The following is a 51,123-nucleotide window of genomic DNA, read 5'->3' on the forward strand; positions in this document are numbered from 1 at the left end:
AATTAAACGATCTGTCATAGCGCTATGGGCGATGTCAGAACCTGTAATACGGTAGCCTTCAAAAGCGAGTACTTCAGCAATACCACCCATACCTGCTCCACCAATACCAATAAAGTGAATGGTTTCTATTCGGCGCATTGCAGGGCGTGTGTGTTTTTCTTGTACTGACGTTTCTTTCACTTATTTTCTCTTATTTGTTACTTGCTCACAGTGCGTTGCTACGCTTGCTGTGGCATCTAAAATGGCTTGTTTTTTTGCATTTGTAGCCATTTCAGTAATTAATGAAGGTTGGGCTAAATACGGGCTTAATAGTTCAACAATTGATTGTTTATTAAACTGCCCTTGTGGCATTAATAATGCGCCATTAGCCATCACTAAATATTGTGCGTTAGCTGTTTGATGGTCATCCACAGCATGTGGAAACGGAACAAAAACGGCCATTTTACCTGCCGCTGCAATTTCGCTAACAGTTAACGCACCAGCACGGCAAACAACAATGTCAGCCCAGCTATACGCTGCGTCCATATCATCAATAAATTCAGCTATTTTTGTATTACTGCCTGTAAAGGCATGCATTTTATAAGCGGCTTCTACGGTAGTTAAATGACCCTTACCTGTTTGATGCCATATACTTATTGGAGCTGTATTATTTAGTACTTTAAATGCTTCTGGTAATGTTTGATTAAGCACTTGTGCACCAAGCGAGCCGCCCACTACTAAAATATTGACAGGGCTTGATACATCGCGTTTGGCTATATTCATAACGCTTTGGCGAACTGGGTTACCTACTAGCTCGGCTTGACCCTGTGCAAAAGCACTTGGAAATGCAGCTAATACTCGTGTAGCCACCTTAGCTAGCAGTTTATTGCTCATACCCGCTACAGCGTTTTGCTCGTGAATAACCAGCGGGATACCTAAACTTTTTGCGGCAATTCCCGTTGGACCCGTAACATAACCGCCCATTGCAAGTACTACATCAGGACGCTGTTCTTTCAATACCTTACGCGCCTGCAATACTGCATTAATTACCATGAATGGGGCTTTAATAAGACGCTTTAATCCGTTACCACGAACACCTTTAACGTTAATAAAATCAATATCTATATTGTGCTTAGGTACAACGCTCGCTTCCATTCGATCTGGTGTGCCGATCCAGCTAACTTGCCAGCCCTGCTGTTTTAAATAATCGGCCACTGCAATACCGGGAAAAATGTGTCCGCCAGTTCCACCAGCCACTACTACTAATTTTTTACTCATCGCTTACCTCCGCGTGAGGTGGCTTGTTTGGTTGCCATTTTGGTTTCAAAATCTACGCGTAATAAAATACCCGTGGCAATCGTCATAATTAATAAGCTTGAGCCACCATAAGAAATAAACGGCAGGGTTAAACCCTTCGTCGGTAAAATACCTGCGCTCGCACCTACATTCACCATGGTTTGAAATGCAAACCAAATACCAATGGCAAATGAAAAGTAGCCTTCGTATTCCTTGCCGCACTTAAGCGCTTGTTGACCTATTAATAAGGCCCTAAATACTAAAGTAGCTAATACCGTTAAAATACTCACAACGCCTATTAAGCCAAGTTCTTCACCTATAACGGCAAAAATAAAATCGTTATGTGCTTCAGGTAAATATTGTAGCTTTTGTACACTGTTACCTAAGCCTTGGCCAAACCAACCACCTTGGCTATATGCCATTAGCGATTGCACCAATTGATAACCCTTGCCAAAAGGATCATCCCAAGGGTCTAAAAAGCCAACAACACGTGCCATACGATATGGTTCAACAATAATAAGTAATACAACCAGACCAACGCCCGTTAAAATAAGTACAAAAAACTGCCATAACTTAGCACCAGCTAAAAACAATAAACCAACCGTTGTTACAAACATAACAACCACTGTGCCTAAATCTGGCTGCAGCAGAATAAGCAGTGCATACACTGCAAATACAGCAATTGGCTTTGCAAAGCCTTTAATATTTTCTTGTACTTCTTCGCGTTTTCTTACCAAATAACCCGCAATATAACTAAAAAAGTACAACTTAGCGGCCTCAGCCACCTGAAAACCAACAGGTCCAATAGGTATCCATCGTTTAGCGCCGTTTACTTCACGCCCAATAATCAATACCGCTATTAATAGCACCATGCCTAGTATTAATAGATAAGGGTTTGATCGTTTCCACCACTCCATTGGCACACAAACGCTTATCCAAAAAAGCACAAACGCCATTGCCAAAAACATGCTGTGGCGAATGGTAATATGGTACGGGTCATCAAATAACCGCTCTGCGGTAGGCATTGATGCGCTGGTCACCATGATAAAACCAACACCAATTAGCATTATTACGCAGTACAATAGCGGTACATCGTATAACTGCGCCGAAGGCTTAGGTGTTAATGCGTCTCTTATATCGGCAAAAGCAATCATAACGCCCCTGCCATTACACACTGAACAAAGTCATCACCGCGTTGCATATAGTTGTTATACATATCAATACTGGCACATGCGGGTGCTAATAAAACAATATTGCCTGTACTACTAAGTACTTTGGCCAAAGTAACGGCTTCTTCCATATTGTTAGTTAAATAACTCTTATTGGTAATCGCAGCTAAGTCACTTGCATCTTTACCAAAACAAATTAATGCTTTTACATGCTGTTCTATGTAAGGTTTAAGCGCATTTAAATCAGCGCCTTTGGCATCGCCACCAGCAATAACAATCAGATTTTCACCGTCACTAGCTAAACTATCTATTGCAGCAATGGTCGCTCCAACATTAGTTGCCTTTGAATCGTTAAAATACTTTACACCGTTAAGCTCAGCTACAAATTGGCAGCGATGAGCCAACCCATTAAATTGACCTAATGCATTTTTATATTGCTCTTTGCTTACTTCAAACGGACTTAAGAGCGCCATTACTGCAAGCGTATTTAAATAATTGTGCTTACCCACTACCGCAAGCGTATCAACAGGTAAAAAGGCATCGCCTTTAACCATAAAGTGAGTTTCGCCATTATGTTGCGCTAGATGGTAATCACCTTGTTGAGCACCAAAGCTGATTAGGGGGGTAGAACCGCGCTCAACTGGATGTGTTTGACTATCGTCTGCGTTGACAATAATAAGCTCTGCACCGTCATAAATACTTAGCTTTGAGTCTATATAAGCTTGGTAACTGTCGTAGCGATCAAGGTGATCTTCAGACACATTTAATACCGTTGCACTCACAGGTTTTAAACTCGTTGTGGTATCTAGCTGAAAACTAGATAACTCAAGTACATACACGTCAAAATCATCACTGAGCAAATCAAGCACCGCTGTGCCAATATTTCCACCCAAAGCAACTTTATAGCCGGCTTGTTTTAATACTTCATAAGCGAGCGTAACCACGGTTGATTTACCATTAGAGCCCGTTACTGCAACAACCGGTTTTGAATTAATACGTGCAAATAACTCAACGTCGCCAATCACTTCAACACCTGCGTTAATTGCATTTGCAACAGCTGGTATTTTTAAGCTAAGCCCAGGGCTTATAATAATCATATCGCTTGAACAAAGCTCTGCGTCATCCAAATTACCAAAGTGGGTATCTAGAGTTGGCGCGTGCTCTTTTAACCAATCAATCCCCGGCGGGGTTACTCGGCTATCAATGACCTTTGGTGTGAGGCCATGAGATAATAGAAAACGCACAATGCCCAGACCGGTTACACCGAGTCCGAGCACTGTTATTTGTTTGTTTTTTATCTCGTTTAAATACTGCATTTATCGAATCTTTAAAGTAGCTAGGCCAGCAAGCACTAGCACAACAGAAATAATCCAAAAGCGCACAATAACGCGAGGCTCTGGCCAACCTTTTAATTCATAATGATGATGAATTGGCGCCATTCTAAAAATGCGTTGTCCGCGTAATTTATACGACCCCACTTGTAATATCACCGATAGTGCTTCCATTACAAATACACCGCCCATAATAATAAGCAGTAACTCTTGGCGTACTAAAACAGCAATAATACCTAATGCGCCACCAAGTGCTAATGAGCCAACATCGCCCATAAATACTTGTGCTGGGTAAGTGTTAAACCATAAAAAGCCAAGCCCTGCGCCCACAATGGCAGTACATACAACCACAAGCTCACTCGCCAGCGGTAAATGTGGAATATGTAAGTAAGCCGAAAAGTTAATATTACCTGTTAAGTAAGCAATAATTGCCAGTGCTGAAGCCACTAAAATAATTGGCACAATCGCCAAGCCATCTAAACCATCGGTCAGGTTTACCGCGTTTGATGTACCTACTATGGCAAAATACGTAAGCACGATATAAAACAAACCTAATTGCGGTAACACGTCTTTAAAAAATGGAACAACAAGTGATGTTTCAGATGCTTGTGCACTGGTAAAATACAAAGCAGTAGCTACAACTAATGCAATGACTGACTGCCAAAAGTACTTCCACTTAGCAATTAAGCCTTTTGGATCTTTACGAATAACTTTACGGTAATCATCAACAAAGCCAACAATACCTAAAGAGCCAATTACAAACAGTGTTGCCCATACGTATTTATTTGATAAATCGGCCCAAAGTAGCGTGCTGGTAAAAATGGCCGCTAAAATAAGTAAGCCGCCCATAGTCGGCGTACCCGACTTAGACAAATGCGATTGCGGACCATCGTCTCGAACTGTTTGGCCTATTTGCATACGTTGCAAACCACGAATTAACTTAGGTCCTAAATAAAGAGACATAATTAGCGCAGTTAAAATACCTAAAATGGCACGTAGCGTTAAATACGAAAAAACATGAAAACCACTAAAATACTGTGTTAAATACTCTGCCAGCCAAACTAACATTATGATACTCCATTGATGGCTTGTTGCTGGCCATTAACTAAATCGGTTACTAATAATTCCATGCGAGAACTGCGCGATCCTTTCACTACTATTGTTGTTTTAGTATTCACTTTATTAATACTTTCTTGAATTTTTTGCTGCATCTGTTCGCGGCTCGAAAAGTGGCGATTAGGTAGTTCAAACACATCACTTGCGTATTTACTTAACACACCTAATGTAAATAACTCATCAATCCCTTGCTCAAGTGCATACTCGCCAACTTCTTGATGGTACGTACGTGCATCTTCACCTAGCTCACCCATGTCTCCCAGCGCTAAAATGCGGTGACCTTGCATATCACTTAACAAGTCAATCGCAGCCTTTACCGACTTAACATTGGCATTATAGGTATCATCAACCACGGTGAGTAAATCAGACACTTCAATTAAATTAACGCGCCCTTTTACATCACCCATTGTGGCAAGTGCATTGGCTATTTCTTCAAGAGTTACATCAAACTCGCTAGTTAATGCGGCTGCAATAAGCGCGTTCCCAATGTTATGTTTACCAGGCAATGCTAAAGTAACAGGTACTTGCTTGTTTTTAGTGCAAAGCGTAAAGCTTGCACGCGCATTGGCATCAAGCGTGATGTTCTCTGCCCAAATATCTAGTTTTTCAGTTGTAGAAAAACGTTTAACACTTCGCCCTTCAAGCTTATCTAACCAATACGGGCTAAATTCACTATCGCAATTAACAATGGCAACGCCGTCATCTTTAAGGCCATCAAAAATCTCACCTTTGGCTTTTGCAACCCCCATTAAGCTACCAAAACCTTCTAAATGAGCTGCTGCAACATTACATACAACGGCTACATCTGGTTTTGTCATTGCAGTGGTGTAAGCAATTTCACCTAAGTGATTTGCACCTAGCTCAATCACCGCAAAGCGATGTTGAGGCTCTAAGCGCAATAACGTAAGCGGTACGCCAATATCGTTATTAAAATTACCTTTAGTAGCTAATACATCACCGTGAACCGACAAAATTGCTGCACACATTTCTTTTACGGTGGTTTTGCCTACACTCCCTGTAATTGCAATTGTTTTAGGCGCCACTTGCGCCATAACAGCAGTACCAATTACACCTAGCGCAATACGTGTATCGCTTACTATAAATTGTGGAATATCGACATCAACTTTGTGCTGAACAATAACGCCAATAGCGCCTTTTTGTTTAGCCTCAGCTATAAATTTATGCCCATCAAAATTTGGCCCTTTCAGTGCTAAAAACACTTCGCCATCGCACACTGTGCGAGTATCAGTATTTATATTAAGCACGTGCTGATTATCACCTTGATAATCGGTTGTTAGCACATTAGCTAACCAATCAAAATCCATTGGGATCATTGTATTATCCCTCTTACTGCTTTTTTTAGTTGTTCTTGTACATAACGGCGATCGCAAAAGTCGATGCGCTTATCGCCTATAATTTGATAATCTTCGTGGCCTTTGCCTGCAATCAAAATAACGTCATCAGCAGTCGCGTTTTCTATAGCAAAACGAATTGCAGTTGCTCTATCAGCCTCTAAATGGGCATTTTGAGGATGGGTTAAACCCGCTGCCACATCTGCAATAATGTCATCAGGATTTTCTGAGCGAGGGTTATCACTGGTAATAATAACTTTATTAGCGTTTTGCTCTGCAGCTTGCGCCATTAATACGCGCTTGCCTTTATCTCTGTCACCACCGCAACCAAATACACAACTTACACCACCTGGCACATGCTGCTGCAATGCTTGTAACGCAAGGGCAAGTGCATCGGGCGTATGGGCGTAATCAACAACACACGTTGGCATGCCTGCTTGACTAAATGCTTGCATTCGCCCTGCTACTGGCTGTAATTGCGCACAACCTGCAACTAATTGCTCAAGCGGATAACCAAGCCCTAGTAATGTAGCGAGCGCTGCCGTTAAGTTATATAAGTTGAATTCGCCAAACAGAGGCGATTTAATTGAAATATCACCCCAACTTGTCGATAACTGAGCCGAAATACCTTCACTTGAATATTCAACATCAGAAAAATAAACGTATCGGGCATTCTTAGGAGCTAAGTTTTTGCGACCATAACAAATTAGGTTATTAAAATCATACTTTTCAAGCCATTGCTCAGCTTGAGAATCATCTTGATTAAGCACTACAACTTGCGGTTCAAAATCACGGAAAAGCATTAGTTTCGCATCACCGTAACTTGCCATATCACCATGGTAATCTAAGTGATCACGCGAAATATTAGTAAACACAGCCGCTTTAAACGCGCATTTAGCAACACGTTGCTGCACTAACCCATGAGATGATACTTCCATGGCTACTAGCTTTTTATGCTGCGAATTTAAATCACTCAAAATATGTTGTAAATCAACCGCAGAAGGCGTGGTATTAATCAGTGGAATTAAATTATCAGGGTGGCCGTAACCTAAAGTCCCTATAATGGCCGACTCTGTACTGCAAAATTGCGCTAAGTGGGCAATCATTGCTGTGGTTGTCGATTTACCGTTTGTACCTGTCACACCAATTAAATCAAGAGCCTGACTTGGCTGGCTATAAAAGCGACTTGCTAATTCTGGAAGCTTTTTATCAAGCTCCGAAACTAAATATAGTGGCTCAAAACTTGTTTCAAATTCACATAATCTGTCAGCAATAATAGCTGTTGCGCCATTTTCAATTGCTTTATTAATAAATTGACCGCCATCAAGTGCATGGCCTTTAATAGCAACAAATACATCACCTGGCGTTACTTCACGGCTATCAAGGCGTAAATGTTTTACCAGTTGCGAGGGCGCATCTATTTCGATGTATTTTAAAATATCCTTTAAATCACGCATCGTTATCTTTACCTTGTACGTACGCAACCTCTTCCTTGTCAGGCGCTACGTTTAATATTCTTAATGCGTTAGAGATGATTTCTGCAAATGCAGGGCCAGCGGTGGCACCTCCATAGTACACATCACCACCTGGTTCATTAATCATAACTACCACGGCTAAACGAGGATTACTTGCCGGCGCTACACCTGCAAAATAACCTACATATTCATCACCATAACCACCTGCTACGGCTTTTTTAGATGTACCTGTTTTACCAGCTGCACGATACCCATCAACTTTTATGTTGCGAGCAGTACCGTCTTTTTCAAATACACTTTCCATCATGTGCACTACGGCTTCTACGTCTTTTTGTTTAAAAATACGTTCGCCTTCAGGTATATTGTCTTGCTTTAAAATAGTCAGAGGTCGGTTAACTCCACCAGCGCCTAACATGGTATAAAAGCGCGCCATTTGCGCAGTGCTTACCGAAATTGCATAACCAAATGATAAAGTGGCAATTTCAAAGTCAGACCAACGACGATTTGGATAAAACAAACCGCTGCTTTCGCCTACCATGCCTGTTCCAGTGTCACTGCCAAACCCTACTTTTTGGTATAAGCCAACAAGGTAATCTTTAGGCACTAACTGAGTAACCTTCGCAACTCCCATGTTTGAGGAGTACTTTAGTATTTCACGCAATGTTAGTTCGCCGTGATTACGGGTATCTCTCACTAAACTACCACCTAAACGCATCCACCCTGGATAGGTATCAATTGTGTCATCTGCCTTAATGGCGCCGTAGTCTAGCCCAGCCAAAATGGCTAGAGGCTTAACAGTTGAGCCAGGTTCAAACAAATCGGTAATTGCACGATTACGACGTTTATGAGGGGCTGCATCGCTTAAATTATTTGGATTAAATGAAGGACTGTTTACCATTGCCAGTACTTCACCGGTTTTAACATCAACTACCATAGCTGAGCCCGATGTGGCTTTATAAGTCAGTACAGCTGATTTTACGGCCTTGTACGCAATGGCTTGAATTCGTTGATCAATGCTTAGCTCTATACTTTCTGGCTCTACACGTTCACGTTCGTCAAGTACTTCTACCTCACGCCCTTGTGCGTCTTTACGAATGGTACGGCGGCCTTCCTCGCCCGTTAAAGCGTTTTCGTATAGCTTTTCAATGCCTTCAATGCCTTTGCCATCGATATTGGTAAAACCAATAACATGCGCGGTAACTTCACCTGCAGGGTAGTAGCGTTTAGATTCATCTAGTAAATGGATACCAGGGAGGCGTAAATCACCAATATAATTTGCTACAGCAGGAGTAACTTGGCGTTTTAAATACACAAAGCGACGCGAAGGATCGTTTAAAAGTCGAGAGTTAATCTTTTTAGGATCAATACGCAGCACATCGGCAAGCTCGCGCCAGCGTAAATCGTTTTTATAATAAAGAGCAGTACGCTTATCAAGTTCAGCAGTGTTTTCAGTTAAAGATAAGTGATCTTCGCCGCTTTTACGTGCTTGTTTGATTACTTTAGTGACAAGCGACTTATGCAATGCTTTAGGGTCTGCATATACGCTCACAACCGGCACACTTACCGCTAGTTCTTTACCATTACGGTCAAAAATCATTCCGCGTTGCACATGCAGTTTTTCAACACGCACCGTGCGTTTATCACTTTCTGAACGTGCTTTATCAGGTTCTATCACTTGTAAATAAGCAGCGCGAGATACGAGTGTTACAAACACCATAAACACAACTGTACACACCAGCATAAAGCGCCATGTGATTAAATTAGTGACTGGTTTTTTGCCTCTATTTCTCATTGTACTATTATTACCTGCTCATCTTGACTCGTAGGTCGTTTCATTTTTAATTGTGATATAGCAACTTCTTCAATGCGTGCATGTTGCGAATAAAATTCTTCTTCAACAAGTAAGTAGCGCCACTCTAAATCGAGTTCATCACGTTCTTGTAATAATTGATCTTGCTTTATAAGTTGCCCACGAGCTAAATGTGTTGTTTGCACAACAGCTAAACTAGAAGCGAATATCACAACCAACAAGGCCGAGGTTAGCTTGTTAGCACCTAGGCCTTTTAATATTTCAAAGAATAAATTGGGTTGACGATAGCTCGCTTTTTTACTCATCCCAACCTCTGTGCAATCCTAAGTACAGAACTACGAGAACGTGGATTACGTTCTACTTCAACAGTACTTGGCTTAATAGCCTTACCCACTGCTTTTAACGTCAGGTTTTTATTTATTTGTGCATCAGTTAAAGGCAGACCTCTGGGTAACACTTCTCCCCTACTCTGTTTTCTAATAAACTGTTTTACAATACGATCCTCTAGTGAGTGAAACGAAATCACCACTAAACGTCCGCCTGGCTTTAGCACTTTAACTGCAGACTGTAGCGCTGTTTGAATCTCTTCAAGCTCGCTATTAATGTAAATACGAATCGCCTGAAAAGTACGTGTTGCAGGGTGCTTAAACTTATCTTTTACAGGTACTGCTTCATCAACAAGGTCAGCAAGTTGCTTGGTTGTTGTGATTGGCGTGTGCTCACGAACTTCGAGTACTTTGTGTGCAATGCGTTTACCAAACTTTTCTTCGCCCAGTTTTTTAATTACGTGGGTAATATCATCTAACTCGGCTTCTGCTAACCACTGTGCAGCACTGCGACCTGTTGTTGGGTCCATACGCATATCAAGTGGCCCATCTTTCATAAAACTAAAACCACGCGCAGCGTCATCCAGTTGTGGCGACGAGACACCAATGTCTAATAAAATGCCATCCACTTTACCAATGAGATCGTTCTGCTCTGCTACTTCGTATAAATTTGAAAAACGAGTATGTGCAATCGCAAAACGTGGATCATCAGCAAATTTTTCGGCTGATTGTATCGCTTGTGGATCTTGGTCAATTGCTTGCAGGCGACCTTCATCACCTAGGCGTGCTAAAATTTGTCCAGAGTGGCCGCCACGTCCAAACGTACCATCCATGTATATACCGTCTGGCTTAATTGCGAGGGCATCGATGGTTTCGTCCATTAATACGGATACGTGTTCAAATTGCGCTGTCATTAGCTATTATTTGCCTTTTTTTGTGCTGTTAGAGTGTAAAATTATCTAAATCTTGGTTAGGTTCAAAATCACCAAGCCTTTCAAGCTCAGTATCTTGCTGCATTTGCTCGTGCCAACGCGCCTCATCCCAAATTTCAAATTTATTCATCAAACCAACTAGCATGATTTTTTTGCCAAGTGATGCATGAGCCCTCAGTGACGGCGCAAGCAAAATTCGACCATTTTTATCAAGTTGATATTCAGTAGCATTCCCGAGCAACATACGCTGCATTCGACGGGCTCGTGGGTTCATATTGGAGATTTTAGCTAAACGGCTTTCTATTTCTAGCCACTCAGCCAGCGGATACAACCATAAACACGGCTCATTTAATGCGACGGTACAAATAACCGTTCCCTGATCTTCAGACAATAGAGATTCTCGGTACTTAGTCGGTACCGCAAAACGCCCCTTATCATCCAAACTCAGTGAACTCGCGCCACGAAACATAAAAAAACCTACTTTAAAATTGTTTTATTCAACTTTTGTTTATTTTTATCCAGTGTGATCCACTAAAAACCACTTTTTACCACAGTGCTCCAGTTTAGGGCTTGACAAGCCATTTTGTCAAGTAAGCTGACCAGCTTTAGTAAGTCCCAAAGCTAGAAAAAATAAGGGCTCAAGCGAAGCGTTTGAATTACGTGGGAAAAAGTGGGATTGTGATGAAAAAAATATCTATTCTGTTTTTTATAACTTTCTGTTTACACGCTTTGCTTACTGAATAACCAATGAATATTTACAACTTTTTAAGCATTTTTACTCCCTTTGTAAAATTTACCTAACCGTGTAGTAATAGTTACTGTTTACTTTAAATTACCAAATATGAAAAGTTACATACAAATAATAAAAGACAATAAACTCAACAACTTAAAATAAATAACAGTTTTGGTTTAATCATTGCATCATCTAAATCACTATTTAAATTTTTAACTTATTAAGGATTGATTATGGCTACTGCAACAAATACGAAACCAAACACAACTTCAGATGTTAAGCCTGACGTTAAACTAACAAATACTGAATCACCTCTTACAGAGAAAGCAACATCAGCAGCGCACGATGCGGTAGATGCACTTTCTAGCAAAGCAGCAACAGCTGAAAGCAGTGTTCGTAAAGGCGCTTCGAGTTCAGCAGAAGCACTAAGCGAAAAACAACTTATTGCACGCGAAAAGTTAAGTGAATGTACAGCTAAAACCCGTGCATTTGCTTCTGAAAATCCATTAGCAACCGCGGGTATTGCTTTTGCTGCGGGTATGCTGATTACATCACTATTTCGTCGTAAGTAATCAGTGATGAATAACCCACAAACAAGCGCAGCCAAGGATGGTGAAGCGCAAAACCAAACAACTGAGCAGCAGAGCCAAAAGGACGATTGGCAAGATCATATTGCAAAGCTTTTAGAGTACTCTAAGCAGCTCAAGGATGATTACCAAACTCAAGGAAAGATCACCCATCAGCTTGCTAAAGCTGAATGGCGGTTATCGCTTAGATCGCTTGCATTGATCACTATATTTTTAGGCTGTTTTGCCAGTGGTTTGGTTTTGTTGTGGGCAGGATTTCTAGGTGCTGTTGGATACGGTGTATATGATCTTTTTGGGTCAGTATGGCTAAGTATTGCAACAGCTACTTTGCTGCAAGTTGCTTGTTTAGCATGGCTTTGGAAAAATACGGTTTACCTAAGCAATAAAATTGGCTTTAGTAAAACACTTAAAAGCTTAAAACAACTGTTTAACTTATAAGGAAATTAATATGTTGGTTAACTACTTAATTAAAGCACCTAATGAAAACGTTGATGCTCTGAGTAAGCAAATGGATACGCGCAGTGAGTTAAAACGCCAACATCATGCAGCGTTTCAATATAGACTAAAGCGTTTTGCCGCAACTAAAGTGGGACTAACAAGTGCCTTTTTAGCCGGCGCAGCTGTACAAGCAGGGAAAGGCGAAACCAGCTTGGTAAGAAAATACGGCTGGCTTGTTAGGCTGTTTGCTTAAACGCTAAACATTTCTACCGTGATCAGATAAGTAATCAATACTTGGACCACTTGGCACAACTTGTGTTGGGTTGATCATTGTGTGACTAAAGTAGTAATGACGTTTAATGTGGTAAAAATCAACCGTCTCTGCCACACCTTCAACTTGATATAAATCTCTAAGGTATCCGCTCAAAGCTGGGTAGCTTTCAATTGTGCGCAAATTACACTTAAAGTGACCAACATACACACTATCAAATCGAATGAGCGTGGTGAATAATCGCCAATCTGCCTCTGTGAGGTTATCCCCCGTTAAATACCGCTGTTTGCTCAGTATGCTCTCTACTGAATCGAGTGCTTTGAATAAATCGTTAAACGCTTCTTCATACGCATCTTGAGTTGTAGCAAAGCCCGTACGATAAACACCATTATTTATATTTGGATAAATCAGTGCATTTAATTCGTCAATTTTTGGTTGCAGTGCCTCAGGATAGTAATCATCTTTATTACCTGTTAATTCATTAAATGCACTATTGAACATACGTATAATATCGGCAGACTCATTACTAACAATTTTATTGAGCTTTTTATCCCACAATACGGGAACCGTTACTCGCCCAGAATACTCAGGGTTATTTTTTGTATAAACTTGATGTAAGTAATTACTATTAAATAAAGCATCGCCAGTACTGTGGTTTTGCGTATCAAAAGCCCAACCACTATTAAGCATATCAGGACTAACAACCGACACCGTAATTAAATCTTGTAACCCTTTTAATGCTCTAAATATAAGCGTTCGATGCGCCCAAGGACACGCAAGTGACACATATAAATGATACCTGTTCGCTTGAGCTTTAAAACCGGCCTCGCCCGTTATTCCAGCGCTACCATCAACAGTTATCCAGTGACGTAACTGCGCCGCCTCGCGCTCAAACTTACCATTACTTGAATCAGTGTCGTACCATTTATCTTGCCATTGACCGTTAACTAATAATCCCATAAAACTCTCCTAAAAATACCGTTAAATTTTGCCAAACTCGCCGTTTTGATAATCACGCACTGCTTGCTGTACTTCAGCTTGAGTCGTCATTACAAACGGCCCCATATGAGCAATCGGCTGATTAAGTGGATCGCCAGCTAAAACCAAAACACCAGCGCCGTGCTCAGAGCTAATATTAATGTCACTCCCTGGTTCCAAAATAAGTAACTTACCCGCTGGTATTGTTTGATTGTCGCTCATTATTAGTGAGCCGCTATGAATATAAAGCATTACTTTTTGTTGGCTAATAGGTTCTAAATTCATGCTTTTACCAGCAGGTAATGTAATATCAGCAAGCGCCGCATTGGCAGCTAAACTCTGCAGAGCGCTTGTAAGCGTTTCACTTTCAAACTGCCACGATCCCGCCAGTGCTTTTAACGTCACACCTTGTGTGTTAGTAAAACTCGGAGCTGGGTTTTTAGTAGTATCTTGATAACGTGAATCACGCATTTTTTCTGCGCTTGGCATGTTGATCCAAATTTGAAAGCCATGCAAACCGTCAACAGCATCCGCGAGTGGCATTTCACTGTGCATGACGCCGCGCCCTGTACTCATCCATTGCACATCGCCTGCTTTAATTGCTTCTCTGTTACCCATTTGGTCGCGATGTTCAAAGCCACCTTTTAGAATATAAGTAAACGTTTCAATACCTCGGTGCGGATGCTCAGGAAAGCCTCCCATATAATCTTTTTTGTCGTCTGACTTAAGTTCATCAATCATTAAAAATGGATCTAAATATTTACCATCAAACCCAGGTATACGGCTAATGCTTACGCCGTCGCCATCTTGAGTTGCGTAAGCTGTAAGTATTTTTGATATTTTCATTTTTTAATTCACTCTAAAGAATAAGTTGATAAAGTTATTAAATCATTCATTAAACAAAACAACTATGTCTTTAAATCGACCTTAACATTCCAAAAAATAGAACTATAATGATTCATTGGTTACATTTTCAACCTTATAATTACTATGGTTATTTGGAGTGAATTTGGCTACAATTGTTATTGCAAAATACAAAACTAAGGAATGGTTATTTTTACTTATTCTCTCAAACATCAGCTTTATCGTTTACTTATATTGCTAAGTATTCCGGGCACCGCTGTAATTATTTTTACACTGCTGCTTGAACGCGATCACTCTATTGAGCAAAGTGAAAAAAAAGTAGAAAATATTGCTAAGCAATTAATTTTACAGCAAAAGCACTTAGTCGATGATATTGACCGTTTAGCGCGTTATTTGGCTAAAGAGGAAAGTAAGAAAGAAAATTTAGCAACGACCTGCCCTAATTATTTTAATCAATTTAGATCTATTTACGCACATGTTGCCAATATCGGGATTATAGATCCAAATGGCATTGTTATATGTACAACAAGCGGGTTAGCCAAAACAATTAATATTGCCGATCGGGCGTATTTCCAAAACGCCTTAAAAAGTAACCAATTGTCGGTAGGTTATTTTCAGCACGACCGAAGTCTGCAAAAAAACACCCTTAATTTTGCGTTACCTATTATTAATAAAAAAAATGTAATTCAGGGCGTTGTAGTTATCGTTGTTGCGCTTGACTGGTGGAACAATGCTTTTAATGACATTGAACTTCCGCCAGGCTCTATTGCTGCAATTGCTGATTCTAACGGAAAAATTTTAGCGCGTTATCCACCTACAACAGCCGCGCTTGGCGATAATATTGCACAGACTTTATTAGCAACTGATTCTTCGATTAATAATGAGGCATCAACAAAAATAAAATCCATTGAAGGTGAAGCCCGAATGCTTCACCACTCTGTTATTTACAGCGATCCAAGTAATAACAGCTTAAATATACATATCGCACTTCCTGTTACGCATGCTTTAAAGCAAATAAATAATAATTTTTTTATAGCGATTGGTGTGTTTATTTTATCGCTGCTGATACTGTGTTTAATTGCACGTAAACTACTTAAAACCAGCATTATTGACCCAATTAATAATCTAACAAATGCAACAAACGTATTGGCTAAGGGCGAGATGCCCTCACAAAAAATACAACCCAATAATCCAGAGCTAAATACTCTCTATCAGCGTTTTAAATCAATGGCGCAAACTCGGTTAACAGCTGAAGCTAATTTAAAAAACAAGCATGATGAGCTTACTAGCTTGCTTAATACTCTGCCCGATAGTTACGTTAGAATTAACATCCATGGCGATATTCTCAACATAACAGGACAGTTTAAGCCCCAAGTAAATCCTAACAGCACTGTAGTACCTCATTTATCATCAATACTTTCACACAGCAATGTTCAGCTTTTGTTATCGCAGTTATCTAAACTTGATGTTTCGAGCAATTTAGAATTCACACTCGAAAAATCAGATCCTAAACGCAGCTTTGAAGCACGTATTAGCGCAATGCAAAGTAAAAATGAATACGTTGTTGTGCTACGAGATATAACACAACGAAAAGTAAATGAAGAAGCACTCCACCTTGCCTCACTAGTGTATAACAACAGTAGTGAAGGCATGGCAATCACCGATCCAACGGGCATTATATTTGATGTAAATCCTGCGTTTTGTAAAACGACTTTATATAGTAAAGAAGAAGTTATTGGCCGGTCCTCTTCAATTCTTTCATCAGGAAAACATGATAAGAATTTTTACAATAAAATGTGGTCTGAATTACAGCAAACAGGCCGCTGGCAAGGCGAGGTTATTAACCGTAAAAAGAACGGGCAGCTTTACTCTGAGTGGCTCACAATCGATACTATTTATGATACAAACAACGCACCTATTCGTCGTATCGCGATATTCACAGACCTCACAGAAAAAAAACAAGCTGATGAAACCATTTGGCGACAAGCTCATTTTGATCACCTAACTGACTTACCAAATCGTTTAGAGTTAAAGGAGCGATTAAATCAACGGTTTTCAAATGTTGTTACTCCAGATAATCAATTGGTTGTCATGCTTTTAGATATTGATCACTTTAAAGATATTAATGACACATTAGGCCATCACTATGGCGATAACTTATTAAAACTCGTATCTCAGCGTATAGTCCAGTCGGCAAAAAACGCTGAGTTTGTGGCACGAATTGGGGGAGATGAGTTTGTTATTGTATTTAGTCACATTAAAAGTACGCGCCATATTAATCAAATTGCGAGTAATATTTTACTTAGTCTATCGTCAGCTTTGCATCTTGAAAACGAAGAGTTATTTATTAGTGCAAGCATAGGCATTGCTTGCGCTCCTAATGATGGTGAAAATACTGAACAGCTTTTAAAGGCAGCCGATCAGGCTATGTATAAAGCAAAAAGTAATGGTCGTAACTGTTTTGAGTTTTTCTCTGCTGACATGCGCGAATATGCACACGCGCGCATGGTGCTATTAAAAGACTTACGAAGTGCCATAGAACTTGAACAGTTTGAGTTATTTTATCAGCCCATAGTTGCTTTAAATGATTTACATATTCATAAAGCTGAAGCGCTTATTCGTTGGCAACATCCCGAAAAAGGCCTAATTAGCCCTATCGCATTTATCCCACTTGCTGAAGAAACCAGGCAAATAAATGCAATTGGTCAATTTGTATTTGCCCAAGCTTTGCAAACACTTAACGATATAAAAACACTAACCGATGATACTTTTCAAATAAGTGTAAACGTATCGCCAGTGCAATTATCCACGCCAGAGAGTGGCATAGATGAATGGTACGATATGCTAAAAGCAGCAAAACTGCCTGCTTCGTCAATTGTCGCAGAAATAACTGAAGGCTTAATGGTTAACCCTGAAGCACTTACGCAAAGACGCCTAAAAGAAATAGTAAAATCAGGTATGCAGCTTGCTCTTGATGATTTTGGTACCGGGTATTCGTCGCTCGCTTACTTACAAGAAATGGACACCGACTATTTAAAAATAGATAAACGTTTTGTTGATAATATTCAAATAGGCAGCCAAGAACTTGCATTGTGTGAAGCCATCATTGTTATGGCACATCAGTTGGGCTTAAAAGTAATCGCCGAAGGAATTGAAACTAAATTACAAATGCAGCTACTACTTGAAGCAGGATGCGATTACGGTCAAGGTTATTTATTTTCAAGACCTTTAAATAAAAGCAGTTTTATGGCACTTCTAGCTGATAAAAAAGTAGCTTTATTAAAATAAATAGACAAAAAATCACTGTTACGCAATAAATAATGCGTCTGCGCGGTCAAGTTAAGCAATCAGATATAAAGTAGTAACAGGATTTAAAAATGGCAAAAGCAACATTAGAGCAATGGCGAATGTTTAAAGCGGTTGTGGATCATGGCGGGTTTGCAGGCGCAAGCGCAGCTGTACATAAAAGTCAGTCAACCGTACACCATGCTGTGCAAAAACTTGAAGCCGCCTTGCAAATTAAGTTGCTTGAAGTAAAAGGCCGTAAAGCATTTTTAACCGATAGCGGTAAGCTGATTTTACGCAGAGCCGAGTTTTTAATTGAGGAAGCGACTAAAATAGAATCGGTAGCAAGTACACTAAGCGAAGGCGTGGAAAGCACATTAAAAATAGCTGTTGATGAGGTTTTTCCACACGCTATTTTATATCAAGCACTTGCTAAAACGAGTGAGCTTTACCCTCTTTTAAAAATTGATTTAGTAGAAAGCGTGCTAACCGGTGCAAACGAATTACTACATAATTCAGTGGTTGATTTAGCCATTTCATCAATTCCTATCTATGGAATTAGTTGCAGTACGTTATGCGATATAGAGTTTATAGCCGTTGCGCATAAAGACCATGTATTACACCAACAAACTGAACAACTCAACTTTCGCGATTTAAAGCTACACCGGCAAATAGTAGTTCGCGATTCAGCAACCCACACCAGTCACAATGATGGCTGGTTAGGTGCAGATATGCGCTGGACAGTAAGCCATTTACGCAACTCTATTGATATGGTTAGTCAAAATTTAGGTTACGCTTGGCTGCCAAAAACACAAATTGCACACTTAATTGAAGATCAAACCCTCATTGCACTTAATTTAGACCAAGGTACAACCCGCACTCTTAATTTATATTTAATGTGCAACGACAACGATAGGCTTGGTCCTGCAGCACAAGAATTTAAAGAGCAAATTACTGCACTTACTAATTTAGCTAATTAATAGCTATTCATTTTTTACATCGAGGTGATCTGCTACATAGGCGCCTCGCTGCCCACGCTCTTTAGCCGGCCCTACAGTGCTATCTTTACCTGTTTGCTGCTCAGTAGCTGCATTAATAACAGCACCTAATGTGATTATATAAGCGCTGATATACAACCACATCAGCATAATCACTACACCACCTAGTGAGCCATACGTTTCGTTGTAACTAGAAAAACGCGACACATAAAATGAAAAACCTATAGATGCTAAAATCCACAGCACGGTAGCAATAGACGACCCCATTGTGATCCAACGCCATTTAGCAGGTTTACGATGTGGGGCATAACGATATAAAAGTACCAATGCAAAATTAAAGGTAAAAGCCAATAATGGCCAAGAAATGAGTTTAATTAATAAATCTATACTTTCTTTTAGTCCCACTAAATTAAGTACAATAGGTAAAATACCAATAATTAATAGCGCAAAAATTGCGACTACAATCGCTCCTACCGAAAATAAAAAGCGCACTAGTTGAGCCTGAAAAAATGAGCGTTTTTCATATTCACGATAACTAATATTACATGCAGTAATAAGTGCTTGGCTGCCCTTTGAACTACTCCAAATAGTAAGTATGAGCGTACCAATTGCACTTAAGCTCAAGCTTGCACTTGATGTTTTAGCAAGGCTAGAAACCTGAGATAAAATCAGTTCACTGGTGCTTGGTGGAAGCAAAGTAACTATTTTACTTAAGTGCTCACTTATATCTGTTGGGGATGAAAAGTACGCATACACTGATACCATCGCCGCAATGGCTGGAAAAATAGCAAGTAACGCATAAAATGCCACACCGGCTGCCACTATAGATAAGTTATCTTCACTCATTTGCTTAAAAATACGTTTAACAATATCCCACCAACCTATAAAAGGGATATGTGCAGGCTGCTCTGCTTGCTGTCCTCGTTTAGCTTCTTTCATTCTAAACCTCAATATTTGTATTACGTTACTACAGCAAAATATTTGCCAAGTTATAAGCGTTTGGTACCAAACTTGCTAATATTTATCTATAAATGACTCTAACACGGAAGATAAGCCATGCTCGGTACCCTAAAAAGCAGTGTAGCGCTAAATAATACAACACCAATAACTGACGTGATCAAAGTTGATACACTTTCGTGGAATTTCTTTTATGAGCAAGGCGTGCAATTACTTCACGTAACAGCGCAAATATTACCCACTATTTTACTCGGCATAATGCTTTTAGTACTCAGTTACTTAATTTCAGGACCACTTTCTAGATTACTAATCAAACCCATTGACTATATGACTGACAGCAAGCTTGTTCACCTAGTTATAAGGCGCAGCATAAGCACCCTAATAATTTTATTTGGGGTATATTTATTTTTACGTTTAGCAGGGCTTACTCAGTTTGCCGTTGCTATTATGAGTGGGACTGGGTTGATAGGTTTAATACTCGGCTTTGCTTTTAGAGACATAGCAGAGAACTTTATTGCCAGTTTATTACTGAGCGTACAAAGACCTTTTAAAATTGACGATGTAATTGAAGTGGATGGCCGATTAGGTATTGTTAAAAAAGTAACAGCAAGAGCAACCACACTTGTTGATTACGATGGCAATCATATTCAAATACCTAATGCGACTGTATATAAAAATACCATTAAAAACCTGACTGCCAATCCAAAAATGCGCGGCAAAGTAGAAATTGGTATTGGCTACGATAACGATATACGCAGCGCACAAACCCTCGCCCTAGATATTGCCAATCAACAAAATGCAGTACTTAGCGACCCACCCGCGCAGGTTTTAATAAAAAACTTAGGCTCATCTACTATTAACTTCGTTTTGTATTTTTGGGTTAATAGCGAGCAGCACAGCCCATTAAAAGTAGGCTCACAACTTATGCGCGAATTAGTAAATGAGTTCACTAAACAAAAAATCAGCATGCCTGATGACGCACGAGAGAGAATTATACTCACCGACCCTAATGAAAGTGTTTCTAGCTTAGAGGAAAAACAACCATCGCAAATACAAAGCGAAAAAAGTGAAACTGTTGAGCAAACTAAAACGCTTGATGATGTAAGTAGTGATACCGACGAAATACGTGAACAAGCAGAGCAATCTCGCGATCCAGAACAAGGGAAAAATATTATTTAATAATGCTTAAATTGTATTAACTAAAATTTAAACGCAAAAAAGCCCGCAGCGTTAACTGCGGGCTTTTTATTGAATGAGTGAGTCAGCCGTATAAGCCGGGTTTTGTCCTTTCCGAAGAAAGTGATAATCATTCGTCTAGGCCATAAATCGCTCTATGGCTCAAGCAACCTACCCGGTTCCAACGTGGGCCACGCCATAAGGAACCCTATTTGGTCTTGCTCCGAGTGGAGTTTACCTTGCAACCGACTATTACTAGCGGCCCGGTGCGCTCTTACCGCACCCTTTCACCCTTACCAATCGAGATTGGCGGTCTCCTCTCTGCTGCACTTGTCGTGGGCTCACGCCCCCCAGCCGTTAGCTGGCACTCTGCCCTATGGAGCCCGGACTTTCCTCCCCCTGATCATTTTCGTCACAGGCAGCGATCATCTTGGCTGACTCGGCGCGCAGTATACATGAGGCTAATACCAAGCGCAGTAAAATTTACTCTTTTTCTTCAATAATTGTTTTGTATAAAGCGTTTTTCTTCATTCCAAAGTATTCAGCAACAACGCCACAGGCTTTTTTCATTGGCATTTCGCTTTCAAGAAGTGCCAGCATTTTGCGCGCTTCAGGCGGAACATCATCTATTTGCTTTGGTTTGCCCGGAAGCATAAGCACTATTTCGCCACGCTGCTTGGTAGGATCATCAGTTAAAAACTGTTTAAGCTCACTTACACTACCATTAAAAAATGTTTCAAAGGTTTTGGTTAGCTCTTTAGCAAACACAACTTGCTGCTCATCACCAAGGGCTAGTGCTAAATCATCAAGGCTTGCCATAATACGGTGCGTACTTTCGTACATTATGCTGGTAATACCTGAGTTAACAGCTTCGGTAAAAAAGTCTTGGCGAGCTTTACTTTTAGCTGGCGTAAAACCAATAAACTGAAAGCGGTCGGTTGGTAAACCTGAACAACATACGGCTGTAATTGCAGCACATGCACCTGGAACAGGTGTAACATGAGCGCCTTGTTCACGACATAGATTTACAACAGCGTAGCCTGGATCACTAATTAGCGGTGTACCAGCGTCAGATACTAAAGCAATATTTAAACCTTGATTAAGTTGATCAATAATTTGTTGTGCTTTTTGCTTTTCGTTGTGGTCGTGTAATGCAAACGTTTTTGCCTTAATACCAAAGTGGCTAAGTAGCTTGCCGGTATGGCGAGTGTCTTCAGCAGCTATTAAGTCAACTTGCGATAATGTCGCAATGGCACGGTGACTTAAGTCGTCATAATTGCCAATTGGGGTGGCAACAATGTAAAGAGTGCCAATTTTCTGTGAATTCTCCTCATTTAACATTGAGGTCTCCTGCGTCAGTCAGTAATATAAGCAAATCGCGTTAACGTATTGGGAAATCATTGTGCGACTTAAACTAGTTAGTCTATTAATTATATTGTCAGGGTTATCGGCGTGTAGCACAACCGAAAAACCAACTAAAAACAGCGATAACGTAAGTAACCGCACTAATGCACTGCAAAATCAGGCAACCAGTGCGCAATCCATCTATCAATTGGCGCAAAACCGCCAAGGTGCCGATAAAATACAGTTATTGTATAGCGCCCGTGATGCAGCAATTAGTGAGCAAAACTGGCCTTTATTGGAGATAATTGGTAATGAGCTTGAATTAACCGCAAGTGTTGATCAAATCCAGAACCGTCTTTATATTGCATTTGCACAAAAACAACAGAATAAAAATGATCAAGCTTTGGTTATTTTACAGTCGCTAGACGGACAACTGACTCAACCTGAGCATTTTGCTTGGCATCAGTTTTTAACGGCCAGTATTTACGCATCGCAAAATTTTCCGAAAAAAGCTGCACCCTACTTTTTTAGGGTCTCTGAAACAGCAACAAAAAATAATATAGAAATCCCTCAACTTAATCAAAATTTGTGGGATAACTTAAAGCAACTTTCTTCTTACGCGCTTGAACGCTTTAACCGTGGTTCGGTTATTCAGCAAGGGTGGGCTAACCTAGCGTTATATCATCAAGTATATGCAAGTAGTGGCGTAGAGTTAGATCAAGCGATCAACAATTGGCGCAGACGCTATATTGGGCATCCGGCTTTTACTGTATTACCTGAACAAGATGAAATACTTACTGAACTTGCTCCTATCAATATAGAGCGCTTAGTTGTGTTATTTCCACAATCGGGCCCTAACGAACGTTTAGGTGATGCCCTTAAAGCTGGCGTATTAGCTGCACTTGATACGCAAAATATCAACGACACTATTTTTATTGATGAAAACTTAAGTACAGAAGAAATTGCAGCACAACTTGAAGAAATAAAGCCTGACTTTGTAATTGGTCCTCTACTTAAAGCAAATATTGATAAACTTGCCAATGCACAAACTCTTATTGATACTCCGGTACTACATTTAAACACCTTTGATGGTGAGCGAATTTCGCTTCAGCATTATTATTTTGCACTAAACCCTGAGCACGAAGTACAACAAGCCTTAGAACACTTTTTAACTAAGGGCTATCAAAAACCTATGTTGCTTGCACCAAATAACGCAAATGGCCAACGCTTGGTTGATTACTTTAACTTACAGTGGCAACGCTATAGCGAAACCAAGCCGCAAATAGGTTTTTATAACGATAAAAAAGATATGCCTAATACAATTACCAGCTTGTTAGAAGTTGATAAATCAAAAGAGCGCATAAAAACGATTAAAGCACTATTTAGACAGGAAGTAGAAAACGAAACCCGTTCACGTAGTGATATAGACGTTATTTATATTTTGGGTGATGCAATAGAAACACGCTTAATTAAACCTTACCTTGATGTAAACGTAAGTACATTTGCAGATCGTATTCCACTTTATGCCAGCTCTAAAAGTCATAGTAAACAAATTGACAGTACTGACAAAGGCGACTTAGACGGCCTATACTTCACTGAATTGCCGTGGATGCTCGATTCGCAAATTAAACAACATAACTTACGCCAGCAGTATGATTCGTTATGGCCAGAGCAAGTAGATATTAGCCAACGCTTATTTGCAATGGCGTACGATGCTGTATCAATATTACATGACATCAGGCAGTTAAGCGTAATGCCAGGCAATCAATATAGTGGTTTAAGCGGTAAGTTATCTGTTAATACCAGCGGCCATATAGAACGCACGCTCGACTGGGCTCAATATACAAACCGTCGCATTAAGCCTGTGCAATTAGAAACACAACGCCCGGTACCATTGTTTATGCAATCAGCGGGTGACATACAAACTATCAATTAAATTTAATTAAGGGGGCGGCATGTCGTGGTTTAAAGAGCTGTGGCACAATAGTCGCGAAAAAGGCCAGTATTATGAGCTTGAAGCGCAAAAATACTTAGTTACTCAAGGGCTAACACCCATAGAACGTAATTATTACTGCCCCTTTGGTGAGCTTGATGTCATTATGAAAGAAGGCGATACCCTTGTATTCGTTGAGGTTAAGTTTCGCAAAAATAATGCTCTTGGCGGTGCCAACTATGCGCTTAGTCCACAAAAACAAGCTCGATTAAAACGTAGTATTTATCATTACTTAGCAGCTAAAAATTTAACTAACCAAGCTCTAAGAATTGATTATGTAGCCATTACAGGAGAAGCATCTCCTAATATTAATTGGCTTAAAAATGTATTTTAAACGCAAATACAAAGATAAATTATTGGTAGGCTATGCAAGACACAATTAAAGAAATTTTTACAGAAAGCATTCAAGTTCAAATCGCTGCTGGTGAAGTGCTACCTAGTGCGCTTGAGTCAGCTGCATTTACTATTGCACAAAGTCTGATCAACGGAAATAAACTCATTTGCTGCGGTACTGCAAATTGCCACATGCTCGCTCAGCATATGGCGGGTGTGTTGGTTAATCATTATGAAACCGAACGTCCCTGCTTACCTGCAATTGCTCTATCGCAAGAAAACGTTAATCTTGGGCAAAGTACTCAAGTAGACGATCACGATACATTTGCTCGCCAAGTCCGCGCTTTTGCCCAACAAGGTGATTTATTGCTTGTATTGGCTATAAACGGCAACGAAAAACATGTTATTTCTGCCGTTGAAGCTGCACTAACTAAAGATATGAAGGTCATAGTTATGGTTGGTGATGATGGTGGCGAGTTGGTAGGCCTACTTGGACCTAACGATGTTGAAATTAGATCGCCATCTAAACGCCCTAGCCGCATTATCGAATCCCATTTAGTTAACTTACATTGTTTAAGCGAACTTGTTGATTTAACGCTTTTCCCTCAGGATGAAAATTATGTTTAAACACTCTCTTATTGTTTTAGGTACTGTTGTATTACTGCAAGGCTGCGCAGCCGCTGTTGTTGCAGGTACAGCCAGTGCAGTAACTGCAGCGAACGACCGCCGTACTATTGGCTCTCAAATTGACGATAACAATATTGAAATAAAAGCCAGTATTGCACTTAGCGAAGTAGAACGTCTTGAAAAGTTTGCCAATATAAGCGCTGTAAGCGTTAACGGTATTGTTTTACTTGTTGGCCAAGTATCTAACGAAGAAATGAGAAACGAAGCGCAGCGCACCATTGAGGGCGTTTCAGGTATTCGTAAAATACATAACCAAATTCGTATTGGCTCAAATACTGGCATTACTACACAAACTCACGACTCTTGGCTAACTTCTAAAGTAAAAGCCCAGCTACTAACAGCAAAAGACATTAGCAGTAATAACATTAAAGTAGTGACAGAAAATGCTGAAGTTTTTTTAATGGGCTTAGTATCTGACTCTGAGTCAACTCAAGCTGTAAATATTGCCCGCAATGTTTCTGGCGTAGAGCGTGTAATTAAAGTATTTGAATACTTGTAAACACAAAATACAGACATAAAAAAACCGCTTATTCAGCGGTTTTTTTTGGCATTTACTTATTATTTAATAACACGTAAATGAGAGCCTTTTTTCTTCTCAGGCTTTTCTGGTGGTGTTTCATCAATATACTCAGCTGATGAATCAACACTTTCAAGCTCTGGCACAAAATCGTCTTCGTCCTCTAAAAACTCATCTGCGGTAAAGACTGTTCCTTCGCCATTTTCACGCGCGTATATTGCAAGCACAGCACCTAGAGGTACATACACTTGCATTGGCTGACCACCAAAGCGCGCACTGAAGCTAAGTTGGGTTAAGTCTAACGAAAACTGTGTGACCGCTGATGGACTTATGTTTAAAACAATTTGTCCGTCTTGAACAAATTGTGTTGGCACTTGTACATTTGCAAATCCAGCGTCTACCACTAAATGCGGTGTACACTCGTTATCGACTATCCAATCAAAAAAAGCACGTAATAAATAAGGACGATTAGGCGTCATTATAAACGGATCTCACGCTCAGCTTCAGTTAAAGAGGCTTGGAATGACTCACGTTCAAATAAACGGATCATGTACTCTTTAAGCTCTTTAGAACCTGCACCATTAAGCTCAATACCAAACTCTGGTAAACGCCATAATAGTGGAGCTAAATAACAGTCTACTAAGCTAAACTCTTCACTCATAAAGTAAGGTGCTTCGCTAAAAATAGGTGCTACAGCAAGCAATGCTTCTGTTAGCTCTTTACGAGCTTGAGCAGCGTCTGACGTGTTGTTACTGATTTTGTCAGCTAGGCTGTACCAATCAGTATCAATACGATGCATCATTAAGCGGCTACGACCACGCATTACCGGGTAAACAGGCATTAGTGGAGGATGAGGAAAACGTTCATCAAGGTATTCCATGATGATGTTTGCCTGGTATAAACCAAGCTCACGGTCAATCAGTGTTGGCACTGTACCGTAAGGGTTAATTTCGTGAAGTGCTTCTGGCAAGTTATCTTTTTCAGCCAAATGAATATCTACACTTACACCTTTTTCCGCAAGTACAATACGTACTTGGTGGCTATACATACAGTTAGCACCAGAAAAAAGGGTCATTACAGGGCGCTTATTGGCAGCTACGGCCATGCCTATACCTCCATTAAATAACTAAAACAGCAAAAGGGGCTTAAGCCCCTATTGCAAAATTACCTTTAAAAATGTTCAACCTAATGAACATCTCTCCAGTATTCTTTCTTAAGCATAAATGCCAAGATAAACAGGATAATTAAAAATCCTATTACCTTAATACCTAGCGCTTCCGATTCAAGACGTGAAGGTTCACCCACGTACTCAAGGAAGTTTGTTAAATCACGAGCCGCTTGGTCGTATTCATCTATGCTTAATTCGCCCGTACCATCTGTTTCAGTAGCAATAACTTTAGTCACAGTGTGACCATGCTCTTGTACTTCTTTAGTGATAGGTGTTGGTAAACCTTGTAGTTCTTGAAGAACGTGAGGCATACCTACCGATGGGAAAACAATGTTGTTAACCCCAAACGGACGAGATTCATCTTTATAAAACGATTTTAAGTACGTGTAAATATAATCTGGTGATTTTACACGAGCAATTAGAGTTAAATCCGGCGGAGCCGCACCAAACCATTTTGCTGCATCGTCTTTTGTAATCGCGTTAGTAATATGACTACCTACTTTAGAGCCGTCAAAAATCAACTGCTCTAAACCAACCTCTGTTGGGATACCGATATCACGAAAAGTACGTTCATAACGTTGATACTGCATTTGGTGACAACCAAGACAGTAGTTCATGAACAACTTTGCACCGCGTTGTAAAGATGGTTGATCAGTAAGGTCGTTGTTCGCTTCCATTAAAGGAACCGATGGACCCGCTGCCATAACCATGTTCGGCAACAAGTTTACTGATAAAGCAAATAAACCAATAATAAGCTTCTTCATCATTTCGTTAACCTCTCTGGCAATGGCTTAGTTTTTTCGTTCTTACTGTATACAAACAACAGTACGAAGAACATAAAGTAAGTCACAGTACAGATTTGAGAAATAATCGTTTTCATATCAGTTTGTGGAGTTGCACCCACCCAACCTAGAAGAACGAAAGTTACAACAAAACCTGCAATGTTCCATTTATGGAAACCACAACGGTAACGAACCGATTTAACTCTACCACGGTCTACCCAAGGTAGTAACGCAAGTACCACAATCGATGCACCCATCGCCGCAACACCGATTAACTTATCAGGGATTGCACGTAAGATTGCATAGAATGGCGTAAAGTACCAAACCGGGAAAATATGCTCAGGTGTTTTAAGTGGGTTAGCTGCCTCGAAGTTTGGACCTTCTAAAAAGAAGCCATTCATCGCTGGCATAAAGAACACAACCCAACAGAACAATATTAAGAAACCAACCACACCCACAATATCTTTAACTGTGTAGTAAGGGTGGAACGGTATCGCATCAACAATATCTTTCTTGTCAGTGTAATACTCATGAAATTTAAATTTAGGCTTATCGTCTTCAGCTACTGAGCCTTTCTTACGTTTAATCTCAATACCTTCAGGGTTATTTGAACCCACTTCGTGTAGAGCAACAATGTGTAAGAAAACTAAGATTACAATAACCAGTGGTAGTGCAATTACATGTAATGCAAAGAAGCGGTTAAGCGTTGCACCTGATATTACATAGTCACCACGGATCCAAAGTGTTAAGTCATCACCAATAACCGGAATAGCCCCGAATAAGGAGATGATTACCTGTGCACCCCAGAACGACATTTGCCCCCATGGTAATAAATACCCCATGAATGCTTCAGCCATTAGCGCTAAGAAAATAAACATACCAAATAACCACAGTAACTCACGTGGTTTTTGATAAGAACCGTAGATCATGCCACGGAACATATGCATATATACAACGATGAAAAACGCTGATGCACCGGTTGAGTGCAAGTAACGTAATAACCAGCCATATTCTACATCACGCATGATGTATTCTACTGAAGCGAATGCACCTTCAGAAGACGGAACAAAGTTCATCGTTAACCAAATACCTGTTAGGATTTGGTTTACTAGTACCAACATGGCTAATGAGCCAAAAAAGTACCAGAAGTTGAAGTTTTTAGGTGCTGGATACTGTGCAATATGCATGTTCCAAACACGTGTCATTGGGATACGGTCGTCTATCCAACCAATAATCTTACCAAACATTAGGCTGCCCCTTTTTCTTCGCCCACTAAAATAGTGGTCTCATCAAGAAAAGTATAAGGTGGTATCTCTAAGTTTAATGGAGCAGGTACCGATTGAAATACACGGCCAGCCATATCAAATTTAGAACCATGACATGGGCAATAGAAGCCATCATCGGTTCCTTCAACTTTCTCACTAAAGTTACCTTGGAAAAAGCCAGGTGAACACCCTAAATGCGTACAAATACCTACAGCCAGAAAGATTTCTGGACGTAATGAACGGTAATCATTTGTTGATGATTCTAATTGTTGTGGCTCTTGCGAATGCGGATCACGAAGTTGACCTTCATGTTCTTTCATTTGCTCAAGCATTTTTGGGGTCCGTGATACAACCCATACAGGTTTACCACGCCACTCGACACGTATTAATTGTCCCGGTTCAAGTTTGCTGATATCTACTTCTACAGGCGCACCCGCAGATTTAGCTCGCTCACTTGGATTCCAAGACGCAATAAAAGGAACAGCAGCCCCAGCCGCACCAACACCACCTACAACAGAGGTAGCTATGGTTAAAAAGCGACGTCGGCCATTGTCTACAGGCGCATTGCTCATCCACTTATCTCCACTATGATTCTCAACACTTGCTATATTGAGAACATCAGTTACAGCAGGTTAATTATTCGAATTTTTAAAATAGAAGCGATCATAATTAAAACCCTTGATTAAAACAAGGTTATTCAAAGCCCTATGCTCGAATAAAACTAACTTGATCAAAACTTGATTAAGTAAGCTCGAGAATAAAGCCGAACGACTATAATAACGCTTCTGTAAAAACAATATACTGACCAAGATCAACACCACTAAGAGGAAACAGTAAAAAACTGTACATAGTGCGGTTAAACTCACTCATTTTACTTCAATGCCAATTGTAGCAAAAAATTCCACCAATTAACTGATGGATTTAAACTAATTACGATAATTATTTAACTTTTTTGCAGCTATCTGAGTGTTTTTTAACTTTCGTTTGATTAATACGCAGTTATTAATCAATTTGATCATCATTAATTGCTGCAATCACCCAGTATCACCGTCGATATAAATAACTTTATATTAAGTTGCAAATGTAAACATTTTGATTTGAAAACAAAAAACCCAGCATAAGCTGGGTTTTTGAATTCTTGATAACGTATAGATTAACGTTTTGAGAACTGTGGACGCTTACGCGCTTTCTTAAGACCCACTTTCTTACGTTCAACTTTACGTGCATCACGTGTAACAAAACCTGCTTTACGAAGTTGTGAACGTAATGATTCGTCAAACTCCATAAGTGCACGAGTGATACCATGACGGATAGCACCAGCTTGACCAGTTGTACCACCACCAGAAACGGTGATGTAAAGGTCAAATTTTTCAGTCATATCAACTAGCTCAAGAGCTTGATGAACAACCATGCGTGCTGTTTCGCGACCAAAATACTCTTCTAGAGAGCGTTTGTTGATTACGATGTTACCAGTGCCTGGGCGTAAGAATACGCGAGCACTTGAACTTTTACGACGACCTGTACCGTAGTATTGATTTGCCATGATGGTGCTCCTTAAATGTCTAGAACCTGAGGCTGTTGTGCAGCATGGTTGTGCTCAGTACCTGTGTAAACTTTAAGTTTACGGTACATAGCGCGGCCTAAAGGACCACGTGGCAACATGCCCTTAACAGCCTTCTCGATGATCATTTCAGGCTTTGCAGCTTGAAGTTTATCAAAAGTAGTAGACTTAAGACCACCTGGAAAACCAGAGTGTGAATAGTACACTTTGTTTTTGAATTTGTTACCAGTTACAGTAACTTTTTCAGCGTTGATAACGATGATATAATCACCAGTATCTACGTGCGGTGTATATTCAACTTTATGCTTACCGCGTAGGCGATGAGCGATTTCAGTAGCGATGCGACCTAAAGTTTTACCTTCAGCGTCAACTACGTACCAGTCACGTTTTACTGTTTCTGGTTTAGCAACAAACGTTTTCATTTATAAAAATCCAATGTTTTTCAATTAAAACCACAAGTAGTTAATATTAACTACTGCTCTAAGTTTGCTATAACCCCTTCGAGTTTTAGACTTTTGCGCCGCTCACAAGTGGCTAGACTATATGAGGGCATAGAACGCAACGTGGCAGACGCGGGAGTATACCAGCACTTAAAACACATTGCTACTCGCCGGTTGTTTTTTCCACAAGAAATTTTAGAAATAAGAAGTACTATATATGCACCTCTTACTTTTAATGGCTAACCTATTACACTTTTACCTACTAATTTAAACCAAATGCTCTCTAGCTAAATACTCTAGAGACTGCATTTCTTGCAAACGGCTTATACAGCGCTTAAATTCAAAGTTTAAATTACCTTGGGTATAAAGTTCGGTAATAGGTTTTTCAGCCGATATAATTAAAGTTACATGGCGCTCGTAAAATTCATCCACTAAAGCAATAAAGCGTCTAGCGGCATCATCATTAGTTTGCCCAAGCTGTTTTACGTTAGAAATAATCACCGTATTATATAAGCGACTAATCTCCATGTAATCAACCTGACTACGCGCTGTTTCGCACAATTCACTAAACTCAAACATCACCACGCATTTGGCTACTTTTCGCGTTTTGATTAAACGACCTTCTATCTCTATCGGCTCATCTAATTGTCCAGGCTCTGACGATAGCTTATCGAAGTATTCAAATAGGTTTTTATCCGCTTCTTTATCTAACGGACTATGAAAAATTTCGGCTTGCTCTAAGGTACGCAACCGATAATCAATACCTGAGTCTACATTAACTATTTCTGTATTGAGCTTAACCAGTTCTATAGCAGGGACAAAGCGGGCACGCTGCAAGCCATTTCTGTAAAGCTCATCAGGCACTATATTAGATGTAGCAACAAGTACTATACCCCGTGCAAATAGCGCTTCCATTAAGCCACCTAGCAACATAGCATCGGTAATGTCTTGAACAAAAAACTCATCAAAACAAATTATGTCTGTTTCTGCTTTGAAAGTGTCAGCTATTTTTTCTAATGGATTAGCCGTATTGTTTAGTTTTTTAAGCTCATTATGCACTCGGTGCATAAATCGATGAAAGTGCACGCGCATTTTACGTGTGCCCGGTAGTGATTCGTAAAAAGTGTCAACTAAATAAGTTTTACCACGCCCTACTCCACCCCAAAAGTACAAACCTTTTATAGGCGCAGGTTCATCTTTACTAAATAACTTAGCAAAAAAACCTTTTTGTTTTGGCTTTGCCTGAGTTAGGTCATCGTATAGACGTTGTAAATGGCGCACAGCATTTTCTTGTGCTGCGTCGTGTACAAAGTCATCTCGCTTTAAGTCTTGTTGGTATGTTTGCCAAGGAGTCATATCTATTTACAGTTAAAACACAGTTTAATTTGCAAAGCATATTAACACGCATCATAACTCGGGGTATATTACACTTAGTATGATTTATAATTGAATCGGCATTCGTTAGTTATTTTCCCAAAGGGGTAGTTTTTATGGGCACAGTTATGTGGGTAGGTTTAATTGTTATTGCTGCTGTTGTAGCATTTTTTATTGGCGCATTTGTTACTAAAAAACAATTCAAACAAGATGAATTAAAAGAGCAGGCAGAGCAAGCTGAAAATGCGTTAGAGCAGTATCGTCAAGATGTAGCTGATCATTTAGCGAATACTGGCAAGCTCGTAAATAAAATGAAAGAAAACTATGATCAACTGCTTAGTCACGTTGAAGAAACAAACCAACTTCTTTTAGAAGATAGAAATAAAGCACCAGCAGAACCTTATTTTTCTAAAGAAACAACAGAACAACTACAAGCGTCTTTAAAAGAACGTCGTTCAGATCGTTCTTCAGCCGCAGCGCAACCAGCTGATTATGTATCGGGTGAATCTGGTTTATTTGCTGGTCAAAATAAAGTTTCAGAACATTCTAAAGTATCTTGATGAACTTTTTTTAGACCCCATAGTCTTTAGATATAACAGCTTTGTTGTTTTATCTTAATAAACCAAAAAGGGCTGCTTTTAAAGTAGCCCTTTTTGTTTTTGCTTTATCTTAAGTGGAGTTACCCCTGACTATGAAAATGAAATTATCACTTATCAGCGCAGCTATTTTATCTACAAGCTTATTAATGAGCCCTGTAGCGTCTTATGCAAAAATGCCAATTGCAGTAAATGGTCAACAATTACCCACTCTTGCCCCCATGCTAGAGAAAATATCTCCTGGTGTTGTAAGTATCCAAGTTTCAGGCTCTAAAGAAGTACGCCGCCGTGCAGATCCACTCGAATACTTTTTTGGACAACAGCAGCCTCGCAGTCAAAAACGCCAATTTAGTGGATTAGGTTCTGGGGTCATTATCGATGCTGATGAGGGCTATGTAGTGACTAATAACCACGTAATCCAAGACGCCGAAAAAATGGTAGTTACTCTCGAAGATGGCCGTGAATTTGAAGCAACTAAAATTGGTACTGACACAGAATCAGACATCGCTCTTTTACAAATAGACGCTGATGACTTAACTGAAATCAAACTCGCCAACTCAGATAATTTACGAGTGGGCGACTTTGCGGTTGCGATTGGTAACCCATTTGGCCTTAGCCACACAGTTACATCAGGTATTGTTAGTGCCCTTGGTCGAAGTGGTTTAAACATTGAGGGCTACGAAGATTTCATTCAAACCGACGCAGCTATTAACCAAGGTAATTCTGGCGGTGCCTTAGTTAACCTCAATGGTGAGTTGATTGGTATTAATACCGCTATTTTAGGTGCTTCTGGCGGCAACGTGGGCATTGGTTTTGCGATTCCATCTAATATGATGAAAAATCTAGTCGATCAAATTATTGAACATGGTGAAGTACGTCGAGGCTCGTTAGGCATTTCTGGTCGCCCACTTGATGCAGGACTTGCAAAAGCACAGCAACTTGATGTCAAACAAGGTGCTTATGTAATGCAAGTAATGGACGACACTGCCGCAAGTAAGGCAGGAATTGAAGCTGGTGACGTTATTGTTAGCATAAACGGTGGCGACATTAGTGGCTTTCATGAACTACGCAGCAAAATTGCTACGCTAGGTGAAGGCCGTGAGATAAAACTTGGCATTTACCGCGATGGTAAAATTAAAACAGTGAAAGTAACTCTTGATGGTGCATCAGGTGTTACAGCGACCGGTGAAGAACTCCATCCTGCATTCCAAGGTGCGACACTTGAAAATGTACAAAAAAACAGTAATAAAGGTGTTGAGGTTACTTCTGTAGATCCTCGTTCACCTTCTGCCCGTGTTGGCCTTGAAGAAGGCGATATTATTATGCAAGTGAATCGTCAACGAGTAGAAACAATTCGCGACATGAATAAAATCATCGACAGTACAAAAGGTAATATAGTACTTGGCGTGCAACGTGGTCGTGAGTCTATATTTATTTTAATTCAGTAATAAATAGCACTATTAATGTAATAAAAATAACAGTGGCACTTGCCGCTGTTATTTTTTTTATGTCATCATAAAGAGATTGCTCACTTACATAATAAGAAAATCGTGCTGAAACTAATAAAATTTATTCTTCCCCCTTTATTTGCAGGCCTAAGTATTGCTTTTTTAGTGGTTTTTTTCAGCCCTAATATGCGAGCGGCTTTACTTCCAAATGTTCCCCTACCAAGCGCAATGAGTTCGAGTCACCTGAGTTTTTCTGATGCAGTTAAACGAGCAGCTCCTTCTGTGGTTACTATTTTTTCAGAAAGTATCTCCAAAGAACCTCGTTATAAAAGAAAAAACACGGTACAAGAGCTAGGCTCTGGCGTCATCATGTCGCAAGACGGTTACATTCTTACCAACTACCATGTTGTTAATAATGCAGATCAAATTATGGTTATTCTAACCGATGGCAGACGCTTTTTTGATGTACAGCTAATTGGTTTTGATACTATTACTGATTTAGCCTTACTTAAAATAAATGCAGATCACCTTCCGGTAATTCCTGTAAATGATAGCTATGTATCCAGTGTAGGCGATGTTGTACTTGCCATAGGTAACCCGCTTAATTTAGGCCAAACAATCACGCAAGGCATTATTAGCGCAACGGGTAAGCAAAAAATTACAGACAGTCCGTACAATAACTTATTGCAAATGGATGCGGCTATTAATGTGGGCAACTCTGGCGGCGCATTAGTTAACTCCAATGGTGATTTAGTCGGCATTACTTCTGCGCAGTTTAAAACGCGTGAGAACTTGAATATTCAAGGAATATTCTTTGCGGTTCCTTACTCACTTGCTAAAAAAGTAATGGGTAAGCTCATTCGTCATGGTCGCGTTGTGCGCGGCTATTTAGGCTTTGAAGGCACAGCAGTAGATAGTACCGGCAAGGAAGTAAACGACAGTCTGACCCCAGTTACTGGCATGCGTATTACTAATTTAGACCCTTTGGGACCAGCATGGCAAGCGGGTATTGAAGAGCAAGATATTGTTATTAAAATTGCAGGTCTTTCGGTAGCAAATCCACAAAAAGTGCTGGAAGAAATAGGTAATACAGAACCAGGTAAAGAAATAGAATTTGAGCTTTACCGGAATGGTAAAATAGAAAAGATTATGGTGACTGTCGCAGAGCTTGAAACAAAGCTTTAATAAAAAAACACCAATTCCATTAAGTATGTGATCTGAATTTTACGCCGAAAAAACAATTCAGTTCTAGGCGTAAATTGATGTAAATGGTTGTTCCCTTTACGAAATTGACAACAAAGAAATGGGTTGTTTTAGCAAGTAAAATAGATCAGCTATTTATTGGAATTGGTATAATACCAAGCTGCATAAATCGTCAATAAAAAGGTCGGATAGCAATTTGCGTATCCGACCTTTTTAAAATAGCTTAGCTAGTTAAATATCTACTTAACTACTTCGACGTTTAATATTTGCACCCAACGCACTTAGCTTATCTTCAATGCGCTGATAACCTCTATCAACGTGATAAATACGGTCAACAACCGTTTCACCCTGTGCCACTATACCTGTTAAGATTAAGCTAGCTGAAGCGCGTAGGTCGGTTGCCATCACTTGCGCGCCCGTTAGGCTCTCAGTCTCACCACAAATTGCGGTATGCCCTTCTAAACGAATATTAGCGCCCATACGCTGCAACTCAGGTACATGCATAAAACGGTTTTCAAAAATCGTTTCCGTAATCGTTGCACTACCATTTGCTACTACATTTAATGCTGTAAACTGAGCTTGCATATCCGTAGGAAAACCTGGGTGTGGAGCTGTTTTAATATTCACGGCTCTCAGTTCTCGGCCGCGCATATCAAGATAAATACTGTCGTTATGTACTTCTAAGTGTGCATTTGTTGCACGTAGCTTTTCAATCACAGGCTCAAGAGAATGAAAGTCAGTGTTTTTGCAAAGTACTTCACCGCCTGCCATTGCTGCAGCGACTAAAAACGTACCTGTTTCTATTCTATCTGGTAAAATGCTGTGCTCGCATCCTGCTAAACGCTCAACGCCTTCAACTTCAATGCGGCTAGTGCCTGCACCCGTAATTTTAGCGCCCATAGCAATTAAGCAGTTAGCTAAATCAATTATTTCGGGCTCGCGTGCAGCGTTATCAAGTATGGTTTTACCATCAGCGAGGGCAGCTGCCATCAATAGATTTTCGGTAGCGCCTACGCTTACCATTTCCATAAAGATTTCAGCGCCTTTTAAGCGACCGTTTACCTTGGCATTAATATAACCATTTTCAACGTTAATTACCGCGCCCATGCGCTCCAAACCCTGAATATGAATATCAACAGGGCGAGCACCAATAGCACACCCACCAGGTAAAGACACTTGAGCTTCACCAAAACGAGCAACTAAAGGGCCTAATGCAAGTACAGAGGCACGCATTTGCTTAACTAAGTCGTATGGCGCTAATGTCTTATTAACCGTTGCGCCGTCAATCACTAGCGTATCGCCGTGCCAATTAACATCAGCGCCTAGAGTTTTTAATAAGGCTTCAGTGGTCACTATATCGCGAAGGCGCGGTACATTAGTAAATGTACTTTTTCCATCAGCTAATAATGAAGCAAACAAAATAGGAAGTGCGGCATTTTTAGCGCCAGAAATAGTCACTTCACCAGCAAGTGAAGTACCACCTTGAATTACAAATTGATCCATTAAGAGGCCCTATTTATTGCGGTAAAATAAATTTTTGTTCACGCTTCCACTCTACAGGAGTAAATGCACGAATAGATACTGCGTGAATTGTGCCATCTGAAATTGTATTCATTAATGGGCCATAAACTAGCTGCTGCTTTTTAACTCGGCTTAAACCGTCAAAGCATTCACCTACTGCAACAACTTCATAATGACTACCATTGGCTTTTACATGTACTTCAGCTAATTGAAGTTCTTCGCGTAATAATGTTTCGACTTGGCTAGTTTCCATAACTCTCACTCAAATAGGGTTGTAACCTGACCCAGTTGCATTAAATTTTGCAATTGCTCAGGTAGGTTTTGCAATTCAAGGCGAATGCCTTGCTGCTTTAATTCTGCAAAAGAGTGAATTAACCAAGCTAAGCCCGCTGTGTCAACCCTAGATACACCACTTAGGTCGAAATAGATGATTTTATGCTTGGTTAATAGCTTGTTGTTCAGAAGCTGTTCATCGCCAATTGAATTTCGAGTAAGCTCACCGTTTACTCGAAAATGTTGTCCATCAACTTGGCTTATTGCCAATTTAGTCATTCGAGTTACTGCCTCTAAACTGAACTGGTAGCTGACTCTTTTGCTCTAAAAGGTTACTTACATTATCAATACCTTGCTGACGCAAAATACCTTGTAGTTCACTTTGTTTTGCATCTAGTAAACTAATGCCTTCAGCAATCATATCGTACGCGCGCCATTCACCATCACGGTCTTCACGTACTTTAAAATCGATTCTGATATCAGGTTTACCGTCTTCAATAATTTTAGTCTTAACGACAACGACATCTTTACCTTTAAATGCTTGTTCTGCACCAAACTCAACTTTTTGGTTTGTATATTGAGTAAACACACCGGCATAAGTAGCTACTAAGTACTCTCTGAATACACCAATAAAGCGCTGAATTTCTTTAATTGCTTTGGCTTTTTCAGCTTCGTCGGTAATTGCACGTACTTTAGAAACCTCGCTACCTAACACACGAAGTGCTGCATATTTGTAGTCGATATAAGGCATTAATTCTTCTTCAACGATTACGCGAAGATGCTCTTGATTTTTAACAATTAATGGCTGATCTTTTTTAATGCGTGCGAATGTATTATCGGCAACTTGGCGTACCATTTTGTTCGGATCCACCAGTTTAACATCTGCTGCACTTACGCTTTGAGTTAGCATCATTGTGCCAATTGCTACAATAGCTAAAAACTTTTTCAACATAATAATTACTCACTACCTTGGTTGAATAAAAACTGCCCGATTAATTCTTCAAGTACAATGGCAGACTTAGTATCAGTAATTGAATCGCCATCACCTAGTGCTTTACTTTCCACACCAAACAAATCGTCAATTGCTTCATCTTGCTTGTTTTCAGTCACTGTTTCGCCTAAACAACGTTGTTTAGCCGAATCTGGAGAAATGACAGGGTGAATACCTAAGTACTGCTCACCTAAAATACCCGACGTTAAAATAGAGATTGAGCTTGTGTCTGAAAAACGACATAAATACTGTGCATCAATGGTCATGTTTACCACTGGTAAAAACTCTTGTGGGTGTACATAAATTGATTCAACACGACCAATTACAACACCACCTACTTTTACCGGCGCACGCGCTTTTAATGAGCCAATGTTTTCAAACTTGGCATTAAGCGTATATGTTTCGCCAGAGCCACTAATACCTGAATTGGCAACTTTAAGTGCGAGCATCGCAAAAGCTAAAATGCCAAGTGCTACAAAAAAACCAACTAAAATTTCTAATTTCCGTGAATTCATTATCTATACCCTATTAGCTGGTAAACATTACCGCTGTCAAAATAAAGTCAAAACCTAAAACTGCTAATGACGAATGAACAACCGTTTCGGTGGTTGCTTTGCTGATCCCTTCTGAGGTCGGCACACAGTCATATCCTTTATAAAGCGCAATCCAGGTCACCACTATGGCGAATACAAAACTCTTAATAATACCGTTTAGTATGTCTTGCTGAAACGACACTTGTGATTGCATGATTGACCAAAAACTACCTGTATCAACCCCCAGCCAATCTACACCCACTAAATGAGCGCCTATGATTGCTACAGCTGAAAATATCAATGCAAGCAATGGCATGCTTATAAAACCCGCCCAAAAGCGCGGTGCAATAATACGTTTTAGCGGATCGATTGCCATCATCTCAAGTGATGAAAGTTGCTCTGTTGCTTTCATTAAGCCAATTTCAGCAGTCAATGCGCTACCTGCGCGTCCTGCAAATAGTAATGCAGTAACAACCGGGCCCAGTTCTCGCAATAAACTCAGTGCCACTAACGGCCCTAAACTATCCTCAGCGCCATAACCAACTAATACGGTGTAACCTTGTAGAGCCAACACCATGCCGATAAACAAACCCGACACCATAATAATCAGCAACGATTGCGAACCGACCATATAAAGTTGGCGAACAAGTAACGGTGTGCCTTTTTTAAAATTAGGAACATGCGCAAGCGCACTAAACAGCATATAAGCCGAACGGCCAAGAGCCGCAAAACGTCCTAGCGTTTTATGCCCTAGCTTTTGAAATAAATCCAACATTATGCTTTTTCTCCAAGCAGTTCATCTGCATAAGCTTGAGCCGGAAAATGAAATGGTACCGGACCATCCGACAAGCCTTTTAAAAACTGTTGAACTAAAGGAGATTCATGATTGCGCATTTCATCAGGAGTACCACAACCAATTACACCTTGATCGGCGATAATTATAACGTGATCGGCAATACTCATTACCTCTGTCACATCGTGTGTCACAATTAAAGACGATAAACCCAATACTTCGTTAAGCGACTTAATTAGCTTAACCAATACGCCCATCGAAATAGGGTCTTGTCCTGCAAATGGTTCATCGTACATGATTAGCTCTGGATCAAGTGCTATAGCGCGCGCAAGTGCAGCACGTCTTGCCATACCGCCCGATAACTCAGAGGGCATTAAATCTTTAGCGCCACGTAGCCCAACCGCTTGCAATTTCATTAATACAACTAATCGAATAAGGTCTTCACTTAGCTTTGTGTGCTCTCTTATAGGAAACGCAATATTGTCAAATACCGACATATCAGTAAACAGCGCACCACTTTGAAAAAGCATGCTCATTTTAGTACGTGCTTCGTATAACTCTTTACGAGACATTTTAGGAATGCTGCCACCTTCAAATAAAATATCACCTGAATCTGGTTTAAGCTGACCACCAATTAAACGCAACATAGTGGTTTTGCCAATTCCGCTTGGCCCCATGATCGCAGTAATTTTACCTTTAGGAACGCTAAAACTCATATTTTTATATATGATTCTATTGCCTCTCGAAAAGCTAACATCCTTGACTTCTACTATTGATTGCGACAAGTCGCTCTCCATAAAAATGTTCACTAGTGCACCTATTTTAAAGCTTTTTTGTCAAAGATGGAAAAAACAATTCGTAAGATTTTGTAATACACCCATGAAAAGGATTATAAGACTCGCTCAAAACAGCTTAACCCCGGCTTAAATTTTTAAATTAGCTGTTTAAAAGCAGCATTGTTACGTAGTTGACCTTACTCTTTTATTTATACTTTCATCTTGGCTTTTGTTACTATTCGCGCCATCCGTATTTTGTATAACTGGCTTAACACAATGGTTACCTCGTTTGTTATTTTAATTCTTGGTTTTGCAGCTCTTGTTTGGAGTGCAGACAGGTTTGTTTATGGCGCTGCGGCTCTTGCTAAAAATTTTGGTGTACCTACACTTATTGTTGGTTTAACCGTGGTAGCTATGGGCTCTTCAGCACCCGAAATGATGGTTTCAGCCTCTGCCGCTTTGGCTAATAAAACCGACACAGCAGTTGGTAATGCTGTTGGTTCTAATATTACAAACATTTTACTTGTGTTAGGTATCACAGCTTTATTTCGCCCTCTTTCAGTTTCATCAAGTACATTAAAACGTGAAATGCCATTAGTGATGCTCGTATCTTTAGCTACTTGGTATGTGTTCTCAGATAACTACTTTTCATTTAATGAAGGTGTTGCACTTTTGGTTGGCTTTATCGTATTCATCGGTGGGTTAATTATTGTATCTATGCGTGCAAAAAACCAAGATGACCCATTTGTCTCAGAAGCCTGCGACGATGTACCAAACGATGTACCTACGAAAAAAGCGGTATTTTGGTTAGTTGTCGGCATGATACTCCTACCTGTTAGCTCTCATTTTTTAATAGGTTCGGCTGTCGATATTGCTAAATACTTCGGCTTAAGCGACCTAGTAATTGGTTTAACGATTATTGCCATTGGTACTAGCTTGCCAGAACTTGCCGCTTCGGTTGCAGGTGTACTTAAAAATGAAGATGATTTAGCACTAGGTAATATTGTTGGCTCAAACATATTTAATATTCTAGCGGTATTACCACTGGCTGGTATTATTAACCCTTCTGCCATTGACCCATCATTAGTAAGCCGAGACGTATTAATTATGATTGGCGCAACACTTGCCCTAATTATTATGTCATTGAACTTTAGAGGCACCCAACGTATCAATAGAGTAGAAGGCGGCTTATTGCTAATAGCGTTTTTGGGTTACCAAGGGTATATTTTTAGTCAAGTAGGGTAAATGATGGCAACGCTAAATTTTATTGAACAAGGCCTTCGCGTTTTAGATGTTGAACGCCAAGCACTTAGTGATATTGCACAATATGTAGATGAAAATTTTCATAACGCGTGCCAATTAATGTACGACTGCGAAGGCCGTATTATTGTCATTGGTATGGGTAAATCAGGTCATATTGGCAATAAAATAGCGGCAACCCTTGCAAGCACTGGCAGTCCAGCATTTTTTGTTCACCCTGGTGAAGCAAGTCATGGTGATTTAGGTATGATCACTAAAAATGACGTGGTTATGCTTATTTCTAATTCAGGGGAGACCAGCGAAGTTTTAAATATCATTCCGGTTTTAAAACGACTTGGTGCCAAAATGATATCGATGACTGGCAATACGCAATCAACCATGGCGACCCTTGCTAATGTACATGTGTGTATTAAAGTAGAAAAAGAAGCCTGTTCATTGGGTCTAGCTCCTACATCAAGTACCACTGCAACGCTTGCGATGGGCGATGCCATGGCAGTTGCATTATTAGAAGCTCGCGGGTTTACAGCTGATGACTTCGCGCTATCTCACCCAGGTGGTAGTTTAGGCAAGCGCTTATTACTTACTTTAAAAGATGTTATGCACAGCGGCGCAAATACACCTATTATTAGCGTTTCACAAACAGTTAAAGACGCCCTTATTGAAATGTCTGCTAAAGGGCTAGGTATGACAGCCATTGTTGATGAAGATCAGCAGCTCGTGGGATTATTTACCGATGGCGATTTGCGTCGTATTTTAGAGCAAAGAATTGATATTCATACAACACAAATAGATGTTGTTATGACTAAGTCATGTACTACGGCTACACAAGATATTTTGGCTGCTGAAGCGCTTAATATTATGGAACACAAACGTATAAATGGCTTAATCGTCGTCAATGATAAAAACCAACCTATTGGCGCATTAAACATGCAAGACCTATTAAAAGCAGGAGTGTTATAAATGCAATTTGAAGAACTCTATCAACCGCTGAGCGATGATGCAAAAGCACGCGCTAAAAAAGTAAAGCTACTTATATGCGATATTGATGGTGTATTTTCTGATGGCCGTATTTATCTTGGTAATCAAGGTGAAGAGCTAAAAGCATTTAATACAAAAGATGGTTTTGGCATTAAAGCGCTTATAAACAGTGGCTTTGAAGTGGCTGTAATTACTGGTCGTCATTCACAAATAGTGCAACAACGTATGAGCAGCTTAACCGTACAGCATATTTATCAAGGCCAAGAAAATAAGCTCATTGCCTATCAAGAATTAAAAGACAAACTCAACCTTAGCGATGAACAAATTGCTTATATCGGTGATGATGGTCCTGACATGCCCGTTATGGAATTAGTCGGCTTTGCTGTTGCAGTAAATGATGCCCATCCACTTATTAAACGTTTATCACACTATGTAACGCAAATGCCTGGCGGCTTTGGTGCAGTAAGAGAGCTTACCGACTTGCTCATGCTTGAAAATGGTAAAGCATTGACTACACAAGGCACTAGTTCATGAATGCAGCGCGCATAATATTAAGCGTTTTATTCATTAGCTGTATGGTTTGGCTTTGGTACCCTTATTTTACACAAACAAATATTGTGCCTCAGACTGAGCCTGAAGTTATTGCCAAGCCTGATTACATAGCCATAGAACTCAAACAAACAGCCTATGACGAACAAGGTAAAATTAGCCACAAAGTCACTGCGGCTAAAATGGAGCTATATCAACAATTAGGTTTTACGTTTTTTGAAAAACCTATTTTTACTTTATATAACGAAAAGCAAACGTGGCAAATAAATGCAGACGAAGCAACATTATACGAAGACAAACAATTAATTTTAGAAGGCAATGTGGTTGCCAAAAACTTAACCGATAACGCCATGATAGACAAAATCAATGCTGATAATATTCAGGTAGATATAAAGCTATTAACAATGCGTTCGGAGCAACCCGTTATCATCACTGGACCCAATTTAAAAATCACTGGTAAAGGCCTAGAAGCCGACTTAAAAACCGAAGTGATAAAACTAATTAACCATACGCGAACCATATATTATGACCAATAAAATATTAAAATCACTTATTATTCCTACACTTATACTAGCGTTTAATAGTAGTGCTGCAGAGCAAAACACGCAACCGGCTGCAAATCAAATTTCAATAAGCGCCGATAAGCAAGAAGGTCAATTAAAAGCTAATGTCGGGATTTTTGAGAAAAACGTTGAAATTATTCACGGTAACCGCCGTATCACAGCCGACCGCTTAGAAGTACATAAACGCGATGAACTTGGCGATAATAAACAATTATTAATTGCTACAGGTAGCCCTGCGCACTTTGAAGAAAAGCAATCAGATGGCACGACTATGAGCGCCAGTGCTGACGAAGTACGTTATGATGTATCTAAGCGTTTTTTAACGCTTGTTGGTAATGCACAAGTATCGCAAGCGGGACAAAAAATAAATGCTAAAAGCATTACCTACGATATAGAGCAGCAGCTAATCAGTGCCGAAAAAGATGAAAACTCAACTGACCGCGTTCACACAATTTTAGTACCAATCGAGACTAAAAAAAGTAAAAAAAGCGACAAAGGTCAACCATGAGCACATTAAAAGCAGAGCTATTAGCAAAGAGCTATAAAGGCCGTGAAGTTGTAAAAAACGTCGGCCTTGAAGTCAAAGCTGGCAGTATTGTTGGCTTACTTGGCCCTAACGGCGCAGGTAAAACTACCACGTTTTATATGATAGTAGGACTTGTACCTAGCGACAAAGGTAAAATATCGATAGACGATAACGATATTACTCTTTTACCTATGCATAGTCGTGCTAGATTAGGCATTGGCTACTTACCGCAAGAGTCTTCAATATTCAGAAAGCTGACTGTTTATCAAAACTTAATGGCCATTTTAGAAACGCGCAAAGAGTTAAATAAACAAGCTAGAGAAGACACTCTCGATAAATTATTAGATGAATTTAGCATACAACACATTCGTGATAGCCAAGGTATGGCATTGTCGGGTGGCGAACGTCGTCGTGTTGAAATAGCACGTGCGCTGGCAGCAGATCCTAAATTTATATTACTGGATGAACCATTTGCAGGTGTTGACCCGATTTCGGTATTAGACATAAAGAAAATAATAGAACATCTTAAAAATCGTGGGATTGGTGTATTAATTACCGATCATAACGTAAGAGAAACCCTTGATGTTTGTGAAAAAGCCTACATTGTTTCTCATGGGGAGCTGATTGCATCAGGTACTCCAGAACACGTATTAAATGATAAAACAGTACGCGATGTTTACTTAGGCGAGCAATTTAGGCTGTAACATTTACGCCATGTCTTTAAGCATCTGCTAGTATTAATTATAACAACATAAAAGGATTGTTAGAGATACATGAGGCAATCACTACAGCTGCGCATGGGCCAGCAACTTACAATGACTCCACAGCTGCAACAAGCTATTCGTTTGTTGCAACTCAGTACATTGGATCTCCAGCAAGAAATACAAGAAGCTCTCGACAGCAACCCGCTATTAGAGGTTGAAGAAGCAGACTATTCAGAAGACGCTGCAGGTAAAAACGAGCAAAAAGCAGATACAGATGACATAACTGTTAGCGCATCTGCCGATGATGCTCCAAGCGAATACGAACAAGATAGTGGTGAAGCACTTGCAAAAGACACGCTAAGTGACGACATGGCTATGGATGTTAGTTGGGATGAGTACATGAGTGCCGCCCCAGCAGCATCATCGGGTCCGATGCCTGAAGACGAATCAATATACCAAGGCGCCTCTACTGAAACGCTCCATGAGTATTTAATGTGGCAGTTACAACTAACGCCATTTAGCCCTACAGACGAAGCTATTGCTATTGCTATTGTAGAAGCCGTCGATGATTCAGGTATTTTAACACTAAGCTGCGAAGAGATTTTAGAAAGCTTTAATCAAGAAAACGAAGATGATAACGAAGTCGAACTTGATGAAATTGAAGCTGTATTAAAACGCATCCAACTGTTTGATCCTGTTGGTATTGCCGCACGTAGTTTACAAGAGTGTTTGTGTATTCAGCTTAACCAGTTTGATAAAGAAACACCTTACATTAATGAAACAAAAATGATTTTAACCGAGCATATTGATTTATTAGCTGCTCGTGACTATCGTACATTAATGAAGAAAACTAAGCTCAAAGAAGAAGAGCTTAAAGAAGTAATGACATTAATACATACTCTTAGCCCTAAACCTGCAGATACTATTGTAAGAGAAGAATCTGAGTATGTTATTCCTGATGTGTCAGTTAAAAAAATTAAAGGCCGCTGGGTTGTTGAGTTAAACCCAGACAGCATGCCTAAAATTCGTGTTAATAGCCAATACGCGGCAATGTCTCGCACTGTAAAATCCAGTGGTGACAGCCAGTTTATTCGCTCGCATTTACAAGAAGCTAAATGGTTTATTAAAAGCTTAGAAAGTAGAAACGACACGCTATTAAAAGTAACAAATTGTATTGTTAAGCAACAACAAGGCTTTTTTGAACACGGTCCTGAAGCCATGAAACCAATGGTTTTAAATGATGTTGCTGAAATGGTAGAAATGCACGAATCAACAATTTCGCGCGTAACAACCCAAAAGTATATGCACACACCCCGTGGTATATTTGAGCTTAAATATTTTTTCTCAAGCCATGTAAGCACCGAAAACGGTGGTGAATGTTCATCTACAGCAATCCGTGCGCTTATCCGAAAATTAATCGCAGCAGAAAACTCAGCAAAACCATTGAGTGATAGCAAAATAGCGGATATATTGGCTGAGCAAGGAATTAAAGTAGCGAGACGTACAATCGCAAAATACCGCGAATCTCTGGCTATTCCACCGTCAAATCAGCGTAAAAGTTTGATTTAAGACGCAAAAAAAAGAGGGTAATGCTTATGCAACTAAACTTAACTGGTCGTCACGTAGAATTAACCGATTCACTAAGAGACTATATTAATACCAAATTTGCGAAGCTAGAAAGACACTCTGATCATATTAATAATGTTCATGTCATTCTCGATGTAGAAAAATTAAATCAAAAAGCAGAAGCCACCATACACGTAAGCGGTGCTGAGCTATTTGCCTCTACAGAACATCAAGATATGTATGCCGCCATTGACTCGTTGATCGACAAGCTCGATCGACAAGTAATTAAACACAAAGAGAAGCTTGCTCGACACTAATATGATGAAATTAAGCTCACTTATATGCCAGGACTGCAGCAAAGCTGCGGTCCTTTTTAATAGCAAAAAAAGAATTTTAGAGTTCATTAGCGAACTTGCTCACGACAAACTTCCGTATTTACCGCAACAAGATATTCTTAATGCTTTAATGAGCAGAGAAAAATTGGGTAGTACAGGTATAGGGCGTGGCATTGCCATTCCTCATGGAAGAATGAGCGGTGCAGAAGAGCCTTTGGCTTTAGTACTCGTTAGCGAAACTCCAATAAATTTTGATGCGATCGATAATCGCCCTGTTGATATTTTCGTCGCACTCATCGTACCAGATGGCGATAACCAGCAGCACTTAAAGACTCTAGCAACCATTGCTGATAAACTAAACAACAAAGATTTTTGTAAACAGTTACGCAGTGCAAAATCAGATACTGAGCTTTACCAAGTTATTGTCAATCAATCATAGTTTTATAAAGGGTGTTAAATGGAGTTAATTATCATAAGCGGCCGTTCTGGTTCTGGAAAGTCGGTTGCTTTACGCGTTGTAGAAGATTTAGGTTATTATTGCGTAGATAATATTCCAGTTAACTTGCTTCCTTCATTAGTTCGCAGTGTGTCTGATAGCTATGATAAAATTGCTGTTAGCATTGATGTGCGTAACATCCCTAAACAACAAGATGAATTTAACGATATTCTTGAATACTTGCCTGGCTTTGCAAAACCTACGTTATTTTATTTAGATAGCGACGATCAAACATTGATCAAACGTTTTTCTGAAACTCGTAGATTACACCCACTATCAATTGACTCGTTGCCTCTTGATTTAGCCATCAAAAAAGAAAAAGAATTACTTGATGTATTAATCACCCGCGCCGACTTTATGATAGATACAACTGATTTAAGCGTTCATCAACTTGCTGAATCTATTCGTGAAAAGATTTTAGGTAAAAAAGATAAGCAACTGATTGTCACGTTTGAATCGTTTGGTTTTAAATACGGTATACCAAAAGAAGCAGATTACGTATTTGATGCACGCTTTTTACCCAATCCACATTGGGAACCTGAATTAAAACCTTTAAATGGGTTAGATCAACCTGTTAAAGATTATTTGGCCAATCACAGCATAGTGCAAAAATTCACATGGCAAATTCAAACATTTGTACAAACGTGGTTACCGCACTTAGAGCGAAATAACCGCAGTTATTTAACCATTGCCATTGGGTGTACAGGCGGACAACACCGCTCTGTATATTTAGCGCAAACTATCGGTGAAAGTTTTGCAATGACACATCCTAATGTAAAAATTCGCCATCGCGAACAAGAAAAATAATATAGCTGAATAATCACCTGTTCAGCTTAGGTAGAGTAAGTTATGCATTGTGAAGACACTTTTTTAATAAAAAACAAATTAGGCTTACACGCCAGAGCAGCTACTGTGCTTGCGCAATTAGCAGTACAATTTGATGCTACAATCACATTATTCCAAGATGACAAAGAAGCCGCAGGCGATAGCGTACTTGCACTAATGTTACTTGAAAGTAGCCAAGGCAAAGAAGTAAAAGTTGTATGCAAAGGCCCTGATTCTGAGCAAGCTTTGCATGCTGTTGGAGAATTAATAGCACAACGTTTTAATGAACAAGAATAAACAGTTATAAAAATAATGCTCGCATTACTAATGCCCCAACTAAAACAGATATATAAAATAAATACGGTTAGTGACGCCAGTTAACTCACCTCTCCCCATAAAGTAATATAAAAATTTATAAAGGACGCCAATGCCTGAAGCTTTTGAACAAGATTACCCACTACAGCAACTAAAACAGGTGACTAAGTCACTCAATAGTGGTCAATTTGTTCAAGTTAGGCGCATGCTCGCAAAAACAGCTCCTTGTGATACCGCATTATTATTAGAATCATCACCACATAAAATTCGCCGACTCCTTTGGCAGTTGGTTGATCCTGATGTGCAAGGCGATGTTCTTGAAGAACTATCAGAAGATGTTCGTTTAGGCATTATTGCCCAAATGGAACCTAAGCACATTGCAGCCGCAACCGAAGATATGGGCCACGATGACTTAGGTGAAGTATTACGTAGTCTGCCAGACACCGTTTATAAAGACGTTGTTAGCGCGATGGACATTCAAGACCGTGAACGTGCAACACAAGCACTTTCGTATCAAGAGCGTTCTGCTGGCGCGCTAATGAACACCGATACGGTGACCATTCGCCCTGACGTTACGCTTGATGTTGTACTTAGGTATATTAGGCTACGTGGCGAGTTACCAGAAGGTACCGATGACTTGTACGTTGTTGATAAGCATAACTGCTTTATAGGCGCTTTATCGCTGAGTACATTATTAACTAACCCGCCAGAAAAGATTGTTCGCGATTTAATGGATGAAGATTGTGAATCCATTCCAATCTCAATGGATGAAAGTGAAGTCGCGCAATTATTTGAACGTCATAATTGGATATCGGCCCCCGTAGTCGATGATAACGATCAGCTCCTTGGCCGTGTCACTATCGATGACATCGTTGACGTAATCCGCGAAGATGCTGAGCATAGTTTATTGGGCTTAGCCGGCCTTGATGATGAAGAAGATACCTTTGCGCCAGTACTAAAAAGCTCTAAAAAACGCTCAGTTTGGTTAGGTGTCAACTTACTAACTGCACTTGCAGCTGCTTTTGTAGCTAGCTTTTTTGAAGGCACTTTAGATGTTTTACCTATTTTAGCTGTACTTAACGGTATTGTCCCTTCTATGGGCGGTGTTGCAGGTAGCCAATCATTAACGCTTGTTATTCGTGGTATTGCGGTAGGTCATATAAATCAAACAAACCAACGTTTCTTGATGATGAAAGAGCTTGCTATTGGCGCGTTAAACGGTGTTTTGTGGTCGTTGTTAATAGCAGGTGTTATTGCCCTATGGCAGTGGGACTTTATGCTTGGTGGCGTACTCGCCTTCGCTATGTTTATGAACTTAGTGGTGGCAGGTGTTGCTGGTGCGAGTATCCCTATTATTCTTAAAAGAATGAATATAGACCCAGCACTTGCAGGGAGTGTGGTGCTAACCACGGTGACAGATATTGTGGGTATATTCGCCTTTTTAGGTACTGCTACTTGGTTGCTGGTTTAAATTAGAAACTTTTGCAAATAACTAAAGTAAAAAACACTTAGGGTAAAGCTGCAACTATGACAACGGGTACCAAAAATAAAAAAGACACACCTAAAAAAACGCCAAAACAAAAAGGCCTATCAATATTAAAAAGTGTGTTGATATATGGTTTCATATTTTTCGTAATTTATAACGCTGTCAATTGGTGGCGACAACCTGTTATGCCAGCAAATCCTCAATTACAATTAATAGATTATAAAGGGCAAAACATTGATTTGTCAGCAATGAGCCAAGATAAACCAACACTTGTCTATTTTTGGGGAACTTGGTGCCCTATTTGTAGTATTACCTCCCCTGCCATAAACGAACTCGCAAACGAGAATAACTACCCTGTCGTGAGTATCGCAATAAAATCAGGCTCGGATCAAAAACTACATGAGTATCTAAATGATCATGGCTACAGTTTTACCACTGTCAACGATCAACACGGTGAGATATTTGCCGATTGGCAAGGGCAAGTCACGCCATCTTATATAATCTTAAAAGATAATAAAATGACGCAAGGGCTAACAGGCATTCAGCCGTTATGGTCACTAAAATTACGTTTGTGGTTATCATCAACGTTTTAAGAAAAAACTAACTGCAAGTATATAGGCACTAAATACGTGCTATCTCAAGAGGGGTTTCTAAAAGCTCGCTCTTTATTACCTACAATAATATAGCCAATAAAGAGCAAGGTTTACTTAATTTACGCATGAAAAGGGTTTAAAAACCCTTAGCGTAATTAAACTAATCTACTAGGGCGTGTTGATCTTTGTGGATTGAAATTTGTTCAATCTAGGGGCGATTAAATCGCGGCGCGAGGTTTGTAACCTAGTGGGCTAA

At 39.9% G+C, this 51,123-nt stretch carries 56 protein-coding genes and 1 other RNA gene (1 of these 57 only partly in view); 26 read left to right on the top strand and 31 right to left on the bottom strand.

What is annotated here, in order from left to right:
* The 11 genes in view from murC to mraZ are tightly spaced (at most 28 nt apart) and all read right to left on the bottom strand, a layout consistent with a single transcriptional unit that may run on beyond the window.
* Window positions 1-180, bottom strand: partial view of a UDP-N-acetylmuramate--L-alanine ligase gene (gene murC, locus GQR52_RS05160; RefSeq protein WP_002957994.1) — the beginning only. It extends 1,272 nt beyond the left edge of the window; 180 of the gene's 1,452 nt are visible here — the first part of the coding sequence; it begins with the start codon at window positions 178-180; its stop codon lies beyond the left edge, outside the window.
* Window positions 181-1,257 (bottom strand): undecaprenyldiphospho-muramoylpentapeptide beta-N-acetylglucosaminyltransferase, encoded by a 1,077-nt coding sequence (gene murG, locus GQR52_RS05165; RefSeq protein WP_165727678.1) that lies wholly within the window; start codon window positions 1,255-1,257, stop codon window positions 181-183.
* A complete protein-coding gene (gene ftsW / locus GQR52_RS05170) occupies window positions 1,254-2,429 on the bottom strand; it encodes a cell division protein FtsW (RefSeq protein WP_007582927.1) in 1,176 nt (391 codons plus the stop codon). The genes murG and ftsW overlap by 4 nt, the downstream gene beginning before the upstream one ends.
* A complete protein-coding gene (gene murD / locus GQR52_RS05175; protein ID WP_165727679.1) occupies window positions 2,426-3,760 on the bottom strand; it encodes a UDP-N-acetylmuramoyl-L-alanine--D-glutamate ligase in 1,335 nt (444 codons plus the stop codon). Before murD ends, ftsW begins: the two co-directional genes overlap by 4 nt.
* On the bottom strand, window positions 3,761-4,843 hold the full coding sequence (gene mraY / locus GQR52_RS05180) for a phospho-N-acetylmuramoyl-pentapeptide-transferase (protein ID WP_007582922.1): 1,083 nt from the start codon (window positions 4,841-4,843) through the stop codon (window positions 3,761-3,763).
* A complete protein-coding gene (murF, locus tag GQR52_RS05185; RefSeq protein ID WP_165727680.1) occupies window positions 4,843-6,225 on the bottom strand; it encodes a UDP-N-acetylmuramoyl-tripeptide--D-alanyl-D-alanine ligase in 1,383 nt (460 codons plus the stop codon). The genes mraY and murF overlap by 1 nt, the downstream gene beginning before the upstream one ends.
* A complete protein-coding gene (murE, locus tag GQR52_RS05190) occupies window positions 6,222-7,700 on the bottom strand; it encodes a UDP-N-acetylmuramoyl-L-alanyl-D-glutamate--2,6-diaminopimelate ligase (RefSeq protein ID WP_165727681.1) in 1,479 nt (492 codons plus the stop codon). Before murE ends, murF begins: the two co-directional genes overlap by 4 nt.
* A complete protein-coding gene (locus GQR52_RS05195) occupies window positions 7,693-9,510 on the bottom strand; it encodes a penicillin-binding transpeptidase domain-containing protein (RefSeq protein WP_165727682.1) in 1,818 nt (605 codons plus the stop codon). The genes murE and GQR52_RS05195 overlap by 8 nt, the downstream gene beginning before the upstream one ends.
* Window positions 9,507-9,833 carry a cell division protein FtsL gene (ftsL, locus tag GQR52_RS05200; protein WP_007582915.1) on the bottom strand — a complete coding sequence of 109 codons (327 nt, stop codon included), beginning with the start codon at window positions 9,831-9,833 and terminating at the stop codon, window positions 9,507-9,509. Before ftsL ends, GQR52_RS05195 begins: the two co-directional genes overlap by 4 nt.
* Window positions 9,830-10,768 (bottom strand): 16S rRNA (cytosine(1402)-N(4))-methyltransferase RsmH, encoded by a 939-nt coding sequence (gene rsmH / locus GQR52_RS05205; RefSeq protein ID WP_008167099.1) that lies wholly within the window; start codon window positions 10,766-10,768, stop codon window positions 9,830-9,832. Before rsmH ends, ftsL begins: the two co-directional genes overlap by 4 nt.
* Window positions 10,769-10,796: 28 nt before the next feature.
* The gene (gene mraZ, locus GQR52_RS05210) at window positions 10,797-11,255 is read right to left on the bottom strand and encodes a division/cell wall cluster transcriptional repressor MraZ (RefSeq protein ID WP_007582904.1); all 459 of its coding nucleotides are present in this window, start codon (window positions 11,253-11,255) and stop codon (window positions 10,797-10,799) included.
* A gap of 497 nt (window positions 11,256-11,752) precedes the next feature.
* Here mraZ and GQR52_RS05215 point away from each other — a divergent pair, with 497 nt between their 5' ends.
* From GQR52_RS05215 to GQR52_RS05225, 3 genes are read left to right on the top strand one after another with little or no spacing between them, the layout of a single operon-like run.
* Window positions 11,753-12,091 carry a hypothetical protein gene (locus GQR52_RS05215; protein WP_010554292.1) on the top strand — a complete coding sequence of 113 codons (339 nt, stop codon included), beginning with the start codon at window positions 11,753-11,755 and terminating at the stop codon, window positions 12,089-12,091.
* Between the two features lie 6 nt (window positions 12,092-12,097).
* Window positions 12,098-12,544, top strand: coding sequence for a hypothetical protein (locus GQR52_RS05220; RefSeq protein WP_024590208.1), 447 nt, complete (start codon window positions 12,098-12,100; stop codon window positions 12,542-12,544).
* Between the two features lie 10 nt (window positions 12,545-12,554).
* A complete protein-coding gene (locus GQR52_RS05225; protein WP_007582895.1) occupies window positions 12,555-12,797 on the top strand; it encodes a hypothetical protein in 243 nt (80 codons plus the stop codon).
* Between the two features lie 3 nt (window positions 12,798-12,800).
* Here GQR52_RS05225 and GQR52_RS05230 read toward each other — a convergent pair whose 3' ends face one another.
* Together GQR52_RS05230 and GQR52_RS05235 are read right to left on the bottom strand one after the other, a co-directional pair.
* A complete protein-coding gene (locus tag GQR52_RS05230) occupies window positions 12,801-13,775 on the bottom strand; it encodes a glutathione S-transferase family protein (RefSeq protein ID WP_165727683.1) in 975 nt (324 codons plus the stop codon).
* Window positions 13,776-13,796: 21 nt separating this feature from the next.
* The gene (locus GQR52_RS05235; protein ID WP_165727684.1) at window positions 13,797-14,639 is read right to left on the bottom strand and encodes a pirin family protein; all 843 of its coding nucleotides are present in this window, start codon (window positions 14,637-14,639) and stop codon (window positions 13,797-13,799) included.
* 201 nt (window positions 14,640-14,840) lie between these two features.
* Here GQR52_RS05235 and GQR52_RS05240 point away from each other — a divergent pair, with 201 nt between their 5' ends.
* Both GQR52_RS05240 and GQR52_RS05245 read left to right on the top strand, forming a co-directional pair.
* Window positions 14,841-17,945: an EAL domain-containing protein gene (locus tag GQR52_RS05240; protein WP_165727685.1), complete on the top strand. Its 3,105-nt coding sequence runs from the start codon at window positions 14,841-14,843 to the stop codon at window positions 17,943-17,945.
* Window positions 17,946-18,034: 89 nt separating this feature from the next.
* The gene (locus GQR52_RS05245; RefSeq protein ID WP_165727686.1) at window positions 18,035-18,922 is read left to right on the top strand and encodes a LysR family transcriptional regulator; all 888 of its coding nucleotides are present in this window, start codon (window positions 18,035-18,037) and stop codon (window positions 18,920-18,922) included.
* A 3-nt stretch (window positions 18,923-18,925) separates the two neighbouring features.
* Here GQR52_RS05245 and GQR52_RS05250 read toward each other — a convergent pair whose 3' ends face one another.
* Window positions 18,926-19,879: a YihY/virulence factor BrkB family protein gene (locus GQR52_RS05250; RefSeq protein ID WP_007582878.1), complete on the bottom strand. Its 954-nt coding sequence runs from the start codon at window positions 19,877-19,879 to the stop codon at window positions 18,926-18,928.
* Between the two features lie 117 nt (window positions 19,880-19,996).
* On the opposite strand from GQR52_RS05250, the gene GQR52_RS05255 reads away from it, so the two are divergent.
* Window positions 19,997-21,076, top strand: a complete 1,080-nt coding sequence (locus GQR52_RS05255) for a mechanosensitive ion channel family protein (RefSeq protein ID WP_165727687.1) — start codon at window positions 19,997-19,999, stop codon at window positions 21,074-21,076.
* A gap of 75 nt (window positions 21,077-21,151) precedes the next feature.
* On the opposite strand, the gene rnpB is transcribed toward GQR52_RS05255, so the two are convergent.
* Window positions 21,152-21,514, bottom strand: an RNA gene (gene rnpB / locus GQR52_RS05260) — RNase P RNA component class A.
* A 42-nt stretch (window positions 21,515-21,556) separates the two neighbouring features.
* Window positions 21,557-22,414 carry a 16S rRNA (cytidine(1402)-2'-O)-methyltransferase gene (gene rsmI, locus GQR52_RS05265; RefSeq protein WP_010554279.1) on the bottom strand — a complete coding sequence of 286 codons (858 nt, stop codon included), beginning with the start codon at window positions 22,412-22,414 and terminating at the stop codon, window positions 21,557-21,559.
* Between the two features lie 61 nt (window positions 22,415-22,475).
* On the opposite strand from rsmI, the gene GQR52_RS05270 reads away from it, so the two are divergent.
* The 4 genes from GQR52_RS05270 to dolP are packed head-to-tail and all read left to right on the top strand — an operon-like array spanning window position 22,476 to window position 25,929.
* The gene (locus GQR52_RS05270) at window positions 22,476-24,353 is read left to right on the top strand and encodes a penicillin-binding protein activator (RefSeq protein WP_165727688.1); all 1,878 of its coding nucleotides are present in this window, start codon (window positions 22,476-22,478) and stop codon (window positions 24,351-24,353) included.
* A 19-nt stretch (window positions 24,354-24,372) separates the two neighbouring features.
* Window positions 24,373-24,744 carry a YraN family protein gene (locus GQR52_RS05275; RefSeq protein WP_165727689.1) on the top strand — a complete coding sequence of 124 codons (372 nt, stop codon included), beginning with the start codon at window positions 24,373-24,375 and terminating at the stop codon, window positions 24,742-24,744.
* A 32-nt stretch (window positions 24,745-24,776) separates the two neighbouring features.
* The gene (locus GQR52_RS05280; RefSeq protein WP_002957968.1) at window positions 24,777-25,370 is read left to right on the top strand and encodes an SIS domain-containing protein; all 594 of its coding nucleotides are present in this window, start codon (window positions 24,777-24,779) and stop codon (window positions 25,368-25,370) included.
* Entirely contained in the window at window positions 25,363-25,929 is a 567-nt protein-coding gene (dolP, locus tag GQR52_RS05285) for a division/outer membrane stress-associated lipid-binding lipoprotein (RefSeq protein ID WP_165727690.1), read from the top strand. The genes GQR52_RS05280 and dolP overlap by 8 nt, the downstream gene beginning before the upstream one ends.
* A 59-nt stretch (window positions 25,930-25,988) precedes the next feature.
* Here dolP and GQR52_RS05290 read toward each other — a convergent pair whose 3' ends face one another.
* The 8 genes from GQR52_RS05290 to zapE all read right to left on the bottom strand — a co-directional run bounded on the left by GQR52_RS05290 (window position 25,989) and on the right by zapE (window position 32,519).
* On the bottom strand, window positions 25,989-26,426 hold the full coding sequence (locus tag GQR52_RS05290; protein WP_024593995.1) for a ClpXP protease specificity-enhancing factor: 438 nt from the start codon (window positions 26,424-26,426) through the stop codon (window positions 25,989-25,991).
* A complete protein-coding gene (gene sspA / locus GQR52_RS05295; RefSeq protein WP_002957965.1) occupies window positions 26,426-27,052 on the bottom strand; it encodes a stringent starvation protein SspA in 627 nt (208 codons plus the stop codon). Before sspA ends, GQR52_RS05290 begins: the two co-directional genes overlap by 1 nt.
* A gap of 80 nt (window positions 27,053-27,132) precedes the next feature.
* The gene (locus GQR52_RS05300; protein WP_007580337.1) at window positions 27,133-27,882 is read right to left on the bottom strand and encodes a cytochrome c1; all 750 of its coding nucleotides are present in this window, start codon (window positions 27,880-27,882) and stop codon (window positions 27,133-27,135) included.
* Window positions 27,879-29,144, bottom strand: coding sequence for a cytochrome b N-terminal domain-containing protein (locus GQR52_RS05305; protein WP_165727691.1), 1,266 nt, complete (start codon window positions 29,142-29,144; stop codon window positions 27,879-27,881). Before GQR52_RS05305 ends, GQR52_RS05300 begins: the two co-directional genes overlap by 4 nt.
* Complete coding sequence (gene petA, locus GQR52_RS05310; protein WP_007580333.1) at window positions 29,144-29,734, bottom strand: ubiquinol-cytochrome c reductase iron-sulfur subunit; 591 nt, start codon at window positions 29,732-29,734, stop codon at window positions 29,144-29,146. The genes GQR52_RS05305 and petA overlap by 1 nt, the downstream gene beginning before the upstream one ends.
* Window positions 29,735-30,315: 581 nt before the next feature.
* Window positions 30,316-30,708: a 30S ribosomal protein S9 gene (rpsI, locus tag GQR52_RS05315; protein WP_024590200.1), complete on the bottom strand. Its 393-nt coding sequence runs from the start codon at window positions 30,706-30,708 to the stop codon at window positions 30,316-30,318.
* A gap of 8 nt (window positions 30,709-30,716) precedes the next feature.
* Window positions 30,717-31,145, bottom strand: coding sequence for a 50S ribosomal protein L13 (gene rplM, locus GQR52_RS05320; RefSeq protein ID WP_007378318.1), 429 nt, complete (start codon window positions 31,143-31,145; stop codon window positions 30,717-30,719).
* 285 nt (window positions 31,146-31,430) lie between these two features.
* Window positions 31,431-32,519, bottom strand: coding sequence for a cell division protein ZapE (gene zapE / locus GQR52_RS05325; protein ID WP_010554277.1), 1,089 nt, complete (start codon window positions 32,517-32,519; stop codon window positions 31,431-31,433).
* Window positions 32,520-32,653: 134 nt separating this feature from the next.
* Here zapE and GQR52_RS05330 point away from each other — a divergent pair, with 134 nt between their 5' ends.
* From GQR52_RS05330 to GQR52_RS05340, 3 genes are all read left to right on the top strand, one after another.
* Window positions 32,654-33,097, top strand: a complete 444-nt coding sequence (locus tag GQR52_RS05330) for a YhcB family protein (protein ID WP_007580324.1) — start codon at window positions 32,654-32,656, stop codon at window positions 33,095-33,097.
* A gap of 131 nt (window positions 33,098-33,228) precedes the next feature.
* A complete protein-coding gene (locus tag GQR52_RS05335) occupies window positions 33,229-34,581 on the top strand; it encodes a Do family serine endopeptidase (protein ID WP_010554276.1) in 1,353 nt (450 codons plus the stop codon).
* Between the two features lie 102 nt (window positions 34,582-34,683).
* Window positions 34,684-35,766: a trypsin-like peptidase domain-containing protein gene (locus GQR52_RS05340; protein ID WP_165727692.1), complete on the top strand. Its 1,083-nt coding sequence runs from the start codon at window positions 34,684-34,686 to the stop codon at window positions 35,764-35,766.
* 261 nt (window positions 35,767-36,027) lie between these two features.
* On the opposite strand, the gene murA is transcribed toward GQR52_RS05340, so the two are convergent.
* From murA to GQR52_RS05375, 7 genes are read right to left on the bottom strand one after another with little or no spacing between them, the layout of a single operon-like run.
* A complete protein-coding gene (gene murA, locus GQR52_RS05345) occupies window positions 36,028-37,287 on the bottom strand; it encodes a UDP-N-acetylglucosamine 1-carboxyvinyltransferase (RefSeq protein WP_165727693.1) in 1,260 nt (419 codons plus the stop codon).
* Window positions 37,288-37,300: 13 nt separating this feature from the next.
* A complete protein-coding gene (locus tag GQR52_RS05350) occupies window positions 37,301-37,558 on the bottom strand; it encodes a BolA family protein (RefSeq protein ID WP_002957953.1) in 258 nt (85 codons plus the stop codon).
* Window positions 37,559-37,563: 5 nt separating this feature from the next.
* The gene (locus GQR52_RS05355) at window positions 37,564-37,857 is read right to left on the bottom strand and encodes an STAS domain-containing protein (RefSeq protein ID WP_010554274.1); all 294 of its coding nucleotides are present in this window, start codon (window positions 37,855-37,857) and stop codon (window positions 37,564-37,566) included.
* Window positions 37,850-38,530: an ABC transporter substrate-binding protein gene (locus GQR52_RS05360; protein ID WP_165727694.1), complete on the bottom strand. Its 681-nt coding sequence runs from the start codon at window positions 38,528-38,530 to the stop codon at window positions 37,850-37,852. Before GQR52_RS05360 ends, GQR52_RS05355 begins: the two co-directional genes overlap by 8 nt.
* A gap of 5 nt (window positions 38,531-38,535) precedes the next feature.
* Window positions 38,536-39,084, bottom strand: coding sequence for an outer membrane lipid asymmetry maintenance protein MlaD (gene mlaD / locus GQR52_RS05365; protein WP_002957950.1), 549 nt, complete (start codon window positions 39,082-39,084; stop codon window positions 38,536-38,538).
* A gap of 13 nt (window positions 39,085-39,097) precedes the next feature.
* On the bottom strand, window positions 39,098-39,877 hold the full coding sequence (gene mlaE / locus GQR52_RS05370; protein WP_002957949.1) for a lipid asymmetry maintenance ABC transporter permease subunit MlaE: 780 nt from the start codon (window positions 39,875-39,877) through the stop codon (window positions 39,098-39,100).
* On the bottom strand, window positions 39,877-40,692 hold the full coding sequence (locus tag GQR52_RS05375) for an ATP-binding cassette domain-containing protein (protein WP_165727701.1): 816 nt from the start codon (window positions 40,690-40,692) through the stop codon (window positions 39,877-39,879). Before GQR52_RS05375 ends, mlaE begins: the two co-directional genes overlap by 1 nt.
* Before the next feature lie 255 nt (window positions 40,693-40,947).
* On the opposite strand from GQR52_RS05375, the gene GQR52_RS05380 reads away from it, so the two are divergent.
* From GQR52_RS05380 to GQR52_RS05440, 13 genes are all read left to right on the top strand, one after another.
* Window positions 40,948-41,916 carry a calcium/sodium antiporter gene (locus tag GQR52_RS05380; RefSeq protein WP_024607453.1) on the top strand — a complete coding sequence of 323 codons (969 nt, stop codon included), beginning with the start codon at window positions 40,948-40,950 and terminating at the stop codon, window positions 41,914-41,916.
* A 3-nt stretch (window positions 41,917-41,919) separates the two neighbouring features.
* Window positions 41,920-42,891: a KpsF/GutQ family sugar-phosphate isomerase gene (locus GQR52_RS05385; protein ID WP_165727702.1), complete on the top strand. Its 972-nt coding sequence runs from the start codon at window positions 41,920-41,922 to the stop codon at window positions 42,889-42,891.
* Entirely contained in the window at window positions 42,892-43,443 is a 552-nt protein-coding gene (kdsC, locus tag GQR52_RS05390) for a 3-deoxy-manno-octulosonate-8-phosphatase KdsC (RefSeq protein WP_007580311.1), read from the top strand.
* Entirely contained in the window at window positions 43,440-43,994 is a 555-nt protein-coding gene (gene lptC, locus GQR52_RS05395; RefSeq protein ID WP_007580308.1) for an LPS export ABC transporter periplasmic protein LptC, read from the top strand. Before kdsC ends, lptC begins: the two co-directional genes overlap by 4 nt.
* A complete protein-coding gene (gene lptA / locus GQR52_RS05400) occupies window positions 43,984-44,529 on the top strand; it encodes a lipopolysaccharide transport periplasmic protein LptA (RefSeq protein WP_024590191.1) in 546 nt (181 codons plus the stop codon). The genes lptC and lptA overlap by 11 nt, the downstream gene beginning before the upstream one ends.
* Window positions 44,526-45,251, top strand: coding sequence for an LPS export ABC transporter ATP-binding protein (gene lptB / locus GQR52_RS05405; protein WP_007580304.1), 726 nt, complete (start codon window positions 44,526-44,528; stop codon window positions 45,249-45,251). The genes lptA and lptB overlap by 4 nt, the downstream gene beginning before the upstream one ends.
* Window positions 45,252-45,320: 69 nt before the next feature.
* Window positions 45,321-46,820 (top strand): RNA polymerase factor sigma-54, encoded by a 1,500-nt coding sequence (locus GQR52_RS05410; protein WP_007580303.1) that lies wholly within the window; start codon window positions 45,321-45,323, stop codon window positions 46,818-46,820.
* A gap of 26 nt (window positions 46,821-46,846) precedes the next feature.
* Window positions 46,847-47,134, top strand: a complete 288-nt coding sequence (gene hpf / locus GQR52_RS05415) for a ribosome hibernation promoting factor (protein WP_007580301.1) — start codon at window positions 46,847-46,849, stop codon at window positions 47,132-47,134.
* Window positions 47,135-47,138: 4 nt separating this feature from the next.
* Window positions 47,139-47,591 (top strand): PTS IIA-like nitrogen regulatory protein PtsN, encoded by a 453-nt coding sequence (gene ptsN, locus GQR52_RS05420; protein WP_024590190.1) that lies wholly within the window; start codon window positions 47,139-47,141, stop codon window positions 47,589-47,591.
* An 18-nt stretch (window positions 47,592-47,609) separates the two neighbouring features.
* A complete protein-coding gene (gene rapZ / locus GQR52_RS05425; RefSeq protein WP_010554269.1) occupies window positions 47,610-48,455 on the top strand; it encodes an RNase adapter RapZ in 846 nt (281 codons plus the stop codon).
* Between the two features lie 42 nt (window positions 48,456-48,497).
* A complete protein-coding gene (locus tag GQR52_RS05430) occupies window positions 48,498-48,770 on the top strand; it encodes an HPr family phosphocarrier protein (protein WP_002957937.1) in 273 nt (90 codons plus the stop codon).
* 130 nt (window positions 48,771-48,900) lie between these two features.
* Window positions 48,901-50,259 (top strand): magnesium transporter, encoded by a 1,359-nt coding sequence (gene mgtE / locus GQR52_RS05435; protein WP_010554268.1) that lies wholly within the window; start codon window positions 48,901-48,903, stop codon window positions 50,257-50,259.
* Window positions 50,260-50,315: 56 nt separating this feature from the next.
* Window positions 50,316-50,867: a protein disulfide oxidoreductase gene (locus GQR52_RS05440; RefSeq protein ID WP_165721143.1), complete on the top strand. Its 552-nt coding sequence runs from the start codon at window positions 50,316-50,318 to the stop codon at window positions 50,865-50,867.
* Window positions 50,868-51,123 lie beyond the last annotated feature (256 nt).

The sequence above is a fragment of the Pseudoalteromonas sp. 31A1 genome, from assembly GCF_011378815.1.
Taxonomy (GTDB): Bacteria; Pseudomonadota; Gammaproteobacteria; order Enterobacterales; family Alteromonadaceae; genus Pseudoalteromonas; species Pseudoalteromonas arctica.

Coding starts and splice junctions, on each gene's coding strand:
- murG (WP_165727678.1), bottom strand. CDS start 1,257: ATGAGTAAAAAATTAGTAGTAGTGGCTGGTGGAACTGGCGGACACATT.
- GQR52_RS05385 (WP_165727702.1), top strand. CDS start 41,920: ATGGCAACGCTAAATTTTATTGAACAAGGCCTTCGCGTTTTAGATGTT.
- GQR52_RS05410 (WP_007580303.1), top strand. CDS start 45,321: ATGAGGCAATCACTACAGCTGCGCATGGGCCAGCAACTTACAATGACT.
- GQR52_RS05240 (WP_165727685.1), top strand. CDS start 14,841: ATGGTTATTTTTACTTATTCTCTCAAACATCAGCTTTATCGTTTACTT.
- GQR52_RS05235 (WP_165727684.1), bottom strand. CDS start 14,639: ATGAAAATATCAAAAATACTTACAGCTTACGCAACTCAAGATGGCGAC.
- GQR52_RS05355 (WP_010554274.1), bottom strand. CDS start 37,857: ATGACTAAATTGGCAATAAGCCAAGTTGATGGACAACATTTTCGAGTA.
- GQR52_RS05225 (WP_007582895.1), top strand. CDS start 12,555: ATGTTGGTTAACTACTTAATTAAAGCACCTAATGAAAACGTTGATGCT.
- lptB (WP_007580304.1), top strand. CDS start 44,526: ATGAGCACATTAAAAGCAGAGCTATTAGCAAAGAGCTATAAAGGCCGT.
- GQR52_RS05360 (WP_165727694.1), bottom strand. CDS start 38,530: ATGTTGAAAAAGTTTTTAGCTATTGTAGCAATTGGCACAATGATGCTA.
- rplM (WP_007378318.1), bottom strand. CDS start 31,145: ATGAAAACGTTTGTTGCTAAACCAGAAACAGTAAAACGTGACTGGTAC.
- GQR52_RS05380 (WP_024607453.1), top strand. CDS start 40,948: ATGGTTACCTCGTTTGTTATTTTAATTCTTGGTTTTGCAGCTCTTGTT.
- lptA (WP_024590191.1), top strand. CDS start 43,984: ATGACCAATAAAATATTAAAATCACTTATTATTCCTACACTTATACTA.
- petA (WP_007580333.1), bottom strand. CDS start 29,734: ATGAGCAATGCGCCTGTAGACAATGGCCGACGTCGCTTTTTAACCATA.
- murD (WP_165727679.1), bottom strand. CDS start 3,760: ATGCAGTATTTAAACGAGATAAAAAACAAACAAATAACAGTGCTCGGA.
- sspA (WP_002957965.1), bottom strand. CDS start 27,052: ATGGCCGTAGCTGCCAATAAGCGCCCTGTAATGACCCTTTTTTCTGGT.
- GQR52_RS05250 (WP_007582878.1), bottom strand. CDS start 19,879: ATGAAAGAAGCTAAACGAGGACAGCAAGCAGAGCAGCCTGCACATATC.
- GQR52_RS05335 (WP_010554276.1), top strand. CDS start 33,229: ATGAAAATGAAATTATCACTTATCAGCGCAGCTATTTTATCTACAAGC.
- GQR52_RS05230 (WP_165727683.1), bottom strand. CDS start 13,775: ATGGGATTATTAGTTAACGGTCAATGGCAAGATAAATGGTACGACACT.
- GQR52_RS05220 (WP_024590208.1), top strand. CDS start 12,098: ATGAATAACCCACAAACAAGCGCAGCCAAGGATGGTGAAGCGCAAAAC.
- GQR52_RS05255 (WP_165727687.1), top strand. CDS start 19,997: ATGCTCGGTACCCTAAAAAGCAGTGTAGCGCTAAATAATACAACACCA.
- GQR52_RS05330 (WP_007580324.1), top strand. CDS start 32,654: ATGGGCACAGTTATGTGGGTAGGTTTAATTGTTATTGCTGCTGTTGTA.
- mlaD (WP_002957950.1), bottom strand. CDS start 39,084: ATGAATTCACGGAAATTAGAAATTTTAGTTGGTTTTTTTGTAGCACTT.
- ftsL (WP_007582915.1), bottom strand. CDS start 9,833: ATGAGTAAAAAAGCGAGCTATCGTCAACCCAATTTATTCTTTGAAATA.
- GQR52_RS05215 (WP_010554292.1), top strand. CDS start 11,753: ATGGCTACTGCAACAAATACGAAACCAAACACAACTTCAGATGTTAAG.
- GQR52_RS05245 (WP_165727686.1), top strand. CDS start 18,035: ATGGCAAAAGCAACATTAGAGCAATGGCGAATGTTTAAAGCGGTTGTG.
- mraZ (WP_007582904.1), bottom strand. CDS start 11,255: ATGTTTCGTGGCGCGAGTTCACTGAGTTTGGATGATAAGGGGCGTTTT.
- ftsW (WP_007582927.1), bottom strand. CDS start 2,429: ATGATTGCTTTTGCCGATATAAGAGACGCATTAACACCTAAGCCTTCG.
- GQR52_RS05440 (WP_165721143.1), top strand. CDS start 50,316: ATGACAACGGGTACCAAAAATAAAAAAGACACACCTAAAAAAACGCCA.
- GQR52_RS05275 (WP_165727689.1), top strand. CDS start 24,373: ATGTCGTGGTTTAAAGAGCTGTGGCACAATAGTCGCGAAAAAGGCCAG.
- GQR52_RS05375 (WP_165727701.1), bottom strand. CDS start 40,692: ATGGAGAGCGACTTGTCGCAATCAATAGTAGAAGTCAAGGATGTTAGC.
- ptsN (WP_024590190.1), top strand. CDS start 47,139: ATGAAATTAAGCTCACTTATATGCCAGGACTGCAGCAAAGCTGCGGTC.
- murF (WP_165727680.1), bottom strand. CDS start 6,225: ATGATCCCAATGGATTTTGATTGGTTAGCTAATGTGCTAACAACCGAT.
- mlaE (WP_002957949.1), bottom strand. CDS start 39,877: ATGTTGGATTTATTTCAAAAGCTAGGGCATAAAACGCTAGGACGTTTT.
- rsmH (WP_008167099.1), bottom strand. CDS start 10,768: ATGACAGCGCAATTTGAACACGTATCCGTATTAATGGACGAAACCATC.
- GQR52_RS05430 (WP_002957937.1), top strand. CDS start 48,498: ATGCATTGTGAAGACACTTTTTTAATAAAAAACAAATTAGGCTTACAC.
- rsmI (WP_010554279.1), bottom strand. CDS start 22,414: ATGTTAAATGAGGAGAATTCACAGAAAATTGGCACTCTTTACATTGTT.
- mraY (WP_007582922.1), bottom strand. CDS start 4,843: ATGTTAGTTTGGCTGGCAGAGTATTTAACACAGTATTTTAGTGGTTTT.
- lptC (WP_007580308.1), top strand. CDS start 43,440: ATGAATGCAGCGCGCATAATATTAAGCGTTTTATTCATTAGCTGTATG.
- GQR52_RS05290 (WP_024593995.1), bottom strand. CDS start 26,426: ATGACGCCTAATCGTCCTTATTTATTACGTGCTTTTTTTGATTGGATA.
- mgtE (WP_010554268.1), top strand. CDS start 48,901: ATGCCTGAAGCTTTTGAACAAGATTACCCACTACAGCAACTAAAACAG.
- kdsC (WP_007580311.1), top strand. CDS start 42,892: ATGCAATTTGAAGAACTCTATCAACCGCTGAGCGATGATGCAAAAGCA.
- zapE (WP_010554277.1), bottom strand. CDS start 32,519: ATGACTCCTTGGCAAACATACCAACAAGACTTAAAGCGAGATGACTTT.
- GQR52_RS05350 (WP_002957953.1), bottom strand. CDS start 37,558: ATGGAAACTAGCCAAGTCGAAACATTATTACGCGAAGAACTTCAATTA.
- GQR52_RS05300 (WP_007580337.1), bottom strand. CDS start 27,882: ATGATGAAGAAGCTTATTATTGGTTTATTTGCTTTATCAGTAAACTTG.
- hpf (WP_007580301.1), top strand. CDS start 46,847: ATGCAACTAAACTTAACTGGTCGTCACGTAGAATTAACCGATTCACTA.
- dolP (WP_165727690.1), top strand. CDS start 25,363: ATGTTTAAACACTCTCTTATTGTTTTAGGTACTGTTGTATTACTGCAA.
- rapZ (WP_010554269.1), top strand. CDS start 47,610: ATGGAGTTAATTATCATAAGCGGCCGTTCTGGTTCTGGAAAGTCGGTT.
- murA (WP_165727693.1), bottom strand. CDS start 37,287: ATGGATCAATTTGTAATTCAAGGTGGTACTTCACTTGCTGGTGAAGTG.
- GQR52_RS05305 (WP_165727691.1), bottom strand. CDS start 29,144: ATGTTTGGTAAGATTATTGGTTGGATAGACGACCGTATCCCAATGACA.
- murE (WP_165727681.1), bottom strand. CDS start 7,700: ATGCGTGATTTAAAGGATATTTTAAAATACATCGAAATAGATGCGCCC.
- GQR52_RS05280 (WP_002957968.1), top strand. CDS start 24,777: ATGCAAGACACAATTAAAGAAATTTTTACAGAAAGCATTCAAGTTCAA.
- GQR52_RS05195 (WP_165727682.1), bottom strand. CDS start 9,510: ATGAGAAATAGAGGCAAAAAACCAGTCACTAATTTAATCACATGGCGC.